Source organism: Luteibacter sp. (assembly GCF_035539195.1).
Classification (GTDB): domain Bacteria; phylum Pseudomonadota; class Gammaproteobacteria; order Xanthomonadales; family Rhodanobacteraceae; genus Luteibacter.
This window is the reverse complement of the sequence record NZ_DATLIW010000035.1, coordinates 1-51001: the sequence shown is the minus strand read 5'-3', so window position 1 is coordinate 51001 and position 51001 is coordinate 1. Positions and strand designations below refer to the sequence as shown.

The following is a 51001-nucleotide window of genomic DNA, read 5'->3' as shown; positions in this document are numbered from 1 at the left end:
TCGTCCGCAGTTCTACTTCCGTACCACGGACGTGACCGGTTCGATCAAGCTGCCGGAAGGCGTCGAGATGGTGATGCCGGGCGACAACGTGAAGATCAACGTCACGCTGGGCTTCCCGATCGCCATGGACGAAGGCCTGCGTTTCGCGATCCGTGAAGGCGGTCGTACCGTCGGCGCCGGCGTCGTGGCGAAGATCAACAAGTAAGTCGACCGCCAGGGCAGGGTGACCTGCCCGGGTATCGAAAAACGGAGGCCTTCGGGCCTCCGTTTTTTTTGGCCGCACTGATTCTGCTCGGTGTGGGAGCCTTTTTTGGCTGCACTGATTCTGCTCCGTGTAGGAGCCTTTTTTTGGCTGCACTGATTCAGCTCCGTGTGGGAGCCGGCTATGCCGGCGATCGGGGTCGCCGCGACCTGGCCATCGCCGGCGAATCGGCTCCTTCATGGCTGGGGGATCTCGGCTATATCGCTTTGTTGGCTCTTCGCCGATGAATCGGCTCCCGCATTCCTGTTCGAAAAGGCTTCCCTTTTCCCGCGCGATCCGATATATTCGTCGGGTTATATACGTCGAGTGCCCGTCAAGGGCGCCGATTTACCGCGAAATGAGGCGCACGGAATGTGCTTCGAGTTCGCAGGCAAGGATGCCGGGTAGAGTGCCAACGGGCCACGGAGCGCAAGCTCTGTTGACCCAATTCGTTGTGTATTCTATACTTTTCTGTCTGGGCAGACCGGTAACTCGGCCTGCCTGTACTTTTCGGGTCATTCCGGGCGGTTTCTCATCGTCCCAGGGTGGCCCGTTGCGGCACCCGTAGTTAGGTAATTGGGTTGTGCGGGGTGGCGAGAAGCCATTCCGAATCACAAGAACGTTCTTTCGATAACAGGACACGGTTTTTATGGCGAACCAAAAGATTCGCATTCGGCTCAAGGCGTTCGATCATCGCCTGATCGATCGTTCGGCCAGCGAGATCGTCGAGACGGCCAAGCGCACCGGCGCGACGGTCCTCGGCCCGATCCCCCTGCCGACCAAGATTGAGCGCTACACCATTCTGGTGTCGCCGCACGTCGATAAAGATGCCCGCGACCAGTACGAGACCCGTACCCACAAGCGCGTTCTTGACATCGTCGACCCCAACGACAAAACCGTGGACGCGCTCATGAAGCTCGATCTCGCGGCTGGCGTTGACGTGCAGATCAAGCTCGGCTGAGCGGAATAAAGGATACGAAGATGAGTATCGGACTGGTTGGCCGCAAGTGCGGCATGAGCCGGCTCTTCACCGAAGACGGCCGCTCGATTCCGGTGACGCTGATTGAAGCGACCCCGAATCGTGTGACGCAGGTGAAGACCGAAGAAAACGACGGCTACAGCGCGGTGCAGGTCACGACCGGCGCCAAGCGCGCGTCGCTGTTGACGGGCCCCGCAAAGGGTCATTACGCCAAGGCCAAGGTTGAGCCGGGTCGCGGTCTGTGGGAATTCCGCGTGTCCGCGGAAGACGCAGGCAAGTACGCGATCGGCACCGAGATCAAGGCTGACGACGTGTTCGCCGTCGGTCAGACGGTCGACGTCGCAGGCGTGTCGAAGGGTAAGGGTTTCCAGGGCACCATCAAGCGTCACCATTTCAAGATGGGCGATGCTACGCACGGTAACTCGCTGTCGCATCGCGCCCCGGGCTCGATCGGCCAGCGCCAGACGCCGGGTCGCGTGTTTCCTGGTAAGAAGATGTCGGGCCACATGGGCGCGGTCAACCGCACCCAGCAGGGTCTCGAAGTTGTCAAGGTCGATGCCGAGCGCCACCTGATCGCAGTCAAGGGCGCAGTCCCTGGCGCGCCGGGCGGTGACGTCGTGATTCGTCCGACGACCAAGGGCTGAGGAGAGACGCCATGGAACTCAACGTTATTGGCGCCAAGGCGCTCACCGTGTCGGACGACGTGTTCGGCGGCGAGTACAAGAAGGCCCTCGTGCACCAGGTTGTCACCGCCTATCAGGCGGCTGGCCGTGCCGGTACGAAGGCTCAGCTGTCTCGCGGTCAGATGTCCGGTACGACCAAGAAGTTCAAGAAGCAGAAGGGCGGCGGCGCTCGCCACGGCGATTACCGCGCTCCGATCTTCGTCGGTGGTGGTGTGACGTTTGCGGCCAAGCCGCGTAGCTTCGAGCAGAAGGTCAACCGCAAGGCTTATCGTGTGGCGATCCGTTCGATCGTTGCCGAGCTGACCCGCCAGGGCCGCCTGAAGGTCGTCTCCGAGCTGTCGATGGATGCCCCGAGCACCAAGGGCATGATCGCCAAGCTTGCCGAGCTCGAGGTCAAGGGTCGTGTGCTGCTGGTGTCGGAAGACGCCACCGAGGCGCTCTACCTGTCCGCCCGCAACATTCCGTACATCCACGTCGTCGACGTTCTGGCCCTGAATCCGGTCAGCCTCGTCGGTAGCGACTTCGTCGTCATGACGGTGGACGCGGTCAAGAAAGTCGAGGAGTGGCTCGCATGAGCACCGAACGCACGCTCAATACGCTTCGCGCGCCGCACATCTCCGAGAAGTCGGCTCGCCTTGCTGAGAACAACCAGTACGTTTTCGTCGTGGCGCCTGAGGCGACCAAGGCCGATGTCCGTGCAGCGGTGGAACATCTCTTCGACGTCAAAGTCGTGGACGTGAACCTCGTGAACACAAAGGGCAAGGTCAAGTCGTTCCGCTTCCGCACTGGCAACCGCCAGGGCAAGCGCAAGGCCTACGTGCGCCTCGCCGACGGTCACACGATCGACGTGTCGGCCAAGGCCTGAGCCAGGAGTTGAATTGAGATGGCACTGATCACTCACAAGCCGACCTCCCCGGGACGCCGCGACGCTGTCAGCGTGCGCACCGAAGGTCTGCACAAGGGCGCCCCTTACGCGCCTCTGACCGAATCGCAGTCGAAGACGGGTGGCCGCAACCACTACGGTCGCATCACCACGCGTCATCGCGGCGGCGGTCACAAGCAGGCATACCGCATCATCGACTTCAAGCGCGACAAGGAAGGCATTGCCGCCGTTGTCGAGCGTCTTGAGTACGACCCGAACCGCACGGCGCACATCGCGCTGCTGTGCTACGCCGACGGCGAGCGCCGCTACATCATCGCGCCGAAGGGCGTGGCGGTGGGTGACCGTCTCGTGTCGGGCTCCGACTCCCCGATCAAGCCGGGCAACTGCCTGCCGCTTCGTTCGATCCCGGTCGGTTCGACGATCCACTGCATCGAGATGAAGCCGGGCAAGGGTGCGCAGATCGCGCGTTCCGCCGGTGCATCGGTTCAGCTGGTCGCTCGTGAGCAGGGTTATGCAACGCTGCGTCTTCGCTCCGGCGAAATGCGTCGCGTCCCGGTTGAATGCCGCGCCACCATCGGCGAAGTCGGCAACTCGGAGCACAGCCTGCGCAAGCTCGGCAAGGCCGGTAAGAAGCGCTGGGCGGGTATCCGTCCGACGGTTCGCGGCGTGGTGATGAACCCGGTCGACCATCCGCATGGCGGTGGTGAAGGTAAGACCTCTGGCGGCCGTCATCCGGTCAGCCCGTGGGGTACCCCGACCAAGGGTTACAAGACGCGTAACAACAAGCGCACCCAGCAGTTCATCGTGCGTCGTCGCAAGTAATTAGGAAACGATCATGCCGCGCTCTCTAAAAAAAGGTCCGTTCGTCGACCTGCACCTCGTGAAAAAGGTGGAAGCCGCCGTTTCCGCCAATAACAAGCGTCCGATCAAGACCTGGTCGCGTCGTTCGATGATCCTGCCGGAGATGGTCGGTCTGACCATCGCCATCCACAACGGCCGCCAGCACGTGCCTGTGTTGATCAACGAGAACATGGTCGGGCACAAGCTCGGCGAGTTCGCGGTGACCCGCACGTACAAGGGCCACGCCGGCGACAAGAAGGGCAAGTGATGAGCACTGAAGCCAAAGCGATCCTGCGCAGCGCCCGCATCTCGGCGCAGAAGGCACGCCTGGTGGCTGACCTGGTCCGCGGTATGCCCGTGGGCCGAGCCAGCGACGTGCTCGCCTTTACCAATAAGAAGGCCGCTCACCTTGTTCGCAAGGTGCTGCTCTCCGCCGTCGCCAACGCCGAAAACAATCTCGGTGCCGACGTCGACGAGCTGAAGGTCGTTCGCATCTTCGTTGACGAAGGTCCGGCGATGAAGCGTATGTACGCCCGCGCCAAAGGCCGCGGTTCGCGCATCCTGAAGCGCACCAGCCACGTCACCGTGGTTGTTGGCAACTGACTGGGGTAAGACACGATGGGTCATAAAGTTCATCCCACCGGTATCCGCCTCGGCATTGCCAAGGACTGGAACTCGAAGTGGTACGCCAATAAGGGCGAATACGCGGTCTATCTCGCAGCCGACCTCAAGGTCCGCGAGATGCTCCGCAAGAAGCTCGCCGCCGCCGGTATCTCGAAGATCCAGATCGAGCGCCCGGCCAAGACCGCCCGCGTGACGATCCACACCGCCCGTCCGGGCGTGGTGATCGGCAAGAAGGGCGAGGACATCGAGAAGCTGCGTAAGGAAGTCACCGACATGATGGGCGTTCCGACGCACATCAACGTCAGCGAAGTCCGTAAGCCGGAGCTCGACGCCCAGCTCGTCGCTGAATCGATCGCTCAGCAGCTCGAGCGTCGCATCATGTTCCGCCGCGCCATGAAGCGCTCGGTCGGCAACGCGATGCGCCTCGGTGCCCTGGGCATCAAGATCAACGTTTCCGGCCGTCTGAATGGCGCCGAGATCGCTCGCTCCGAGTGGGCCCGTGAAGGTCGCGTTCCGCTGCATACCCTGCGTGCGGACATCGACTACGGCACCGCCGAAGCCAAGACCCAGTACGGCATCATCGGTGTCAAGGTATGGGTCTATAAGGGCGAGATCTTCGATCTGGCAGCAGCTACCGCCGAGTCGAAGGAAGAACAGCAGCCTCAGCAGTCGCGCCGCGATGGTGGTGAAAACCGCCGCGAGCGGACGGCCAAGTAAGGAGCGTTGCCATGTTGCAACCTAAGCGTACCAAGTACCGCAAGATGCATAAGGGTCGTAATGACGGCCTGGCATTCAATTCCAACCTCGTGAGCTTCGGCGAGTACGGCCTCAAGGCGACGACGCACGGTCAGCTGACCGCACGTCAGATCGAAGCGGCCCGTCGTTGCATCACGCGCTTCGTCAAGCGTGGCGGCAAGCTCTGGATCCGCGTGTTCCCGGACAAGCCGATCACCCGTAAGCCCATCGAAGTTCGAATGGGTGCGGGTAAGGGTAGCGTCGAGTTCTGGGTCGCTCCGATCCAGCCCGGTCGCATGCTTTATGAAATCGAAGGTGTCGACGAGACGACGGCACGCGAAGCGTTCCGCCTGGCGGCAGCCAAGCTGTCCGTGCAGACTCAGTTCGTCTCCAGGGCGGTGATGTAATGGCCAGCAAAGATATCAACCAGAAGTCGGCGGACGAGCTCAAGCAGGATCTGCTGGACCTTCGCAAGGAGCAGTTCAATCTGCGCATGCAGAAGGGCTCCGGTCAGCTCACCCAGCCGCACCAGCTGCGCCGCGTTCGGCGTGACATCGCCCGCACGAAGTTCGTGCTCGGCGCTAAGAAGTAAGGACGGCGGACATGAGCGATAACACGAAGACGGCGCGTACCCTCACGGGTCGCGTCATCAGCAACAAAATGAACCAGACCGTGACCGTGCTGATCGAGCGCCAGGTGCAGCATCCGCTGCTCGGCAAGATCATCCGTCGCTCCACGAAGCTTCACGCACATGACGAGACCGGTGCGAACGAAGGTGACCTGGTGCGCATCGCGGAATGCCGTCCGCTGTCGAAGACCAAGCATCACCGCGTGGTCGAAATCGTCACGCGCGCTGAAGTCTAAGGAGAGCTGCCATGATTCAGGTACAGAGCTCGCTTTCCGCAGCCGATAACAGCGGCGCGAAGGAAATGATGTGCATCAAGGTGCTGGGCGGCTCGAAGCGCCGTTACGCCAGCGTCGGGGATGTCATCAAGGTGACCATCAAGGACGCCATTCCTCGCGGTAAGGTCAAGAAGGGTGAGGTGTACAACGCCGTGGTGGTTCGTACCGCCAAGGGTGTGCGTCGCGCCGATGGCTCCGTGATCCGTTTCGACGGTAACGCGGCCGTCCTCCTCAACAATAAGCTCGAGCCGATCGGTACCCGTATTTTCGGGCCGGTCACCCGCGAGCTGCGCACCGAGAAGTTCATGAAGATCGTCTCGCTTGCGCCCGAAGTGCTCTGAGCGGAGGCCAGACCATGAACCGTATCCGCAAGGGTGATAACGTCGTCGTCATCACCGGCAAAAACAAGGGACAGCGCGGTGACGTGCTGCGTGTTGACGGCGAGCGCGTTGTCGTCTCGAACGTCAACCTCGTCAAGCGTCACACCAAGCCGAACCCCCAGGCCAACCAGCCTGGCGGTATCGTCGAGCGTGAAGCTTCGATCCATATCTCCAACGTACAGCTCTTCAACTCCGCCACCAATAAGGGCGAGCGCGCTGGCACCAAGACGCTCGAGGACGGGCGCAAGGTGCGCGTGTTCCGTTCTGGCGAAGTGGTCGACGCGTAAGGAACCGAAGTCATGACCCGCCTTGAAACGTTTTACAAAGAGTCGGTAATGTCGAAGCTCACTGAGCGCTTCGGTTACCAGAATGTCATGGAAGTCCCGCGCATCACGAAGATCACGCTCAACATGGGCGTCGGCGAAGCCGCCGGTAACAAGAAGATCCTCGAGAACGCGGTCGCCGATATGACCAAGATCGCCGGCCAGAAGCCGATCACGACGAAGGCCCGCGTGTCGGTCGCTTCGTTCAAGATCCGCGACGGTTGGCCGATCGGTTGCAAGGTCACGCTGCGTCGTGCCCAGATGTGGGAATTCCTCGATCGCCTGATCAACATCTCGCTGCCGCGTACGCGCGACTTCCGTGGTGTCTCGGGCCGTGCTTTCGATGGCCGTGGTAACTACAACTTCGGTATCAAGGAACAGATCATTTTCCCGGAAATCGACTTCGATCAGGTTGACGCGCTGCGCGGTATGGATATCTCCATCACCACGACCGCCAAGACCGACGAAGAAGCCAAGGCGCTGCTGGAAGCTTTCAGCTTCCCGTTCCGCAACTGATTACAGGTAGAACATGGCTAAGACCTCGATGATCCAGCGCGATATCAAGCGCACCAAGCTCGTCAAGAAGTTCGCCACCAAGCGTGCCGAACTGAAGGCGATCGTCCTGAGCGCCACCGCCTCGTATGACGAGAAGATGGAAGCCCAGACGAAGCTGCAGAAGCTCCCGCGTGATGCCAGCCCGGCGCGCCAGCGTAACCGCTGCGCCCTGACCGGCCGCCCGCGTGGCGTCTACAGCAAGTTTGGCCTCGGTCGCAACAAGCTGCGCGAAGCCACCATGCGCGGCGATGTGCCGGGCCTGCGTAAGGCTAGCTGGTAAAAAACTCGCCATCGGCGGGGCAAGCTGTTATAGTCGTCGGTCTGCGCAACGCAGACCGACTTCTGTCGGCTTTACAATTTAAAGATTTCCGGTAATTCGGATATCGGTGCACTCTCAAGGGTTTTCTTATGAGCATGACTGATCCCATCGCCGATCTGTTTACGCGCATCCGTAATGGCCAGGCATCTGGCAAAGCGGTTGTTCGTATGCCGTCGTCGAAAATGAAGCTGGCCCTCGCGCAGCTCCTGCAGAAAGAGGGTTATATCCTCGACGCCCGTTCCGCTGACGAAGCGGGCAAGCCGGTCCTCGAGATCAAGCTGAAGTACTTCGAAGGCCAGCCGGCCATCGAAACCATCTCCCGTGTCAGCCGTTCCGGTCTCCGCGTTTACCGCGGCAAGGACGAGCTGCCGAAGGTCCTCGGCGGCCTGGGCATCTCCATCATCTCGACTTCCGCCGGTCTTCTGACCGACGCTCAGGCCCGTGCTAAGGGTCTTGGCGGCGAAGTCATCGGCCAGGTGGCGTAAGGAGTCCCGTATGTCACGTGTAGCCAAGTTGCCTATCAATCTGCCGAAGGGCGTCGAGATCTCGATCGCCAACGGTACCGTCTCCGTCAAGGGCCCGAAGGGCACGCTGACGACCCATGAACTGCCGGGCGTTTCGTTCCAGCAGGAAAATGGCGTCGCCACCGTGGTGCTCGCCGAAGGCGCCGACGACAAGTTCGGTGGCACGGCTCGCGCCGTGGTCGCCAACATGGTCCAGGGCGTCACCGCCGGTTTCGAGAAGAAGCTCGAGCTGGTCGGCGTGGGTTACCGCGCACAGCTTGCCGGCAAGGCCGTCAACCTGTCGCTCGGCTTCTCGCACCCGGTCGTCTTCGAGGCGCCGGAAGGCATCACCATCGAAGTCCCGACCCAGACCGAAATCCTGATCAAGGGCGCTGACAAGCAGCTCGTCGGTCAGACGGCGGCGAAGATCCGTGCGTTCCGTTCGCCGGAGCCCTACAAGGGCAAGGGCGTCCGCTATGCGGGCGAGAAGATCATCCTGAAGGAAGCCAAGAAGGCCTAATCGGTCTATCCGCTTTCTGGAGTAATACGATGAACAAGAACGATTCCCGCCTGCGCCGCGCCAAGTCGACCCGCTCTCACATCCGTGAGCTCGCGGTTCACCGCCTGAGCGTGCACCGCACCGGTCAGCACATCTACGCCCAGGTCTTCGCACCGAACGGTACCGTCGTGGCAGCCGCCTCGACCGTGCAGTCCGCCGTTGCCGAAGGTCTCAAGAGCAAGAAGAACATGGAAGCCGCCACCACGGTGGGCCGCGTCGTTGCCGAGCGTGCCAAGGCCGCTGGTATCGAGGCTGTCGCGTTCGATCGCTCGGGTTTCCGTTACCACGGTCGCATCAAGGCTCTCGCCGATGCGGCTCGTGAAGCCGGCCTCAAGTTCTAAGAGGCGTCAGGCAGCGACATCGGCCCTTCGGGGCCGGTGTCGTCCGATGTAGCTCCTACAACTCCAAGCGGCGACCGAGCCGTAAACAGAAGTCCCGGCTAACTATCATTCCGGGCTATCAGGAAAAGAGATGTCCTCGACAGATCGCGAAAATTCGGACGGCATGCTTGAAAAGCTTATCGCCGTCAACCGCGTGGCCAAGACCGTCAAGGGTGGCCGCCAGATGAGCTTCACCGCGCTGACGGTTGTCGGCGATGGCGAAGGCCGCGTCGGTTTTGGTTATGGCAAGGCGCGTGAAGTGCCGGTCGCCATTTCCAAGGCCATGGAGCGCGCCCGCCGTAACATGGTCACCATCGAACTCAACCAAGGCACGCTGTGGTACGCCATCAAGGCCAACCACGGTGCGGCTCGCGTCTACATGCAGCCTGCTTCCCAGGGTACCGGCGTCATCGCCGGCGGCGCCATGCGCGCTGTCCTCGAAGTGGTCGGCGTGAAGGACGTGCTCGCCAAGGCCGTCGGCTCGCGCAACCCGATCAACCTCGTCCGCGCGACGATCAAGGGTCTGCAGGCCGTCGCCTCGCCGAAGCGCATCGCCGCCAAGCGTGGCAAGACGATCGAAGAGGTCCTCGGCAATGGCTAAGAACACCGAAACCGCCGCTGGCGGTACCGTCCGCGTCCGCCTGGTCAAGGGCCTGCGCGGTGTGCAGGGTCGTCATCGTCTGAGCGTCAAGGCCCTGGGCCTGAGCAAGATCAACGATGTGCGCGAACTGAAGGATAGCCCGCAGGTCCGTGGCCTTATCAATAAGGTCTACTACCTGGTTCGGGTCGAGGAGTAAGAATCATGCGTCTTAACGATCTACGTCCCGGCAAGGGCGCCCGCAAGTCCCGCACCCGCGTTGCCCGCGGTATCGGCTCCGGTCTCGGCAAGACTGCCGGCCGCGGCCATAAGGGTCAGCATGCACGTGCCGGTGGCACGCATCGCTACGGTTTCGAAGGCGGCCAGATGCCGCTGCAGCGTCGCCTGCCGAAGGTCGGCTTCCGTTCGCTGAAGAAGGCCGATACCGAAGAAGTGCGTCTGTACCAGCTGGCTGCCATCAAGGCCGACACGATCGATCTGATCGCCCTTCACGCCGCCGGTCTCGTGACCAGCCGCGCGAAGAAGGTCAAGATCGTCCTGAAGGGTGAAATCACCCGCGCGGTCAAGCTTTCGGGCGTGCTTGCGACGGCCGGCGCCAAGGCGGCTATCGAAGCCGCCGGCGGCAGCGTGGAGTAATCAGGTGGCAGCAGCGCAGGGCACAACGCTCGGCTCGCTGGGCAAACTGACGGAACTTCGTCAGCGCATCTTTTTCTTGATTGGTGCGCTGGTGGTCTTCCGCCTCGGTTCGTTCATTCCCGTTCCGGGCGTGAACCCCGAGGCGATGACCAGCCTGGTCGAGGGCGGCGGCGGCCTGCTGAACATGGTCAACATGTTCTCGGGTGGCTCGCTTTCCCGCTTCTCGGTGTTCGCTCTCGGTGTGGTGCCGTATATCTCGGCGTCGATCGTGGTGCAGATGATGGGCTCGGTCATTCCGTCGCTCATGGCTCTGCGCAAGGAAGGCGAGTCGGGTCGTCGCAAGATGACCATGTACACGCGTTTCGGCACGGTCGGGCTGGCGGCATTCCAGGCGTTCGGCATCGCGGTGGCCCTGCAGAAGCAGGTCGGCGCGAGCGGTCCGGTGGTCTATATGCCCGGTGCGGGCTTCGTCATGGCATCCGTCGTCGGTCTCACCGCCGGCACGATGTTCCTGATGTGGCTCGGCGAGCAGATCACGGAGCGTGGTATCGGCAACGGCATCTCGATGCTGATCTTCGCCGGTATCGTGGCCGGTCTCCCGGGTGCCATTGCGCACACGCTGACCATGGCGAACAACGGAGAGCTGTCGGTTCTGAAGCTGCTCATGGTGACCGCGCTGATCCTGGCGGTAACCGCTTTCGTGGTGTTCATGGAGCGCGCCCAACGGCGTATCACCGTGAACTACGCGAAGCAGGGCAGTCAGCGCCAGTTCCAGCGCCAGACTTCGCACCTGCCGCTGAAGATCAACATGGCGGGCGTCATTCCGCCGATCTTCGCGACCAGCCTCTTGCTCTTCCCCGCGACCGCGGCGACCTGGTTCGGCACTGCCCACCAGTCGCGTTGGCTGCAGTGGCTGACCACGGCGTTGAGCCCGGGTGAGCCGGTGCACGACATCGTGTTTGCGGTGCTGGTGATCGGGTTCGCCTTCTTCTATACGGCGATCGTGTTCAACTCGCAGGAAACTGCCGATAACCTCAAGCGTTCGGGCGCGTTGATTCCGGGCATCCGTCCGGGTCGCGCCACGGCGGACTATATCGATGGCGTCATGACCCGGCTTACCGGTGTTGGCGCGGTTTACATCGTCCTGGTCTGCCTGGTGCCCACGTTCATGCAGAACGCCTGGCACGTCCCGTTCTATTTCGGCGGCACTTCGCTGCTGATCGTGGTGGTGGTGGTGATGGACTTTACGGCTCAGGTCCAGGCCCATCTTGTCAGCCACCAGTACGAGAGTCTGCTTAAGAAGTCCAATCTCCGTCGCAGCTGAGACGCAGCGGAGATCCCCAAGTAGGGGAGGCCTTGGCGCCCAGCGCCGCAGGACTTCCCGTTTAGGTTAATTCAGGTTAGAATTGCGCGTTTACCGCGCACGAAACGCATCGGAGACAGTACATCATGGCGCGCATCGCGGGTGTCAATTTGCCGGTCCAGAAGCATGTCTGGGTCGGCCTGCAGAGCATTTATGGAATCGGCCGTTCGCGGGCGAAGAAGGTTTGCGTCGACTCGGGCGTGGTTCCGACCACCCCCATCAAGTCGCTTAGCGAAGGTGAGGTCGAGAAGATCCGCGCCGAGATCGCCAAGTACACGGTCGAGGGCGATCTTCGCCGCGAGATCGGTATGGCGGTCAAGCGTCTGATGGACCTCGGTTGCTATCGTGGCCTGCGCCACCGTCGCGGCCTGCCGGTGCGCGGCCAGCGCACGCGTACCAACGCCCGTACCCGTAAGGGTCCGCGTCGTCCGATCAAGAAGTAACGGATACCGATTATGGCTAAGCCGGTCAAAACCAAGAAGAAGATCAAGCGCGTTGTCACGGATGCCGTGGCCCACGTGCAGGCTTCTTTCAACAACACCATCGTCACGATCACCGATCGTCAGGGCAACGCCCTGTCGTGGGCGACTGCAGGCGGCGCGGGTTTCCGCGGCTCCCGTAAGTCGACCCCGTTCGCCGCTCAGGTGGCAGCCGAAAAGGCTGGCCGCGCTGCTGGCGACTACGGTGTGAAGACCGTGGAAGTTCGCATCAAGGGCCCCGGCCCGGGCCGTGAGTCGGCCGTGCGTTCTCTGAATGCGTTGGGCTACAAAGTGCTCAACATTATTGACGTCACGCCGATTCCGCATAACGGCTGCCGTCCCCCCAAGAAGCGTCGCGTCTAAGGAGCATACCCATGGCCCGTTATCGTGGAGCTACCTGCAAACTTGCGCGTCGTGAAGGTGCCGACCTCGGTCTGAAGAGCCCGGCCCGCGCGCTTGATTCCAAGTGCAAGCTCGAGAACAAACCCGGTCAGCATGGCGCCAACAAGCGCGCCCGTCTGTCCGACTACGCCGTCCAGCTGCGTGAAAAGCAGAAGGTCAAGCGCATCTATGGTGTGCTCGAGCGTCAGTTCAGCAACTACTACACCAAGGCTTCGACCCAGAAGGGCAACACGGGTGAAAACCTGCTGCGCCTCCTGGAAAGCCGTCTCGACAACGTCGTGTTCCGCATGGGTTTCGCGGTTACCCGCGCCCAGGCTCGTCAGCTCGTGGCCCACAAGGCCGTGACGGTCAATGGCAAGAAGGTCAACGTGCCTTCCTACCACGTCCGTCCGGGCGACGAAGTCTCGCTGACCGAAAAGGCTCGCAGCCAGCTGCGCGTCCAGGAAGCAGCGACGGTTTTCGACACGATGGACCTTCGTCCGTCCTGGGTCGAGGTCGACAGCAAGAAGTTCGCAGGCACGTTCAAGGCTGTGCCGGATCGCGGTGATCTGCCGGCCGACATCAACGAAGCCCTGATCGTCGAGCTTTACTCGAAGTAATTCACCGGAGCCTTGCATGGCAGTTTCGTCAACTAGTGTGCTGCGGCCTCGTGGCCTCAGCGTCGAGCAGCTTGGAGCGAACCGCGCTAAGGTGGTGGTCGAGCCGCTCGAGCGTGGCTTTGGTCACACCCTGGGCAACGCGCTGCGTCGCGTGCTGCTCTCTTCGATCCCGGGCAGCGCCATCGTCGAGGTCGAAATCGACGGCGTGCTGCACGAGTACACCACGCTTGAGGGTCTGCAGGAGGACGTGATCGAAGTCCTGCTGAACCTCAAGGATGTTGCCATCCGCCAGCACAGCGGTGACGAAGTCACCCTGACGCTGTCCAAGAAGGGCAAGGGCGTGGTCACCGCAGGCGATATCGCGGTCGACCATTCCGTAGAAATCGTCAACCCGGACCACGTGATCTGCCACCTCACCAAGGATGTGGCACTGAACATGCGTCTGAAGGTGCGTCGCGGCGTCGGCTACCAGCCGGCCAGCGCGCGCCAGCATCCGGATGACGAGACGCGGCCGATCGGCCGTCTGCAGCTCGACGCGTCGTTCGCGCCGGTCCTGCGCGTGGCTTACGAAGTGGACGCCGCTCGTGTCGAGCAGCGCACCAACCTCGATAAGCTCGTGCTGGATATCGAAACGAACGGCACCATCGGCGCTGAAGACGCTGTCCGCAAGGCGGCTGAAATCATCAACGATCAGCTGTCGGTTTTCGGCGATTTCTCGCGCCGCGAGAGCGATTCGACCAAGGCGGAGAAGGGCGGGTTCGATCCGCTGCTGCTGCGTCCGATCGACGATCTCGAACTGACGGTCCGCTCGGCCAACTGCCTCAAGGCCGAAAGCATCTACTACATCGGCGACCTGGTCCAGAAGACCGAAGTCGAGCTGTTGAAGACGCCGAACCTGGGCAAGAAGTCGCTGACGGAAATCAAGGATGTCCTGGGCGGGCGTGGTCTCGCACTCGGCATGAAGCTCGAAAACTGGCCGCCGCCGGGTCTTTCCCACGGTATGCAGCTGGGCTGATAGTCACGGGGCGATCGCTTTTCGATCGCCCCGATTTCTTGCGCCATCCGGCGGATGCCTCGCGCATTTCCTCCGGAATTCCAAAGCGGTCCAAAGAGGCCGTGCTCTTATAGCGAGGCGTTCTGACAGCCTTGCATCAGCGGGTAATCCGCGGGAAGCCAGCTCATTCCGAGCGGCTTTTCATAACAACAGACCTTAGAGAGTAAACGCCATGCGCCACCAGAAATCCGGTCGCAAGCTCAACCGCACGAGCAGCCACCGCGAAGCCATGTTCAAGAACATGGCTGCGTCGCTGATCAAGCACGAGCTTATCCGCACCACCCTTCCCAAGGCGAAGGAACTCCGTCGCGTCGCCGAGCCGCTCATCACGCTCGCCAAGACCGACGGCGTCGCCAACCGCCGCCTCGCTTTCTCGCGCCTGCGCGACAAGCAGGCTGTCGGCAAGCTCTTCGTCGAGCTTGGTCCCCGCTACCAGTCGCGTCCCGGCGGCTACCTGCGCATCCTCAAGTGCGGCTTCCGCCCCGGCGACAACGCGCCGATGGCGTATGTCGAGCTGGTGGACCGCCCGGCCAAGACCGAAGCTGTCGACGCAGAATAAGCCGTCACCGGCCGATTCGAAGAAACCCCGGCAGGGCGACCTGCCGGGGTTTTTTTTGTTTCGGGCCGCGACCGGTGCATTGGGATATTTCTTACGCAACCTATTGATCCATGGTTACAAAAGAAACTTAACGCGGTTGCTGACAAGCACGTGCACAAAGGGTTAACGTGGGCGTTCCCCATCCCGTATCGTCTCTATGAACCTCTCGTTCCGCGGTCGCTACCTTGCCGGTTTCGTTGTCTGTGTGGCCCTCATGGCGTTCGCGCTCTACGCGCAGTACGTCATGCAGCTGGATCCCTGCCCGTTGTGCATCTTCCAGCGCATCGCCGTGTGCACCATGGGACTGTTCTTCCTGATTGGCGGGCTTCACGCGCCCCGCAAGACAGGCGTTCGCGCCGTCTACGCCTTCCTGATCGCGCTGGGTGGTATCTGGGGTGTCGTCACGGCGGGCCGCCATCTCTGGCTGCAGTCGCTCCCGGCGGCCGATGTTCCGGCTTGTGGGCCGGGGCTGGGGTACCTGTTCGACGCGTTCCCCTTCATGAAGATGCTCAAACTGGCATTCACCGGCTCCGGTGAATGCGCGAAGATCGAGCCGATCCTCGGCATTCCCATGCCCGGCTGGACGCTGTTCTGGTTCATCGTGCTGACCATCTGGGCGCTCGTCGCCGTTCGTCGCACCGTCCGTTGATTCCCCGCGCCGTCCAAGGCGCACTTACGAAGGCACCACCGTCATGCAGCACTCCCTCAAAGCCGTAGCACCCTCGTCCCTCGACTGGGCGCCGGGTTCGTGGCGGTCGAGGACCGCCCTCCAGCAGCCGACGTATAACGACGCGGACGAGCTCAATCGGGCCCTCGAGCAGCTGGGTCAGCTTCCCCCGCTGGTCACCTCCTGGGAGATCCTCGCCCTCAAGCAGCGCATCGCGGAGGCCCAGGATGGCGAGCGCTTCCTGCTCCAGGGTGGCGACTGCGCCGAGAGCTTCGCGGACTGCAACAGCCCGATCATCTCCAATCGCCTCAAGGTGCTTCTGCAGATGAGCCTCGTGCTCGTCCACGGCCTCAAGAAGCCGGTCCTCCGTGTGGGTCGTTTCGCCGGCCAATACGCCAAACCGCGCTCGGCCGACACCGAAACCCGCGACGGGGTCACCTTGCCCGCGTTCCGTGGCGATCTGGTCAACAGTCCTGACTTCACCCCGGAAGCCCGTCGCGCGGATCCGAATCGCCTGATCAAGGCACACGCGCGTTCGGCGATGACGATGAACTTCGTGCGCGCCCTGATCGATGGCGGTTTCGCCGACCTGCATCACCCGGAATACTGGGATCTCGCCTGGGTAGAGCATTCGCCGCTGGCTGCCGAGTACCGCCGCATGGTGGCCAGTATCGGTGACTCGCTGCGTTTCATGGAGACGCTGGCTGGCCAGTCGATCTCGAGCTACTCGCGCGTGGACTTCTACACGTCGCACGAGGCCCTCCTGCTGCACTACGAGGAAGCGCTCACGCGCCAGGTGCCGCGTCAGGATGGCTGGTTCAACCTGTCGACGCATTTCCCCTGGATCGGCATGCGCACCGCCGCGCTTGACGGTGCGCACACGGAATACTTCCGCGGCATCCGCAATCCGATCGCGGTGAAGGTCGGCCCGACGGTCCAGGCGGACGATCTGCTTCGTCTGATCGACGTACTGAATCCGAACGAGGAACCGGGACGCCTGACCCTCATCCATCGCATGGGCAACGACAAGATCGGCACGCACCTGCAGCCGCTGCTCGAAGCGGTGAAGCGGGAAGGGCGCCGCGTGCTGTGGGTAGCCGATCCCATGCACGGCAATACGGAAAGCACGACGAACGGCTACAAGACGCGTCGCTTCGCGAACATCGCTGGCGAACTGGACCAGGCGTTCGACATCCACGCGGCGGCCGGCACCCGCCTCGGCGGTGTTCACCTGGAGCTTACCGGTGAAGATGTGACCGAGTGCCTCGGCGGCGCCCGCGACCTCGTCGAGGGCGACCTCGACCGCGCTTACCGTTCGATGGTCGATCCACGCTTGAACTACGAACAGTCGCTGGAAATGGCGATGCTGATCGTGCGCAAGTCGGGCGGCATGGTTTGATGACGTTACGTTCCGCGTAAAGAGCCCGGCCTCGTGCCGGGTTTTTTACGCGTTGTTCGGGCGGGGTCGGGCTCCGACCTGGGGCGCCTTTACTGTGGGAACCGCGTCATCTGTGGGAGCCGCTTCAGCGGCGATGGGTGCTTGCCGCACCCTGGCCCGCTGCCGCGGGATCGCCGATGAATCGGCTCCCACAACATCGCCGATGAATCGGCTCCCACACCATCGTCCTCGTAACGTCGAGGTGCAGCCCCTTCCGACGCTTTCACTGTGGGAGCCGCTTCAGCGGCGATGGGTGCTTGCCGCATCCCGGCCCGCTGCCGCGGGATCGCCGATGAATCGGCTCCCACACCATCGTCCTTGTAACGTCGAGGTGCAGCCCCTTCCGACGCTTTTACTGTGGGAGTCGCTTCAGCGGCGATGGGTGCTTGCCGCATCCTGGCCCGCTGCCGCGGGATCGCCGATGAATCGGCTCCCACAACATCGCCGATGAATCGGCTCCCACACCATCGTCCTTGTAACGTCTAGGGGTAGCCTCTATCGCGTCGAACGAAGGCGAGGCCAAAGGCGAGCCCAAGGCTGCCTCAAACAGCAGCACCCAACACTACAACCCAACACTACAACCCAACGCGTAGCGCATGCTGCGCAAGCGCCCACGCCACATGCTCGCGCACGACCTCCGACGGATCGTCCGTGCGTGCCTTCAGTGCGGCGAGGATCTCGGTGCTGGTCGGCGCATTGCCCAGACCAACAGCCAGATTGCGTAGCCAGCCTTCGTACCCTGTGCGACGGATAGCCATGCCTTCGGTGCGCGAGAGAAACTCCGCTTCGCTCCACGCAAACAGATCGACCAATTTTGGGCCGTCGAGACTGTGGCGAGGGGCGAAGTCGGGCTCGGTCGCTTCCTGGGCGAACTTGTTCCAGGGGCAGATCAACTGGCAGTCGTCGCAGCCGAAAATGCGGTTGCCGATGGGCGCGCGTAGCTCTTCGGGGATGCTGCCCTTGAGCTCGATGGTGAGGTAGGAAATGCATTTGCGTGCGTCCAGGCGATAGGGCGCAACGATGGCCTGGGTCGGGCAGATGTCGATGCAGCGTCGGCAGCTGCCGCAGTGGGCAGTGGCCGGCTCGTCGACGGGCAAGGGGAGATCCGTGTAGAGCTCACCGAGGAAGAAATACGATCCGGCGCGCTTGTTGATGACGACGGTGTGCTTGCCGATCCAGCCAAGGCCGGCGTTACGTGCAAGGGCTTTTTCCAGTACCGGGGCGGAGTCGACATAGGCGCGGTACCCGAAGTCGCCGATGCGCTCGCCGATGCGCGCCGCGAGTTTCTGCAGCCGGTTGCGCATGACCTTGTGATAATCACGGCCAAGGGCGTAGCGGGCAACGTACGCCTTGTCGCCGTCGTTGATCACATCCCACGCATTCGCGGTGCCCGGCGGGATGTAGTCCATGCGGACAGAAACGACGCGCAGCGTGCCGGGCTCGAGTTCGGCCGGGCGGCTGCGGCGCGTGCCGTGCCGGGACATGTATTCCATCTCGCCGTGATGGCCGTCCGCCAACCAGCGTTCGAGGTAGGCCTCGTCTTTGCCGAGGTCGGTGCCGGAGATCCCGACATCGGCGAAGCCGAGTTCGCGCGCCCATGCCTTGATGTCGATGGCGAGAGCGGCGTAATCGATGGAGGGTGGGGCGGACATACGTGCATTCTACTTGCCCCTTCTATAATCCCCCGATGACCGCACCCAAGCCCGGCACCGCTCTCTTCACTTCGGCGCAGGCGCGCGCGATCGACCAGCGCGCGACCGCCGAGCTCGGCATCCCCGGATTCGAGTTGATGACACGCGCGGCCGCGGCCGCCTTCGCCATGCTGCAGCGTCGCTGGCCGGGCGCCCGGCAGCTGCGCGTGGTTTGCGGTGCGGGCAACAATGGGGCGGATGGCTACCTGCTCGCCCGCGATGCGCTGCTGGACGGGCTGGCCGTCAACCTGATTGCCCTGGGCGAACCCAAGGGCGCCGATGCCCTCCAGGCGCGCGACGCCTTCCTGGCCGCCGGCGGCCATCCGGGCCCGTTCGCCGGTTGGCCGAACTTGCCTCCGGCCGATGTGCTGGTCGACGCGATCTACGGCACGGGGCTGAATCGCGCGCCTGAAGGCGAGGCGCGCGACGCGATCGAGGCCATGAACGCCGCCGGGCTGCCCATACTCGCGCTCGATATGCCTTCGGGCCTCTCGGCGGATACCGGGGCGACGCCTGGCGCGGCGGTTCGCGCCACGGCGACCGCGACCTTCATCGTGCACAAGCGCGGCCTATACACCTTTCACTGCGAAGCGGCGGGCGCGATCGAACGTCATGCGCTCGGGCTGCCCGAATCACTGCTTGGCTCGCCCGACGCGCGGCTCCTGGTCGCCAGGCATCTTCCGCCGCGGCCGCGGGAGTCGAACAAGGGCGGCAACGGTCATGTGCTTGCGATCGGCGGCGACCACGGCACCGGTGGGGCCGTGCGGATGGCCGCCGAAGCCGCGCTGCGTACGGGGGCCGGCCTGGTCAGCGTCGCCACCCGCGACGAGAACGTGCTGGCGATGAATGCCGCCCGGCCCGAGCTGATGGCACATGGCATCCATGGTCCGCAGGACCTGCAGCCCATGCTGGACAAGGCATCGGTGCTCGCGCTGGGCCCCGGGCTCGGGCAGGCCGGCTGGGGGCACGCGCTATGGACCACGGCGCTGGACGCCGGCCTGCCGACGGTGCTCGATGCCGACGGTCTCAACCTGTTGCACGCCGAGGAGCGTTCGCTCCCGGCGACGGTCGTGCTGACGCCGCATCCCGGCGAGGCAGGGCGACTGCTCGGCATCGACACGCGGTCGGTGCAGGCGGACCGCTTCGCCGCCGTACGCGAGATGGCGCGGCGCTTCCAGGCGGTCGTCGTGCTCAAGGGCAACGGCAGCCTGATCGCCTCGCCGGCGGGCGAGGTCGCCGTATGCCCCTGGGGTAACCCCGGCATGGCGAGCGGCGGCATGGGCGACACCCTGACCGGAATCATCGCGGCGCTGCTCGGCCAGGGCTGCGACGCCTATGACGCTGCTTGCCTCGGTGTCGGCCTGCATGCCCGCGCCGGCGATGTCGCCGCGCGGAACGGTGAGCGCGGGCTGCTTGCCGGCGATCTGCTCGAGCCTCTGCGCCGCCTCGTCAACGGAGTGGACGCATGAGCGTCGGTACGGTCGAGCTGATCCTTGCGAACGAGGAGGCGACCATGGACCTGGGGCGTCGCCTGGCGGCGATCCTGCCTGCCGAGGGCCTCGTCGCGTTTCTCCATGGCGACCTCGGCGCGGGCAAGACCACGTTCGCCCGCGCATTTCTCCAGGCGCTGGGCGTCGGGGAGAGGGTGAAGAGTCCGACTTACAGCCTTGTCGAAGGCTACGACATCGACGAGCGTCGGGCCTTTCACCTCGATCTCTATCGCATCGCCGATCCGGGCGAACTGGAGTGGCTGGGCCTGGATAGCCTCGCCGAGCCAGGGTCGATCGTTCTCGTCGAGTGGCCGGAGCGGGGTGCGGGCGCCTTGCCACCGGTCGACCTTGCCTTGAGTTTTCGCCACGACGGGATGGGCAGGGCGGTGAGGATGGAGCCCAGGTCGCCGGCCGGCGTGCGCCTTGTCGCCGCGCTCGCACCGCCCCCTTCGTCGCACGGATAGCGGCCCCCATTGAGTCGGATTCGTTGTTCAGCCCTGAAAACAAGGGCTTTTTGCCTCCGGCATGCCCGTGGCTTGCGGCACATTCCTGTACGCCCGTTGACGAAGGTTTCGCAGGTTATGGATTAACAAGGGAAAACGTCTTGCATTCGTCGGGCGCTTGCAGTTCAATCCGGGCCGTATGAGGGGAATGACTATCAAACTTGGCCTCCTTGCGTGCGTGACCGCCGTCGCGACGCTCACTGCCGCTTCCGCGTCGGCCGCCGATGTGAAAGCGGCTCGCGCCTGGGCGGGCCCCGAGTACACCCGCGTGGTCTTCGACCTTTCCGGGCCGGCCTCCTACAAGATGTCGCAGGGCGACGTGCCCGGCAGCGTCGTGCTGGACATCGCCGGTAGCTCGGTCACCGGCGACTTCTCGCCGCCGGGCGGCCAGGGCCTGTTCAAGTCGATGACCGTAAGCAGGCAGGGTGGCTCGGCGCGCATGGTCGCGACGGTGGACCCCAAGGCCAAGCCGAAGAGCTTCCTGCTCAAGCCGGCCGGCGACTACGGCTACCGTCTGGTCCTCGATCTGTATCCGGGCGGGCAGAGCGACCCGGGCGACAATCCGCCGCCGGCCGCCGACAACGATTCACCGTCCGTGGCGTCCGCCATGGCCGATGCCACTGCCAACGCGCCGGCCCAGGCCCCCGTGCAGACACGTGGCCCCCGCGGTTCGCGCGGCAAGACCGTGCCCGCTGGCCGGCCGCCGATGCTGCCGACGGGCGACCGCAAGGTGGTGGTCGCCATCGACGCCGGCCACGGCGGTGAGGATCCGGGTGCGAAGGGTGCGACCGGCCTGCGCGAGAAGGACGTCACGCTCCAGGTGGCCCGCGAGCTGGCCGACCAGATCAACCGCCAGCCCGGCATGCAGGCCGTGCTGACGCGTAATGGCGACTACTTCATTCCGCTGAAGCGCCGCTACGAAATCGCCCGCGAACACAACGCGGACATGTTCGTCTCCATTCACGCCGACGCCTTCAAGAATGGGGACGCCAAGGGGTCTTCCGTCTGGGTCTTGTCGCCGCGCGGCAAGACCAGCGAGGCATCGCGCTGGCTGGCGGACCGGGAAAACCGCGCCGACCTGGTCGGTGGCGTGTCCCTGGACGACAAAGACGACAGTCTCGCCGCCGTCCTGCTGGACCTTCAGCAGGGTTACGCGATGCAGGCCAGCGAATCCATCGCCGGCAACGTGCTCAAGGCCCTGGGTCGCCTGGGCCCGACCCATCGTGGCTACGTGGAGCGTGCCAACTTCGTCGTGCTGCGCTCACCGGACGTCCCCTCCATCCTGGTCGAGACGGCCTTCATCACGAATCCGGCGGAAGAAACCCGCCTGCGCGACGACGGACACCGTCGTGAACTGGCCACGGCCGTCCTCGGCGGTGTGCGCAACTATTTCGAGTCGATGCCGCCGCCGGGCACGTGGTTCGCCGCCCAGGCGGCGCGTCGTAACGGCACGTCGTTGGCCAGCACGGCCGCCTCCGCACCGGCGGCGCCCGTCGTGGCTGCCGACGCCGGCGCCGTCGCTTCGGATGCGGTGAAGGCCGCGTCCCGCGCCACGTCGCCGAGAAAGACGCTGGCCAAGGCCGATATGCCGCCGCCTCCGGCAAAGGCCTCCAGCGGCCGCGCCGACGACAACGTGCGAGACCTGCACCGGGTCAACCGCGGCGAGACGCTGACCGGCATCGCCAACCAGTACGGCGTATCCGTGGGCGCGCTGAAGATGGCCAACAAGATGAACGACGACAATGTCCGCATCGGTTCGGTCATGGTGATTCCGTCGGGTTGATCGCCGTTCGGCAGTCCGGGGGACCTTGGGCTATCCTTTCGACCTGAAAGCACGTCAGGTCGTACCCCCATGCCCAGCATCCGTCCCCTGCCGCCCGAGCTGATCAACCAGATCGCGGCCGGTGAAGTGATCGAGCGTCCCGCCTCCGTGGTGAAGGAGCTCGTCGAGAACAGCATCGACGCCGGTGCGCGCCGTATCGAGGTCGATATCGAGCAAGGCGGTACGCGGCTGATCCGCGTACGCGACGACGGTGGCGGTATTCCGCGCGACGAACTCGCGCTGGCCGTGGCCTCGCATGCGACGAGCAAGATCGGCAGCTTCGACGATCTCGAGCGCGTGGCCAGCATGGGTTTTCGTGGCGAAGCGCTTGCGTCGGTGTCGTCGGTGGCACGCTTTTCCCTGACCTCCAGGCACCAGGGCGAAGATGCCGCGTGGCGCATCGAGGTCGACGGTGGCCGCCTGCAGGACGCCCGCCCGGCACAGCATCCGCCGGGGACCACGATCGAAGTGCGCGACCTGTTCTACAACGTGCCGGCGCGGCGGAAATTCCTCCGTGCGGAGCGGACGGAGTTCGCGCACATCGACGATCTGCTGAAGTCGTTGGCGCTGGCCCGCGAAGGTGTCGACATCCGCCTTACCCATAACGGCAAACCCGTGCGCCTGCTCAAACCGGCGCGCGACGAAAACGCCGCGCTCGCGCGTGTTGCCGAAGTGCTCGGCCCCGAGTTTCCCGGACAGGCCCTGCGCGTGGAACACGAGGCAGCCGGTCTTCGTCTGTCGGGCTGGGTCGGCTTGCCGACCGCCTCGCGCTCGCAGGCCGACCAGCAATACTTTTACGTCAACGGTCGCCTGGTGCGCGATCGCATCGTCGCCCACGCGGTTCGCCAGGCGTACTCGGACGTGCTGTTCCACGGTCGGCATCCGGTGTTCGTGCTGTTCCTGCAGCTCGATCCGACCGGCGTCGACGTGAATGTGCATCCGGCAAAGAACGAGGTGCGTTTTCGCGAGCAGCGCCTGATTCACGACTTCCTGTTCCGTACGCTGCACGAGGCCTTGGCGCAGACACGTGCCGGTACGTCGGTGCCGCCGGTGGAGTCCGCCTTGCCTGTGGGGATGGTTAACGGTGCCTTCGCGGCCGCGTCTTCGCCCGTGTCCGCGAGCATGCCTGCATGGCCGCAGTCGGCCAGTCAGTCGCGCCTGAGTCTCGGCGTGCGTGACGAGCCGCTTGCCGACTACGCGACGCTGTTCGGATCGCCGGGCTCTCCGCGTCCGTCGCCGGGAGCGTGGTCGCCACCGGCCGGCAACGAGTCCGACGCCGGCAGCGACGTGCCGCCGCTGGGTTATGCCATCGCCCAGTTGAAGAATATCTACGTGCTGGCCGAGAACGAGCATGGTCTGGTCCTGGTCGACATGCACGCCGCCCACGAACGCATCACCTACGAGAAGCTGAAGAACGGCCGTGTCACCGCCAGCCTGCGCTCGCAGATGATGCTGGTGCCTCTTTCGATCGCCGTGAGCGCCCGCGAAGCCGCGGCGGCGGAAGAGCATGCCGAGGCACTCGCGGAGTGGGGCCTCGAGCTGTCCCGTAGTGGGCCCTCCGGCGTCGTCGTGCGGCGTATTCCATCGTTGTTGGAAGGCGCCGACGTGGCGCAACTGACCCGCGACGTGCTCGCCGAACTGGCCCAGCACGGTAGCTCGCGCCGTCTCGAGGAGCTCGAAAACGAGTTGCTTTCGACCATGGCCTGCCACGGCTCGGTGCGCGCCGGGCGCCGCCTGGGCATACCAGAAATGAACGCGCTGCTGCGCGAGATGGAAGCCACCGAGCGGTCGGGGCAATGCAACCACGGCCGGCCCACCTGGGTACAGTTATCGGTCGGCGAGCTGGACCGGCTGTTCCTTCGCGGTCGCTGATAGCGCTATGCTGGATGGATAGACGTCCAAACGAGGTATCGCCATGATCCGCTCGCTCGCCCTCGCTTCCGTGTTCGCCGTGACCGCAGGCAATGCCATCGCCAGTGACGATTACACCGCTTCCGTCGAGAAGGTTCGCGCCGAGCGCCTGCAGACACTGAAGGCGCCGGATGGCTGGCTCAGTCTCATCGGCCTGGAGTGGCTGCAGCCCGGCGTCAATCGCATCGGCAGTGCCGGCGACAACGACATCGTGCTCAAGGCCGGGCCGGCGCATCTGGGCACGATCACGCTCGACGCCGCCGGCTCGGCCACCATCGAACTGGTCGAGGGCAGCGGTGTCCTCGTCGACGGACGGGAAGTGCGGCGCGCGACGCTCGTCGACGACGGCGGCACGGGCCGCAAGGCGACCGAAGTGCGCTTCGGCTCGGCGAACTTTTTCGTCATTGCGCGCGAAGGCAAGAAGGCCTTGCGCGTGAAGGACGCGAACGCCGATACGCGCGCGCACTTCGCCGGCATCGACTATTTCCCCATCGATCCGTCATGGCGCGTCGTCGCCGACTGGGTACCGTTCGATCCGCCGCACGAGCTGGAGATCGGCAACGTGCTTGGCGGCATCGACAAGGAAAAGGTGCCCGGCAAGGCCGTCTTCGTCCGCGATGGTCACACCTTCGAGCTCTACCCGATCCAGGAAGAACCGGACTCGCTGTTTTTCGTCTTTGCCGACCGTACCAGTGGCAAGGAGACCTACGGCGCCGCGCGCTTCCTCGATACCGCGCTGGCCAAGGATGGCAAGCTGATCCTCGATTTCAACCAGGCGCGGAATCCGCCGTGTGCGTTCACGCCCTATGCCACCTGCCCGCTGGCGCCGCCGGAGAACCGGCTGGATATCCGCGTGACGGCGGGTGAGAAGAAGTACGCGGGCGGACACGGCTGACCGACAGGAAAGTCAGGCGCCCTTGAACGTCGGCTTGCGGCGTTCCAGGAAGGCCGTCGTACCCTCGTGCATATCCTCGGTCGAGAAGGCGATGGCGAAGCCCTGGGTTTCGAAGGCCAGGCCCTGGTCGATGGCGCATTCGCCGCCTTCGATCACGGCCTCCAGAATGCCCTTGAGGGCGAGGGGCGCGGCGGCGGCGAGCTGGTCCGCCATGGCGTCCACCGTCGTGTCGAGCTCCTCGGCGGGCACCACCCGCGCCACGATGCCGAGTCGTTCCGCGCGGGCGGCGTCGATCTGCTGACCGAGCAGGCAGAGTTCGAGTGCCGCACCGCGACCGGCAAGGCGGGTCAGGCGCTGCGTTCCACCGAAGCCCGGGATCAGACCGAGGCCGATCTCCGGCTGACCGAAGCGTGCCTTCTCGCTGGCCACGCGGATGTGGCAGGCCATGGCCAGTTCCATGCCACCGCCTAGCGCGTAACCCTGCACCTTGCCGATGACCGGCTTGCCGAGGCGCTCCACGGTCAGCATCAGATCCTGGCCGGCGCGCGAGGCGGCCTGAGCCTTCACCGGCGCCCACGCCGTCATTTCGGAAATGTCCGCGCCGGCGACAAAGGCCTTCTCACCGGCACCGGCGAGGATCACCACGCGGACGGCGTCGTCCTGGGCAGCCTGGCGGAAGGCGAGGGTGAGTTCGGCGATGGTTTCCTGATTGAGCGCGTTGAGCTTGTCGGGACGGTTGACGGTGATCGTGCGGACGGCGTTGCGGTCCGCGGTGGTCAGGTTGCGGAAAGCCATGGCGATTCCTGGCAAGAGAGGGGAAGCGGATGTTAGCAGGGGAACCTTTACCCCCTGGAGGCGTCTGATGGCGGACGGGCGGCCTCGTGGCCGATGGACTATCCTCCACGCACGCTCAAAGTTCCGGGTTCACGGAGAACGGGATGTCACCCTTGCGTTTCCTGGTCATCGCGCTGTCACTGCTCAGTGGCGTGGCGCTCGCACAGTCGGCCCCGACCGCGCCGGCTTCCGGCGCGCCGGCGATCGACAAGACCAAGTTGTCCTATGCGATCGGCTACCAGATCGGTACCCAGTTCGCTAACAGCGCGCAGCCCGATGTCGACATATCCGTCCTGGTGAAGGCCCTGCAGGACGGCTACGCCAAGCGCGCTCCCGGCGTTCCGATCGACGTCATGCAGCAGCAGCTGGTGAACTTCGACGCCAAGGTGCAGCGCGATTCCGTCGTCGAATTCCGTCGCGTGGCCACAGCGAACGCGCAGCGCTCCGCGGACTTCCTTGCGCGCAATCGCAGCCGGCCCGGCGTGGTCACCTTGCCCTCCGGCATCCAGTACGCGGTGCTCGCCAAGGGCCGTGGCGCACAGGCGCAGATGACCAGCACCGTGGTGGTCAATTACCGCGGTGCGCTGATCGACGGCACGGAATTCGACAGTTCCTACGCCCATGGCAAACCGGTCACCTTCACGGTCAACCGGGTCATCGCCGGTTGGCAGGACGTGATTCCGCGCATGCACGTCGGCGACAAGTGGAAGGTGGTGATTCCTCCGGCCCTGGCCTATGGCGAGCGCGGCGAACTGCCGCGCATCGGCCCGAACGAGGCCCTCGTCTTCGACATCGAACTGGTCGATATCCAGCAGTAACCGGGCTGCGGCGCTAGAATGGCCGACGGTATGGCCATCGTCCCCTCGTCAACGCTTCCCCTGACACCCTGCACCGGCGTGTGTCGACTCGACACGCGCGGCCTGTGCGAGGGGTGCCTGCGCACCGGCGACGAGATCGCCCGGTGGTCCACGATGGACGACGTGCAGAAGCTCAGGATCATGAACGAAGTCCTGCCGCATAGGCAGGCGGGCTGATGGACGCCCTGCTCGCCAGGCTGCGTGCCGCCGTGCTTCCCTTGGAGGCACCGCCGGGCCCGAGGGGCTGGAACCACGCGGACATGGCCGAACTGATCGGCGCGGCGCCGCGTCGTCCCGCCGCGGTGCTCATCGGCATTCGCGACGACCGCGAACAGCGCGTCGTGCTCACCGTACGAACGGATACGCTGCAACAGCACGCGGGGCAAGTCGCGTTTCCGGGTGGCCGGGTCGAGCCTCACGATGTCGACGTGGTGGCCACGGCGCTGCGCGAAAGCGAGGAAGAAATCGGCCTCGATGCCGGCATGGTCACGCCACTGGGTTTTCTCGAAGCGTTCGAGACGATCAGCGGGTATTCGGTGACGCCCGTCGTTGCGCGCATCGCCGCCGACGCGGTGTTGAGGCCGGACCCGGGCGAGGTGGCGGAAGTGTTCGAAGTGCCCTTCGCCTTTTTCCTCGAGCCGGCCAACCTGCGTCGGTATACGATGGATTTTCGTGGCCATCGGCGCGAGATGGTCGAGTTTCTTCATGCGGGTTACCGCATCTGGGGCGTCACCGCGGCGATCCTCTACAACCTCCTCAAGCGGATGGGTCATCCATGCTGATTTCACGCACGCTGATCGATGCGGCGACCGCCGCGCACCTTCCCGCGGACGATGTGCTCTTCGTCGACTGCCGCTTCGATCTCGCCGATGCGGGAAAGGGGGATCGCGACTACGCCGCCGCTCATGTTGTCGGTGCAGTACGCGCCGACCTTGACCGGGACCTCGCCGACATGGCGACGCCGTCGAATGGCCGCGGTCGTCACCCGCTGCCCGAGGCCGCTTCGTTCTCCGCGTGGCTGTCGCATGCCGGATGGCGGCCGGACCTGCAGGTCGTCGCGTACGACGCCGCGGGCGGCGCGTTGGCGGCGGCGCGGTTCTGGTGGCTTGCGCGTCTTGCCGGTATCGACAATGTGGCCGTGCTCGACGGTGGCTGGGCAGCGTGGCTGGAGGCGAAACAGCCGGTGGACGGCGCCACGGTGCAGCGTGAGACGACATCGGTCCACGTGGTTTTCGACGAAGCGGGCACCGTGGGCGCCGACGAGTTGACGGAAGGTGTCGCCAGCGGGCATTTCCTGTTGCTCGATGCACGCGCCACGCCGCGTTATCGCGGTGACGTGGAACCGCTGGATCCGGTGGCAGGCCATGTGCCTGGCGCGAGGAATCATCCGTTCGCCGATAACCTCGATGCGCAGGGGCGGTTCCGCCTGCCCGAGGCGTTGCATCGCGAGTTCAAGGCGCTGATTGGAAGCCGTGGCGCGGAGAACGTCGTGCATATGTGCGGCTCGGGGGTGACGGCATGCCACAACCTGCTGGCGATGGAGTATGCCGGGCTGTGTGGGTCGCGGCTGTATGCGCCTTCCTGGAGCGGGTGGGTGAGCGATCGCTCGCGGGGTGTGGCGTTGGGTGATGCATAGAAGCATCGCCGCTGAAGCGGCTCCCACACAGAGCCCATGGCCCTGATCTCACACAGAGCCCATAGCCCTGATCTCACACAGAGCCCATAGCCCTGTACCCACAAAGAGTCCCATGGGCCTGCTCCCACACAGATGCCCATAGCCCTGTACCCACACAGAGTCCATGGGCCTGCACCCACACAGAGTCCATGGGCCTGCACCCACACAGGGCCTATGGGGCTGGTCTCACAGAGGGTCCATGGGCCTGCTGTATGTGGGAGCCGATTTATCGGCGATGGGGTCATAGGGCGACGCGACGGTGTTCCCGCGCACTGATCTGCGCCGCTTCGATCACACGGATCACATCGCGCGCCGATTGGGCTTCCACTGGCATGGTCGTGTTCTCGCGGATCGCCGTCGCCACGCCGTCGTAGAACGACGTGTAGCGGCCCGGTAGTGTATCGATCACCGTCGCCGTGCCGTCGGCGTCGGTGAAGCGGCCGAACGACAGCGGGTCGTCGCTGCCCCAGCCCTCGCCACCCGGTCGCCGGCCCGCGCGCAGGGCGGCTTCCTGACCGTCGATGCCGTATTTCACGAAGCTGCCGCCGTCGCCATGCACGAGATAGCGTGGACCGGGATCGCGAACCAGTACGGAGGCATGCAGCACCGCGCGACGGTGACCGTAGTCGAGAACCAGGTGGAAGTAATCGTCGGTCTTCGCGGCGGCGCGCTGACGGGTCACATCGGCGGTGATCGCGTGCGGCATGCCGAACAGCACGAGGGCCTGGTCGATCAGGTGGGCTCCCAGGTCGTACAGAAGACCGCCGCCAGGCACCTCGGTTTCGCGCCAGCCCTGCTTGATCTCCGGGCGGAAGCGGTCGAAATGCGCCTCGAAGTAAACGACCTCGCCCAGACGGCCGTCTTCGACCAGGCGGCGTACGGTCAGGAAATCGTTGTCCCAGCGGCGGTTCTGGAAGACCGACAGCTTGCGCCCGACCTGGTCGGCCAGGCCGATGAGCGCCTCGGCTTCGGCGGCGTTGAGCGTGAATGGTTTGTCGACCACGACATGCTTGCCGGCTTCCAGCGCCGCCCGAGCCAAGGGAGCGTGCGTTTCGTTCGGTGTGGCGATGACGACCAGGTCGATCGAAGGGTCGGCGAGCAGGGCGCGAGGATCCGCATACGCCACGGCCTCGGGAAAGTCCCGGCGGATCTCGTCGCTGCGGCGACTGCCGATGGCGGATAGACGTAGGCCTTCGGCCGCCGCGATCAAGGGTGCGTGGAAGAACGCGCCTGCCGTGCCATAGCCGATAAGGCCGGTGGAGATCGGGTGCATGGTCGCTCCTGGGTCGGATATGTCGCCAAGATTAGCGCGGCACGCCTGAGTGTTTCGTTTAAAGTCGAATCCTTCGATGGAGGAGCCGACCATGCCCATGCCGAAACACGCCGCACCTGTGCCTTCCTCGTCCATCGGCGAATGGCCCGACAAAGTGGTCCTCGTGACCGGCGGGGCGCAGGGCATTGGTCGGGGCATCGCCGAGGGCGTGCTGGCGGCGGGTGGTCGCGTCGTCATCGGCGATCGGGATGCCGAAGCGGGCAAAGCCTGCATCGATGCCTGGGACGTTGGCGATCGTGCGGCGTTCCTCGTGCTTGACGTGGCGAAGGAGGCGAGCGTCAAACGTTTCGTCGCCTACGCCCTGCGTCGTTTCGGGCGCATCGACGGTCTGGTCAACAACGCGGGCATCGCGAACGCCCACACGGGCCCGATCGAGAAGCTCGACTGGGCGGAGTGGAAACACCGCATCGACACCAACCTTGGCGGCACCTTCCTGTGCAGCAAGCACGCGCTGGCTTCGTTGAAGCAGTCCAACGGCGCGATCGTCAACATTTCCTCATCGCGTGCGCACCAGTCCGAACCCGACAGCGAAGCCTACGCGGCCAGCAAAGGCGGCATTGTCGCGTTCACCCATGCGCTCGCGATCAGCGCGGGGCCGGTACGGGTCAACGCGATCAACCCGGGTTGGGTCGTCGTCGACGACTGGAGAAAGCCCTCCGCGAGGCGTAAACCGAAGCTCTCGGCAGCCGATCACGCGCAGCATCCCGTGGGCAGGGCGGGTGTTCCGCCCGACATCGCGGCGCTGGCGGTGTTTCTCCTATCGTCGCAGGCGGGCTTCATCACCGGCGAAAACTTCACCGTGGACGGCGGCGTCGCCCGCAAGATGCATTACGTGTAGCGCGTATACCGTTTCAGCGGCACGGTAGTCTTGCCGCCTGGATCGAAGCGGCCGTTGGCCTCGTTGTAGTCCCACTGTTCGACCAGGCAGGCGGAGCGATCGCCATGCGCATCGTGCCGGATGAGGTTGAATGAGTTGCTGATCCCTTCCCGGATGCGCGTGGATAGCGCCGTGCCCGCCTGGACGGACCAGAGTTCGCTGGCCAACGCGCGTGCGGGCGTATCGAGCGGGCGAACATAGGGCAGGTGGATATGACCGCCAAGCACGAGGTCCGCACCGGCGGCCGCCCACGCCGCGATGGCGCGCTCGTGGTTGATCAGCAGGTTGCCGACATCCTTTTCGCGAATGACATGCACGGGCTGGTGTGTGACGACGATGCGCAACTGCGCATCGGTCGCCTGGCGCAGACGCGCGCAGACACGCTCGATCTGTTCGTCGGACACCTCGCCGTTCTTGTGACGTCGCGGCCGCGCCGTATTCACCCCGATCGCGAGCACGTCGTCATTGACGAACTCCGGCGCGAGGTTCTCGCCGAACGCGCGCCGATACCCTGCGAATGGCGAGAAGATGCGCGCGAACACATTCGCCAGTGGGATGTCGTGGTTGCCAGGAATCACCAGCGTGGGCCGGTCGTAGCCGTCGACGAAACGCCGGGCGGCATCGAACTGGGAACGTCGCGCACGCTGGGTCACGTCGCCGGAAAGGATGACCAGCGCCGGCCGTATCGACACCAGCAACTCGGTGAGCGCCGCCACGACGGCGGGCCGCTCGGTGCCGAAATGCGTATCCGAGATATGCGCGATGGTGCTCATCCGGGATCCTCGCCGGGCTGGCGCACCCCGTCGGTGAGCAAGGCAAGCGGACGCGGCGCCGCGCGGAACACGATGGGCGGATCGAGCCAGACGATCTCGCCGTCGACGGCCACCTTGAGTTTCTCGCGATGGCGTTTCGGGGTTACGGTGATCTCGCGGAAGGCGAAGCTGACGGCATTCTGCGCGTCGCCAAGCCTGCCCAGCGCACCGCGAACGATCAATCCGAGCATGGTCAGGCGGCCGATCGGCTTGAGGACGAGGCCGGCGAGGGTGCCGTCATTACGCTGCACGTCGGCGGCTTCGGCCAGGCCGATCTTCTCCAGTTGCAGCGCGTTGTTGCCGACGAACAGGGTTGGTGTACGCAGGTTCCGCGAGCGCGTGCCATCGCTGACGTCGATGCGCAACGGCCGGTAACCGCGCATCATCGTCGCCAGGCCCGACCACAGCGCGACGATGCGATGGCGGCCGAAGCGTTGCTTCCAGGCCTCGCGGTCTTCGAGCACCTGCGGATAGAGGCCAAGGCTGGCATTCACGAGGAAGACGCGATCGTTGACCATGCCGATCTGGGCGTGGCCGAGTGTCGCGCGCAGCAGCGCCTCCGTCGCGCCACGCGTATCGGTGGGGATGCCGTGGGTGCGGCCGACGAAGTTGAACGTGCCCTGCGGCAGCACGCCCATCGGCAGTTGCTCTCGCCACGCGGCGGCGGCCACGCCGTTGATCGTCCCGTCGCCACCGGCCGCGACGATGGCACCGCCCGACGCCTTCGCATAAGCGATGGCATCGCGCACCACGTCGGCGATATCGCCGCCGCCGTCGAACAGGAAAAAGCGGTGCGGGCGACCGGCGGCGTCGAGGATCGAGGCGATCTCCTCGCGAGCGATGGCCGCGTCCTGGTGGCCGGAGCCCGCATTCATCACGATGGCGAAGGAGAGATCGTTGGTCATCGAACGGATCGAAGCATCTGGCTCGTCACGGCCGCATGAAAATCAGTCGGTCGCCTTGCGTCCCTGCCGGAGGCGGATGTACTCGGCACTGCCGACGCAAAGCGTGAGCCAGGCGAGGCCCGTGGCATAGCCGGCCATCACGTCGCTGAAATAATGCACCTGCAGGAGGATGCGACTGATCCCGATGAGGCTGATCATGGTCACCGCGACGATGACGATAGGCCGATGAAAGCGTGCCGGGGTGAGCACCAGCAGCACATAGGCAAGCATGCCGTAGAACACCATCGAGCCCGACGCATGGCCGCTGGGGAAGCTGTAGCTCTTCTCGATGATGAAGCCGTGATCGTGCAAGGGTCGTTCGCGCTGGAACCACAGCTTGAGCAGGGTGTTGATCAGCGCGGTACCGATGAGGGTGACGATCCAGGCGCCAGCCAGCCGCGCGTGCCGTCGCCACAGCAGCGCGATGAAGACGAGCGCCGCGACGGTGCCGAGCACGGGGGGATTGCCCGTACGGGAAAGCAGGGCCACGACGTACAGCACGGGCCGGGGCATGTTCGCTTGCAGGTCGGTGGCCAGGGCGGCATCGAAGACGGTGAGGCCCGCCTGCTCGCGGACTTCCACGGCGATCACGGTGGCGATCAACAGGGCCACGACGAACACGGCGACGGCGGTGGCCGGCCGCAACAAGCTTCGCGCGTCCGGGTCCAGGCTATCGCGTCGGCGCACGGCCCTGCGCCAGCCCACATCGGCGCCCAGCAAGGCCAGGGCGAGCAAGACGGCCCAGATCGATAGGGCATGCCGGCTGATCCAATCCGCGTCCATTTCCGCTCGGTACTCGTCTCATGGCAGGATCGCCCATGTTGCCATGCCGCGCTTCCGCGGCGAGAGGGGAAAGCACACGATGAAGATCCTGCCTGCCCGCGCCGTCCTGGCGCTCGCGTTCCTTGCCGTCGGCTCGCTCGGCGCGCAGGCCGATGAGGCGCCGCTCGCGCACCGGATTGTCCGGGTCGCCCTCGACGGGGCGACCGACAAAGGTACGTCGGGACGTCTGCTCCTGTTCGCGGCACCGGCCGCCGTCGCCCGCGAAGCGGCCAAGGACGGCAAGGTGGAGGAGGTCGATACCAACCCCTTCCAGCCCAAGGCGGTCTCGGTCGCGGCGCGCGAGGTCAACTGGATCGCACCCGGCCAGTCGGTCGACCTGGACACGGATGGCGAGGCCTTCCCGACGGGATTCTCCAGCCTGCCGCCCGGCGATTACCTGGTCCAGGCCGTGCTCGACGTGGGCCACGACTACAACTACAGCGGCCGCCATGGTGGCGATCTGGTCAGCGAGGTGACGCCGGTCAAGCTCACGGCCGGCGGTGCGCTGCCCGTGCTGAAGCTCACCCGGACCGTGCCGGCCAGGGATCCGTGGCAGTTGCCGCCGACCATGCCCCAGGCGGTTCGCGACGCGCTGCCCGAGGCACGCCAACATGCCCATGCCGAAGTGCTGGAGAGCGCCGCTCTGACCGCATTCGCCGGCCACCCGCTGTCGATCCGGGCCTGGGTCGTGACGCCACCGGGTTACGACCCGAACGGCAAGACGCGTTATCCGACCGTCTTCGTCACCCATGGCTTCGGCGGCGGCTTCGACCGGTTCGCCGGCACGATCGCCTATGTCTGGACGGCGATGTCCAACAAGACCATGCCGCCGATGATCTGGGTGCTGCTCGACGAATCCGGTCCCACGGGCACGCATGAATTCGCCGATTCGGTGAACAACGGGCCCTGGGGCCAGGCGCTGACCACGGAATACATTCCGTGGCTGGAAGGTCGTTACAAGATGGACGCCAAGGTCGGCGGCCGCTTCCTCAATGGCCATTCCTCCGGCGGCTGGGCCACCCTGTGGCTGCAGACGCGCTACCCGAAGGTCTTCGGCGGCACGTGGTCCACCTCGCCCGATCCCAGCGATTTCCACGACTTCACCGGCATCGACCTGTATGCCGCTAACGCCAATGCCTACAAGCGTGCCGATGGCACGGCCTTTCCGCTGATCCGCGACAAGGGCCAGGTGATCGCCAGCTTCGACACCTTCGCCCATCTCGAACGCGTGCTTGGCGCCTACGGTGGTCAGCTGGCCTCGTTTGAATGGGTGTTCTCGCCGCGTGGCAAGGACGGCCGCCCGCAGCCGATGTTCAACCGCGACACGGGCGTCATCGACCCGGCCGTCGTGGCCTACTGGCGCGACCATTACGACATCGCCCAGCGCCTGCGCACGCACTGGCCGGAACTGAAACCGGATCTCGACGGCAAGATCCACCTGATCGTGGGCACGGCGGATACGTTCTACCTCGACGGATCTGCGAAACTTCTCAAAGACACCCTCGACGGCCTGCATGCGAAGAGCGATATCCGCTTCCTGCCGGGCAAGACACATTTCGACCTCTACATGGAGGGCGACGACCGCAACGCGATGCTGAAGAAGATCGCCTGGGAAATGTACGGCGTGGCGCGACCCGGGCAGGGGAAGGGGCCGTGACCGGCCCGACTGCGACCAAGGTGCAAGGGCGCTCGAGGCGACAGTGACATACGCTCGGCTCATGACGGCTGAAGGCAAACCGATGAGCTACGAGGAACTCTGGCGCCGCTCGGTCGACGAGCCGGAGCTGTTCTGGGCCGAGCAGGCAAGGCTGATCCACTGGGAGACGCCGCCGCAGCGCATCCTCGACGAATCGCGTCCGCCCTTCCGCCGCTGGTTCGTCGGCGGTACGACCAACCTCTGCTACAACGCGATCGATCGTCACCTCGACGAGCGCGGCGATCAACTGGCTCTCGTGGCGGTCTCTACCGAAACCGACACGACCCGCGAGATCTCCTACCGCGACCTGCATCGCGAGGTGAATACGTTCGCCGCGGTGCTGGTCGAACTGGGCGTGGGCAGGGGCGATCGTGTGGTCATCTACATGCCAAACATCGCCGAGGCGGTGTTCGCGATGCTTGCCTGCGCCCGCATCGGGGCGATCCACTCGGTGGTTTTCGGCGGGTTCGCCGCGCACAACCTCGCCTTGCGCATCGACGATGCGGAGCCGGCGTTGCTGATCTGCGCCGACGCGGGCATGCGCGGTGGCAAAGTGATTCCGTACAAACCGCTGATCGATGCCGCGCTGCGTGAAACGAAGGCTCCGCCGAAGCATGTGCTGATCGTCGATCGCGGCCTCGATCCCACCATGGACCGCCTCGCCGGTCGCGATGTCGATTACGACGATCTGCGGCGCCGACACGACGACGCCAACGTCCCGGTGGTGTGGCTCGAATCCAACGAGCCCAGCTATCTCCTATACACCTCCGGCACCACCGGCAAGCCAAAAGGTGTGCAACGCGACGTCGGTGGTTATGCGGTGGCGCTGGCGCTCTCGATGACGACGATTTTCGACCTGCATCCCGGGCAGACGATCCTGTGCACCTCGGACGTCGGTTGGGCGGTAGGCCATTCGTACAATGTGTACGGGCCACTCATCGGTGGATGCACCGCGATCCTCTACGAAGGTCTGCCGACGGCGCCCGATCCGGGCATCTGGTGGCGACTGTGCGAGAAGTATCGGGTACGGACCATGTTCTCTTCGCCGACGGCCATCCGCGTGCTGAAGAAGCAGGACGTGGCATGGTTGTCGAGATCGGACCTTTCGGCGCTGAAGTACATTTTCTGCGCGGGCGAGCCGCTCGATCAGACGACCTACGCTTGGTTGTCGACAGGAACCGGCAAGATCGTCGTCGACAACTACTGGCAGACCGAAACCGGCTGGCCGGCGGTGTCGCTGATGCCCGGACTGGACCTCAAGGCGGTCAGGCCGGGTTCGCCGGGCTTTCCGACGTTCGGCTTCCGCATGCGGGTAATCGACGAGGCGACCGGGGACGAAAAGGAGCCTGGCGAAAAGGGCGTGCTGGTGATCGAACCACCGTTGCCGCCCGGCTGCCTGAGCACCATCTGGCGCGACGACGATCGCTACGTGCGGAGCTACTTCGGGCACTTCAAGGAGTTGCTCTATAGCTCGCTGGACTGGGCGGTGCAGGACGCCGATGGATACCTGTTCATCCTTGGGCGAACCGACGATGTCATCAACGTGGCCGGCCATCGGCTGGGAACGCGTGAGATCGAGGAGTCGGTGGCCACGCTGGGGGCGGTGGCGGAGGTCGCCGTGGTCGGCATCGGCGACGAGCTGAAAGGGCAGTTGCCCGCGGTCTTCGCCACGCTCAAGCAGGGCGTGACCGACGATCCGCGCGACGTGGCCCAGGCGATGGAACGAAGGGTGGTCGAGTTGCTGGGTGGCGTTGCCCGTCCGGGCTGCGTCTATGTGGTCGCCGCACTACCGAAGACCCGTTCCGGGAAACTGCTGCGCCGGGCGATCCAGGCCCTGATGGAGGGGCTGGACCCGGGCGACCTGTCGACGCTGGACGATCCGGCGTCGCTGGAGGAGATCCGCAAGGCGATCGCACGCGGCCCACAGTGCGGTCAGGCGCGGCGACCCGCCACGTAGGAGCCGATTCATCGGCGATCGGCGCGGCAGCGCGCCCGGCCGGGGCATGGCCTGTTCTCCCGCGACGCAGCAAGGCCCAAAGGACGGTTCGCGCTAAAATGGGATTCTTTACGCGGAGAGTTCCATGGCACAGCTTCCCTCGGCCGGCGGTCGCTTCCGCGCCGCTCTCGCGGCCGAACAGCCGCTGCAGGTGATCGGCGCGATCAATGCCAATCATGCCCTGCTGGCCAAGCGCGCGGGCTTCCGTGCCATCTACCTGTCTGGCGGCGGTGTCGCCGCCGGGTCGCTGGGCCTGCCGGATCTCGGCATCAACACGCTGGACGACGTGCTCACCGATGTCCGCCGCATCACCGATGTGTGCGACCTGCCGCTGATGGTCGACATCGATACCGGTTTCGGTCCCAGCGCGTTCAATATCGCGCGCACAGTGAAGAGCCTGATCAAGTTCGGCGCCGCGGCGTGCCATATCGAGGACCAGGTCGGCGCCAAGCGCTGCGGTCACCGCCCGGGCAAGGAAATCGTCACCACGGAAGAAATGGCCGATCGGGTCAAGGCCGCCGCCGACGCGAAGACCGACCCGGACTTCTTCCTCATCGCCCGTACCGACGCCATCGCCGTGCTCGGCGTGGACGCCGCGATCGAACGTGCCATCGCCTGCCAGCAGGCCGGTGCCGACGCCATCTTCGCCGAGGCCGCCTACGATCTGCCGACCTACAAGCGCTTCGTCGACGCGCTGGACGTACCGGTGCTCGCCAACATCACCGAGTTCGGCCAGACCCCGCTGTTCAGCACCGAAGAACTCGGCAGCGTCGGCGTGGGCATCGTGCTTTACCCGCTTTCCGCGTTCCGCGCCATGAACAAGGCCGCCGAGAACGTCTACACCGCCATCCGCCGCGATGGTCACCAGCGCAACGTCATCGAGTCGATGCAGACGCGCGAAGAGTTGTACGACCGCATCGGCTATCACGACTACGAGCGTCACCTCGACGCTCTGTTTTCCAAGAAGGGTTAAGGAGAGTCACGCATGAGCGACACCACCACCACTACCCAGCCGAAGGCAAAGAAGTCCGTCGCCCTTTCCGGCGTCGCGGCGGGCAACACCGCGCTATGCACGGTCGGCCGTAGCGGCAACGACCTGCATTACCGTGGCTACGACATTCACGACCTCGCCGCCAAGGGCTCCTTCGAGGAGGTCGCTTATCTGCTCGTCCACGGCGTCCTGCCGAACTGGATGGAGCTCAACGCCTATCGCGCCAAGCTGAAGCGCCTGCGTGGCTTGCCGGCACCGGTGAAGTCCGCGCTGGAGCTGCTGCCCGCCGCGACGCATCCGATGGACGTGATGCGTACGGGCGCCTCGGTGCTGGGCACCGTGCTGCCTGAGAAGGAAGACCACAACCTCACCGGTGCGCGCGATATCGCCGACCGCCTGATGGCCAGCTTCGGTTCGATGCTGCTGTACTGGTACCACTTCAGCCACAACGGCAAGCGCATCGAGACGGAGACGGAAGACGAATCGATCGCGGCGCACTTCCTGCACCTGCTGCACGGCCGCAAGCCGAGCGACCTGCACTCGCATGCGCTCGATCGCTCGCTGGTGCTCTATGCCGAGCACGAGTTCAACGCCAGTACGTTCACCGCTCGCGTCATCGCCGGTACCGGTTCGGACATGTACTCGGCGATCACCGGTGCGATCGGTGCGCTGCGTGGGCCCAAGCATGGTGGTGCGAACGAGGTCGCGATGGAAATCATCGCGCGCTACCGCGATGCCGCGGAGGCCGAGGCCGATATCCGCGCACGTGTCGAGCGCAAGGAGATCATCATCGGCTTCGGTCACCCGGTGTATACCGTGTCCGATCCGCGCAACGAGATCATCAAGGAGATCGCGCGCAAGCTCTGCATCGACGGCGGCAATCCGCGCCTGTTCGAAGTGTCGGAGAAGATCGAAAAGCTGATGTGGGAACTGAAGAAGATGTTCCCGAACCTCGACTGGTACTCGGCCTCCGCGTATCACATGATGGGCGTGCCGACGGCGATGTTCACGCCGCTGTTCGTCATCGCGCGCACATCGGGCTGGAGCGCACACGTGATCGAGCAGCGTCAGGACGGCAAGATCATCCGGCCGAGCGCGAACTATACGGGGCCGGAAGACCAGGCCTACGTTCCGATCGAAAAGCGCTAAGAAGGACGTGTAGGTGCCGATTCATCGGTGAAAAGCCAACGGAGCGGTGACGCTCGGAGGCCCATCGCCGATGAATCGGCTCCCACATGGAGCAACGGGTGGCGCTCGCCCATCGCCGATGAATCGGCTCCCACATGGAGCTAACGGCGGGTGATCGTGCGGCTTGCTGTGGGAGCCGCTTCAGCGGCGATGGGCACCCGCCAAAGCGTTACAAAGCAGCCGCCAGGCGCGTCGCCTTATCGATCGCCCGCTTGGCATCGAGTTCCGCCGCGACGTCCGCCCCACCCACCAGCCGGACATCCATGCCGCGCGCGACAAGCGCATCGTGCAGCGTCCGGTTCGGCTCCTGGCCGGCACAGACGACGACGTTGTCGACATCGAGCACTTGCGCCTGGCCGTCGATGGTGACATGCAGCCCGGCGTCGTCGATGCGGTCGTAACCCACGCCGCCGACCATCGTCACTTTCTTGTTCTTCAGCGTCGCGCGATGCACCCAGCCGGAGGTCTTGTTGAGCCGGGCGCCGGGGCGTCCCGACGTGCGCTGCAACAGCCAGATCTGTCGCTCGGATTTTTCCGGCTGAGCGGGCATGAGTCCGCCCGGCGTGGCCATGGTCATGTCGACACCCCATTCCCTGGTCCAGCGCACGATGTCCGTGCTGGGGGAGGGCGCCGCTTCGCTGAGGAATTCGGCCACGTCGAAGCCGATGCCACCGGCGCCGATGATCGCGACCTTGTGGCCGACGGCGGCGTGGCCTTGCAACACGTCGAGATACGAGAGCACCTTGGGATGGTCGGCGCCGGGAAGATCGAGCGCGCGGGGAAGCACGCCCGTGGCGAGGATCACCGTATCGAAGCCGCCGCTGGCCAGCGAGTCGACCGTGGCATCGGTGCCGAGGCGGCGCTCGACGCCCGTTTCGTCGAGACGATGGCTGAAATAGCGCAGCGTCTCGCTGAATTCTTCCTTGCCCGGGATGCGCTTGGCCATGTTGAACTGACCGCCGATCTCGCTGGCACGGTCGAACAGGACGACCGAGTGGCCGCGTTCGGCCAGGGTCGTCGCCGCAGCGAGGCCGGCAGGGCCCGCACCGACCACGGCGACGCGCTTGCTCGTCACCGCTGGTGTCATGGTGAGCTCGGTCTCGTGGCAGGCGCGCGGATTGACCAGGCACGATGCACGACGGTTCTCGAAGACGTGGTCGAGGCAAGCCTGATTGCAGGCGATACAGGTGTTGATCGCCGCGGGGCGGCTGGCTTTCGCCTTGTTCACCCATTCCGGATCGGCGAGTAGTGGACGCGCCATGGAAACCATGTCCGCATCGCCATGGGCGAGGATGCGTTCGGCCACGTCCGGCATGTTGATGCGGTTGGTGGTGACCAGGGGGATGCCGACTTCACCCTTCATGCGCCGGGTCACCCAGCTGAAGGCGCCGCGCGGCACGCTGGTGACGATGGTCGGGATACGCGCCTCGTGCCAGCCGATACCGGTGTTGATGATCGTGGCTCCCGCCGCCTCGATCGCCTTGCCGAGCGTGACGATATCGCCCCAGGGCTGTGCGTCGTCGACCAGATCCAGCATGGACAGCCGATAGATGATGATGAAGTCCTTGCCCACCGCCTCGCGCATGCGACGGACGATTTCGATCGGGAAGCGCATGCGGTTCTCGGCCGAGCCACCCCAGCGATCCGTGCGCTTGTTGGTGCGCGGGGTGAGGAACTGGTTGATCAGGTAGCCCTCCGAGCCCATTACCTCGACGCCGTCGTAGCCTGCCTCGCGCGCCAGCCTGGCACTGCGCACGAAGGCATCGATGCTGCGCTCGACGCCGCCGGCGGACAGCGCCCGTGGCGTGAAGGGAGTGATCGGTGACTTGATCTTCGATGGCGCTACCGAGAACGGCTGGTAGGCGTAGCGTCCGGCATGGAGGATCTGCATGCAGATCTTGCCGCCTTCCGCATGCACCGCACGCGTGACCTTGCGATGACGACCGACGTGCCAGGGCCGCGACATGGTGCCGGACATCGGCTTCAGCCAGCCCTGGAGGTTCGGCGCGATGCCCCCGGTGACGATGAGGCCGACACCCCCACGAGCCCGCTCCGCGAAGAAGGCGGCGAGCTTGTCGTAGTCGGCCGCCTTGTCCTCCAGGCCGGTATGCATGGATCCCATGAGCACGCGATTGCGCAGCGTGGTGAAACCGAGGTCGAGCGGGGCGAGGAGGTGCGGATAGGACACGGCGGGATCCGGGTTCAAACGATCGTTCGAATGATCCTCGTAACCGCGGTCCGGAGCAAGGGCGACAGCACCAACCGGGCTGCGGAGCAGTGGCGTTACGGCGTGTATCAGGCGCTTTACAAAACGAACCGGCCGTTCAGCGTGCGAACGCCGGCAAATCCGCATGGGACCGGGGTCTCGCAGCAGGCGCGACAGCGGGCACGCTATTTGCTCTCTTCTATGACCCGGAACGTTGGCAGGGCGTCCGGTCTTCCCGCAGAAACAGGGGTTTCGCGTCGCTCACAGGAGACTTTCCCATGCGTAAGACACTTATCGCCACGGCGATCTGCCTCGCTATCGGATTCGCTTTGCCGGCCATGGCCGACGACACCCAGACAGGTGGAGCAGGACCGTCCGCACAGCGTAAGTCGACAGCCATTCAATACACGGACAACTCGACCTACACAGATAGCTCGACGCATTCCAATCCAACCACCAACACCACATCCAGTTCGTTCAATACGACCAATGCGATCGCCAATGGCGTGTTGAACGGAACGGTCAGCGGTGTCACTACCTCCGGCAACGGCAACGTCGCCTCGAACTGGGGCAACGCCAGTGGCGGCAAAGGCGGAACGGGCGGCGACGGATACGGTGCCAAAGGGTCTGGCGGCAAAGGCGGATCCGGCGGTGATGGCGGCAACGCACGTGCTCGTGGCGCTGTCGGTGGCGACGGCTCCTCCGACAGCGGCAGCGCCGGCTCCCTGACCGCATCGTCCGGTGGCGGCGCCCACGGCAACGGCGGCGGTGCCTCGGGCGATGGTGGTAGCGCAAGGTCGCGTGGTGCCGGTGGCGGCGCTCCCACGGGTGGCGCTTCGGCCAGCACGGGCGGCGCAAGCGCCAGCACCGGCGGCGCCGGTACGTCGGGCGATGCGACCGCGACGGCGACCGGTGGCACCGGTACCGGTGGTGCGGGTGGCGAAGCCCTGGCATCGGGCGGCGCAGGCGGTGCGGGTGCGGCCGGCGGCGATGGCACGGGCGGCGCGGGCAATGGTGCCAGCGGCGGTGCCGGCGGCGCAGGCGGCACGAACAACGTCAACGCAGGTTCGTTCGACATGTCCAACAGCATGGGTAGCGCGGGCGCCGCGGCCGCAGGCATCAGCAACTTCGCGCAGAACAGCGGCGCGGCGTCGTTGATCCAGCAGGGCGTGAACGTCCAGGCCAACCTGAGCGTGGGTTCGGCTCCGTAACGCAAGCCAGACGAAAGCGACCGGAACCACGGAGCGCCTCGCGCGCTCCGTGGATATCCGGAAGGAACGAACGTCCTTGCGGGAGAACACCCATGCCGAATCACCGGATCCACCGTACGCGTGTCGCGCTGGCCGCGATCGTCGCCGCCTGCGTGAGCACGGCCGCGTACGCCACGCCCCCTGGGCAGGAACCGCCCCCGCCGTCGTTCGGCGCGGCGACCCCGTCCGAGCAGTTGCAGGACATGAGCGGCGGTACCAACACCACCAACAACATCAACAACCAGACCGTCAACGGCACGATGACCAACACCGACGCGAAGGATAATTTCAGCGGGAGCAATATCGTCTCCGGCAGCGCGTTCGGGAGCTCCGCCGGCCTGCCGACGGTGATCCAGAACTCCGGCAACAACGTGCTCATCCAGAACGCGACGATCGTCAACATCAGGATGAACCAGTGAGGACTGCCTGCGCCATCGCGCTGCTTCTCGCGCTTGCCGCCACCCCGGCGATCGCGATGACGGCGGAGGTGCAGACCAGTCCGGGTACCTCGTACCCGATGCACCTGACGAGCCTGAAAGAAGCGCGCTTCCGCAACACCATCCGGCAAAAATACGACTTCAGCTGCGGATCCGCGGCGGTGGCCACGCTGCTCACGTACCAGTATGGCTATCCGATCGACGAACAGGCGGCGTTCGACGTGATGTACACCAATGGCGATCGCGCCAAGATCGGCAAGGAAGGTTTTTCCCTTCTCGATATCAAGCGCTTCCTCGCCTCGCGCGGATTCGACGCCGATGGCTTCGACGTGCCGCTGGAGAAGCTCGATGACGAAGGTATTCCCGCCATCGTGTTGATCAACGAACGTGGCTACCACCATTTCGTGGTGATCAAGGGCTACAAGAATGGCCGTGTGCTGGTCGGCGACCCTGCACGCGGCACCCGTTCGATGTCGAAGCGCCGGTTCGATGCGATGTGGAACAACCACGTCGTCTTCGTCATCCACAATGAGCGAGACCGCGCCATCTTCAACAGTCCGCGCGACTGGGCGGTTGCTCCCGCGGCACCGATCACCGAAGGCATCGAGCGTAACGGGCTCGGGCCGATCGTCATGCCCAAGCGCGGACCGGGGGACATATGAAAACCCGCCCCATCCTCTTGGCCGCCGTGTTCGCCAGCGGTGCCTGTGCCGTCACGCAAGCGGCCGACTTCCCGGTCAATCACGCCCTACCCGACGCCCAGTTGGACACGATTCGCGGCGGATACGATCTGGGCGACAACCTGCGCGCGTCGTTCGCCCTGGAACGCACGGTGCTGATCAACGGCATGGAAGCGATGCGAACCACCATCTCGGTCCCCGACATTGCCAACATCACCGCCCAGCAAGCGGCGCAGCTTCAGAGTGCGTTGCAGACCACGGTGATCAATGTGGGCGACAACCGTGTCGACGCCGCCGCGCTGACGCCGGGCAATGCGGCCCAGGCCAGCGCAACGGCGCAGTCCGCGGCGTCGGTGCCCGCCGTGAGCGCGGCGGTGCAGGCGCCCACCGCGGCAACGGCGTCGGTCAACTTGCCCGCCTCGATCACACCGGGTCTCGTCATCCAGAACTCGCTAGACAACCAGGCCATTACGGCCACCACCACGATCGACGCATCGGTGAATACGGCACGCATGCTGCAGAACATGCGGGTGGCGGAGTCCGTCAACGATGCGGTGATCCAATTCCGGGGGAATTGAGCATGTATCGCAACGGCAGGGTGATGCAGGCAAGAACCTGTGCGGGTGCGCTCGCGCTGGCGACGCTTCCGATGTGGATTGGCGCGTGCCTGGCCCAGGAGGCCAGTGCGAGCAGCAGCGCGGCGGTCGATCCCGCGCTGCGCGAGAAGATCGAAGCGCAGGGCCGACGTATCGATGCCATGCGCAGCAAGATGGCCGAACAACTCGCCGAACTCGAGCAGATGAAGCGCGAGCTCGCGTCGCAGGAGGTGCAGTACAACGACCTGCGCAAGGCCATTGGCATGAATGCGCTGGAAGACGCCCGTGGCGGCTCCGCCGCGGTGGCCGGCACGCAATCCGCACCGACACTGCAGGATGACCAGCAGGGCGCGCCTGCGCAGCCCTCGCAGCCTGTGGTGGCGACGCGGCCGGTCGGCAGGCGCCCCGCGGAGGACGATCGGCCGCCGGAGGTGGCGCCGATCTTCGACCAGCCCGGCGTGCTCACGCCCAAGGGCAAGCTGATCATCGAGCCGTCCTACCAGTACGGCTATTCGTCGAGCGATCGGGTAGCCCTTGTCGGGTATACGGTCATCCCGGCCATCCTGATCGGTCTGATCGACGTGCGCCAGGTGAAGACGACGACCCAGACGGGTGCGCTGGCCTTCCGCTATGGCCTGACCAATCGCATGGAACTGGAAATCCGCGTTCCGTACGTCGACAACCATACCGACACCATCAGCCGCGAGATATTCACCGGCACCGCACAGGACAACCTCTTCACCACCAGCGGCAAGGGCATCGGCGATGTCGAGGCGACATTGCGCTACCAGCTCAACGACGGCGGTGCGGATAAGCCGTATTACGTCGGCTGGTTCCGCGCGAAGTCACGCACCGGGCGCGATCCGTTCGAAGTCACCAGTGATTGCGTCACCCGTTGTGTCGAGAACTTCACCGGCACGGGCCTGCCACTGCAGAGCCCCACGGGCACCGGTTTCTATTCGGCGCAGGCAGGCGTCACCTGGTTGTACCCGTCCGATCCCGTCGTGTTCTTCGGCAACTTCAGCTACCTGCACAATTTCGAACGAAAGAATGTAAGTCGTAACGTATTGCTCGCCGGCAAGCAGTTCCTCGGCAATATCAAGGCGGGCGACATCGCCGATATCAGCATCGGCATGGGTCTTTCGCTCAACGAGAAAGCGTCTATCAGTATCGGATACGACCAGGCATTCGTCGGTCGCACGCAGCAGAACGGCAAGGCGCTGCCGGGCTCCGCCCGTGCGACGCTGGGTTCGTTGTTGATCGGCGGTTCGTATCGCTACAGCGAGAAAGAAACCCTGAACGTAACGCTAGGCGTTGGTGTCACCCGCGATACGCCGGATACGACGATTACCGTGCGCGTCCCGATCACGCTCTGACGCAGACAACTTGTTCACTCTCCTGAACGCGTTTCAAACACGCGAGAGTTCCCGTGCACGCGTTGCACACATCCCTGTTCGTTAATCTTTCGCTGGGGGTTCGATCAAAAACAAAGACATTGGCAGGGAGTTTCAGACACATGCGCAACCGTCATCATCGTTTCGGCAAGGCCACCGCGGGCCTCGCCATCGCCACACTCGCTGTCTTCGGTGCCGCTGCGCATGCGCAGGACAGCAATAAGAAGTCCCAGTCGCCCGCACTCGACAACATCAGCCTGTGGGTCGGTGGTTACTACACCAACAACGACACCAACATCGGCGGGAAGACCAACTTCCTGAACACCAAGGGCAATGTGAACCTCGAGAAGGATCTCGACTTCAAGAAGCACAAGGCCGTGCCGCGCGTGCGTCTCGACTTCCTGATCGGCGAACACCAGGGTTTCAGCTTCGACTACTACGAAGTGAATCGTTCGCACTCGAGGACGCTCCAGGAAAACATCGACTTTCTCGGTCAGCCCATCGACGCCACCGCGGAAGCGCGTGGCAACCTGAAGTTCACCTTCGGTAGCGCGGCCTACAAGTGGTGGTTCGGTACGGGCGACGACGTGTTCGGCCTCGGCCTGGGTGCGGCCTATTACAAGGTTCACGCCAGCGTTTACGGCAGCGCGTCCATCGACGGCGAAAGCGTCGCCTCGGGCGCGAGCGCGAACGAGAGCGCATGGGCACCGAACCTGCAGATCGGCTGGCGCCATTCGTTCAACGAGCAGTGGCGCATGTACTTCAACGCCTCGGGCGTGAAGAAGAACGGTGGCCAGCTCAACGGCCACATCTACGACGCCGCATTGGGCCTGGAGTATTTCCCCTGGCAGAACGTGGGTATCGGTGCGGAGTACGCGTACACCAAGATCAAGCTCAACCAGGACAAGCGTCAGTACAACCTCGACCTCGACATGAAGCTCAACGGTCCGGCTGCCTACATTCGCTTCCGTTTCTGATCGTCTGGTTGGCGAACGGTCTCGTGCCGTTCGCCTCGCCAGGGGGAATCCGCAGGCCGCCTTCGGGCGGCCTGTTTTTTATTCGGTTGGCTGCTGGGCCGGCGGCGTTGTCGCCTCATGCTCGCGCTGCCGGGGCCTCGCGGTTCTCGACCTGCGGTGTTCCGCTCCGTACCTTTTCGCCGATGAATCGGCTCCCACAGACGAACTGGTCTCCCAGACGAACTGCTCTCACATACGAGCTGCTCTCACAGACGAGCTGCTCTCACAGACGAGTTGCTCCCAGAGAGGGGCTGCTCCCAGAGACGGGCTGCTTTCACAGATGGGCTGCTCTCACAGATGGGCTGCTCTCACAGACGAGTTGCTCCCACATGGGCTGCGGGCTTGCGGATTGGGCTGTCGGACTCACTGGCCGCTGAGGTGCGAAAGAGCCTTCCCCCGCTGCGCCAGGCGCGCACGCCACCAGCCGCCGGCGCAGATGCCGATGACGAGGATGGCGTCGAGGGTCCACGGGGCCCAGGGATTGGCTTCGAACCATGAGGCGACCAGCGGGTCGTGGGCGATCATGCGGGCGGCGGTCCAGGCGACGGCTGCGGCGCCGATGTAGATCACGACGGGGAAGCGCTCGATCAGTTTCAGGATGAGGGTCGAGCCCCAGACGACCAGCGGCACGCTGATCGCGAGGCCGAGGACGACCAGCCCCATGTGGCCCTTGGCGGCGCCGGCGATCGCCAGGACGTTGTCCAGGCCCATCAGCGCATCGGCGATGACGATCGTGCGGATCGCCGCCCAGAAGCCTGCGGCGGGCGTAATGGCGGGGTCGTGCTCGTCGTGCTTGAGCAGCTTCCAGGCGATGGGAACGAGCAGCGCGCCGCCGATCAACATCAGCCCGGGAAGCTTGAGCAGCCAGATCACCGCAAAGGTCAGCACGATGCGTAGCGCGACGGCGCCGAAGGTGCCCCAGAACACCGCTTTCTTTTGCAGCTCGCGAGGCAGGTTGCGCGCGGCCAGGGCGATCACGATGGCGTTGTCGCCGGCGAGCACCAGGTCGAGCAGGATGATGGCTGCCAGTCCGGAGAAGAATTCGGGAGTGAGGAAATCCATGAAGCGGGTCCTTCGCGCGTTGTGAGATCGAATGCGGCGGCGACGGGCACGCGCACCCGTCGTCACCACAAAAGTCTCGTTCCCGGCGCGATGCCGCCGCGACGCCCGGGACGCGTGTGGCGTCCGTACTGACGATCGTCGCGCACGAGGCCGGCAGGCCCCGCGGAACTACTCCCTCTTGGGCGGTAGTGGTCGGCATTGTGGGGGTTGGGATGCACCGCGGCAAGACATACCCGGGGGGCGACCGGCTAAAATCGCCGGTTTCCCACCCTCCACGAGTGAAGTCCATGAGCGCACACGACATCCGTTCCGCCACGCGTCCCGACCCGGACCAGCCGCTGGTGGACATCGCCAACTACGTGGCCGATTACCAGATCGACTCGAAGGAGGCGTACGACACCGCGCGCTACATGCTCCTTGACTCGCTGGCCTGCTCGGCCCTGGCGATGAAGTTCCCGGATTGCGTCAAGCACCTCGGCCCCCTGGTCCCGGGCGCGGTCATGACCGGGGGCGCCCGCGTGCCGTTCACCTCGCACGAACTGGACCCGGTGCAGGCCGCCTTCGCCATCGGCACCCAGATCCGTTACCTCGACTTCAACGACACCTGGCTGGCCGCCGAGTGGGGCCATCCGTCGGATAACCTGGGCGCGATCCTCGCCGTCGCCGACTACCTGTCGCGCAAGGCGGACAAGGAAGGTGGCAAGCCGCTCACCGTCCGCGACGTCCTCGGCTACGCCATCAAGGCCCACGAGATCCAGGGCTGCTATGCGCTGAAGAACAGCTTCAACCGCGTCGGCCAGGACCACGTGATCCTCGTCCGCCTGGCCTCCACGGCGGTGACCACCGCCATGCTCGGCGGCGGCAAGGAGCAGATCACCACGGCCGTTTCGCACAGCTGGATCGACAACGGTGCGCTGCGTACCTACCGCCACGCTCCGAACACCGGTCCGCGCAAGAGCTGGGCCGCGGGCGACGCCTGCCGCCGTGCCGTCACCCACGCGATCAACGCGGTCTACCGCAACGTGGTCGGCTACCCGTCCGCCCTGACGGCCAAGACCTGGGGCTTTTATGACGTGGCCTTCAAGGGCAACGCCTTCGAATTCGAGCGTCCGTTCGGCAGCTACGTGATGGAGAACGTGCTGTTCAAGATCAGCTTCCCGGCCGAGTTCCATGCCCAGACGGCGGTGGAATGCGCCATGGCGCTGCATGCCCAGGTCGCCGATCGCATCGACCAGATCGAGAAGATCGTCATCGAGACCCAGGAAGCCGGCGTCCGCATCATCGACAAGACCGGGCCCCTGGCCAACTACGCCGACCGCGACCACTGCATCCAGTACATGGTCGCCGTTCCGCTGATTTTCGGTCGCCTGACGGCAGACGACTACAACGACGCCGTCGCCGCGGATCCGCGTATCGACGCCCTCCGCGACAAAATGACCGTCGTGGAGAATCCGCAATTCACCAAGGATTACTTCGACCCGGAAAAGCGCTACATCGGCAATTCGGTCCAGGTTTTCTTCAAGGATGGGTCGAAAACCGAAAAGGTCTCGATCGATTTCCCCATCGGCCACCGCAATCGCCGTGCCGAAGGCATCCCCGTCCTGCTCAGGAAGTTCGAGGCCGCCCTCCGCGCAGAGTGGCCTGCGGAGCGGGTCGAGAAGGTTCTTGCGGTCACTTCCTTGCCGGAAAAGCTCGACGCCATGCCCATTCACGAGTTCATGACACTCTTCACGGCTTGATAATGGCCGTGACTCAAGTATGAACGGCGGTTTTTAGCACGTGTTCAATTGTTTGATTTTTGCTAAACTGCCGCCGCCCGTTGAAGGGGTTTAAAGCGAGGGACGGCCGAAGTCCCCGGATTCGATAAGAGTTTCTACGCGCGATTTCCGTCTGGGGTGGAGCGCGGACGCGAATACCAATAATGAGGAGACACCGATGAAACGTAAGGGCTTGTTTTTGCTGATTGGCTTGGCCCTGGGCGGCGTGGGTGCCGTTCACGCGCAGGAATCCGCAGACACCGCGGGTAACGGCTATGACGGCCGCTGGTACATCGCCCCGACGGTTGGCGGTTACTACAACGACACCGACCGCAACACGAATGCGCGTCAGGTCTACTACGGTCTGGGCGTTGGTAAGTTCATTTCCAGCAACGCGTCGATCGACATCTTCGCTGATCGCACCAAGCGCGATAACGATGGCAATGGCCATTGGTCGAACAACAGCTACGGCGTTGCCGCCCGCTTCTACGCTGGTGCGTGGGACAGCTGGCGTCCGTACCTGCTCGCCGGTGTGATGGGTTCGTACCACCACAACCCGTCGGATAAGGGCTGGTCCCCGGCTGCCGAGCTCGGCGTCGGCGTGTCCAAGACCATCACCGACAGCTCCGACTTCCGCGTCGAAGCCGGCTACCGCTACGACTGGGACGACAAGACCATCCCGTCCAACAACGGTTACGGCGACTGGTTCCTCGGCTTCTCGATCGTCTCGCGCTTTGGCGAGCCGCCGGCAGCTCCGGCTCCGGTTGCCGCTGCAGCCCCGGCCGCTCCGGATTGCTCCACCCTCGACAGCGATGGCGATGGCGTGAACGATTGCGACGACAAGTGCCCGGGTACGCCGGCTGGCACGATCGTCGGTCCGGATGGTTGCCCGCAGAAGGTCGTCATCGACCTGCGCGGCGTCAACTTCAAGTTCGACCGTCCGAAGAAGGGCGAGACGAACATCGGTCCGTCCCTGCAGGAGCCGACCAGCGAATCGCTGGGCGTCCTCGACCAGGCTGTCGACACGCTGCAGCGTTACCCGACCGTCAAGGTCACGGTTGCCGGTTACACGGATAGCGTCGGTAAGGACGCTTACAACCAGGGTCTGTCCGAGCGTCGCGCCAAGATCGTGTTCGAGTACCTGACGGCTCACGGCATCGGTGCCGACCGTCTGGAAGGCCCGATCGGTCATGGTAAGAACAACCCGATCGACACGAACGACACGGCCGAAGGCCGCGCTCGTAACCGTCGTACGGAACTGCAGGTTCAGCAGTAATCCGTTAAAGATCGGTAGTTACAGAAAGGAGCCCGGCGAAAGCCGGGCTTTTTTTTTTGGGTTCATCGCGGCATTCCGGGGACGCCGAGGGCATATCGCGGCGAGCGCGGACGTGGCGGCGCAGAGCCTTCGGTGCCCACCCTCGCTGCTCAGACAGGTCCTCCGCGTTTCGTACCGGAAAGGCCGCTGCGCGGCCCATGTTCTTATTGGCCTACGGCCGCTCCACTTGTGCGGAACTCGCCTCGAGGG

Annotated in this window: 59 protein-coding genes and 1 pseudogene; 52 read left to right on the top strand and 8 right to left on the bottom strand. The window is 64.6% G+C overall.

Annotation, left to right across the window (positions count from 1 at the left end):
* The 30 genes and pseudogenes from tuf to VM621_RS13840 all read left to right on the top strand — a co-directional run.
* Positions 1-205 (top strand): annotated as a pseudogene (tuf, locus tag VM621_RS13985) (elongation factor Tu); the annotation flags it as partial.
* A 685-nt stretch (positions 206-890) separates the two neighbouring features.
* On the top strand, positions 891-1202 hold the full coding sequence (gene rpsJ / locus VM621_RS13980; protein WP_014402136.1) for a 30S ribosomal protein S10: 312 nt from the start codon (positions 891-893) through the stop codon (positions 1200-1202).
* Between the two features lie 20 nt (positions 1203-1222).
* On the top strand, positions 1223-1864 hold the full coding sequence (gene rplC / locus VM621_RS13975) for a 50S ribosomal protein L3 (protein ID WP_325469568.1): 642 nt from the start codon (positions 1223-1225) through the stop codon (positions 1862-1864).
* An 11-nt stretch (positions 1865-1875) separates the two neighbouring features.
* Positions 1876-2478, top strand: a complete 603-nt coding sequence (rplD, locus tag VM621_RS13970) for a 50S ribosomal protein L4 (RefSeq protein ID WP_325469567.1) — start codon at positions 1876-1878, stop codon at positions 2476-2478.
* On the top strand, positions 2475-2768 hold the full coding sequence (gene rplW / locus VM621_RS13965) for a 50S ribosomal protein L23 (protein ID WP_046967254.1): 294 nt from the start codon (positions 2475-2477) through the stop codon (positions 2766-2768). The genes rplD and rplW overlap by 4 nt, the downstream gene beginning before the upstream one ends.
* 18 nt (positions 2769-2786) lie before the next feature.
* Positions 2787-3608, top strand: a complete 822-nt coding sequence (gene rplB, locus VM621_RS13960; protein ID WP_046967253.1) for a 50S ribosomal protein L2 — start codon at positions 2787-2789, stop codon at positions 3606-3608.
* A 13-nt stretch (positions 3609-3621) separates the two neighbouring features.
* Entirely contained in the window at positions 3622-3894 is a 273-nt protein-coding gene (gene rpsS, locus VM621_RS13955; RefSeq protein WP_029213892.1) for a 30S ribosomal protein S19, read from the top strand.
* Positions 3894-4229, top strand: coding sequence for a 50S ribosomal protein L22 (gene rplV / locus VM621_RS13950; RefSeq protein WP_046967252.1), 336 nt, complete (start codon positions 3894-3896; stop codon positions 4227-4229). The genes rpsS and rplV overlap by 1 nt, the downstream gene beginning before the upstream one ends.
* 15 nt (positions 4230-4244) lie before the next feature.
* Complete coding sequence (rpsC, locus tag VM621_RS13945) at positions 4245-4967, top strand: 30S ribosomal protein S3 (RefSeq protein ID WP_036115478.1); 723 nt, start codon at positions 4245-4247, stop codon at positions 4965-4967.
* An 11-nt stretch (positions 4968-4978) separates the two neighbouring features.
* Positions 4979-5392, top strand: a complete 414-nt coding sequence (gene rplP, locus VM621_RS13940) for a 50S ribosomal protein L16 (RefSeq protein ID WP_046967250.1) — start codon at positions 4979-4981, stop codon at positions 5390-5392.
* Positions 5392-5577, top strand: a complete 186-nt coding sequence (gene rpmC / locus VM621_RS13935; protein WP_046967249.1) for a 50S ribosomal protein L29 — start codon at positions 5392-5394, stop codon at positions 5575-5577. Before rplP ends, rpmC begins: the two co-directional genes overlap by 1 nt.
* Before the next feature lie 11 nt (positions 5578-5588).
* Complete coding sequence (gene rpsQ, locus VM621_RS13930; RefSeq protein WP_046967248.1) at positions 5589-5849, top strand: 30S ribosomal protein S17; 261 nt, start codon at positions 5589-5591, stop codon at positions 5847-5849.
* 11 nt (positions 5850-5860) lie between these two features.
* A complete protein-coding gene (rplN, locus tag VM621_RS13925) occupies positions 5861-6229 on the top strand; it encodes a 50S ribosomal protein L14 (RefSeq protein WP_325469566.1) in 369 nt (122 codons plus the stop codon).
* 14 nt (positions 6230-6243) lie between these two features.
* Positions 6244-6555: a 50S ribosomal protein L24 gene (rplX, locus tag VM621_RS13920; protein WP_046967246.1), complete on the top strand. Its 312-nt coding sequence runs from the start codon at positions 6244-6246 to the stop codon at positions 6553-6555.
* A 12-nt stretch (positions 6556-6567) separates the two neighbouring features.
* Positions 6568-7107: a 50S ribosomal protein L5 gene (gene rplE, locus VM621_RS13915; RefSeq protein WP_325469565.1), complete on the top strand. Its 540-nt coding sequence runs from the start codon at positions 6568-6570 to the stop codon at positions 7105-7107.
* 13 nt (positions 7108-7120) lie between these two features.
* The gene (rpsN, locus tag VM621_RS13910) at positions 7121-7426 is read left to right on the top strand and encodes a 30S ribosomal protein S14 (protein ID WP_325469564.1); all 306 of its coding nucleotides are present in this window, start codon (positions 7121-7123) and stop codon (positions 7424-7426) included.
* 128 nt (positions 7427-7554) lie between these two features.
* The gene (rpsH, locus tag VM621_RS13905) at positions 7555-7950 is read left to right on the top strand and encodes a 30S ribosomal protein S8 (RefSeq protein WP_325469563.1); all 396 of its coding nucleotides are present in this window, start codon (positions 7555-7557) and stop codon (positions 7948-7950) included.
* Between the two features lie 10 nt (positions 7951-7960).
* Entirely contained in the window at positions 7961-8488 is a 528-nt protein-coding gene (rplF, locus tag VM621_RS13900) for a 50S ribosomal protein L6 (protein WP_325469562.1), read from the top strand.
* A gap of 29 nt (positions 8489-8517) precedes the next feature.
* On the top strand, positions 8518-8868 hold the full coding sequence (gene rplR, locus VM621_RS13895) for a 50S ribosomal protein L18 (protein WP_325469561.1): 351 nt from the start codon (positions 8518-8520) through the stop codon (positions 8866-8868).
* 130 nt (positions 8869-8998) lie between these two features.
* Complete coding sequence (gene rpsE / locus VM621_RS13890; protein ID WP_046967240.1) at positions 8999-9508, top strand: 30S ribosomal protein S5; 510 nt, start codon at positions 8999-9001, stop codon at positions 9506-9508.
* A complete protein-coding gene (rpmD, locus tag VM621_RS13885; protein WP_325469560.1) occupies positions 9501-9704 on the top strand; it encodes a 50S ribosomal protein L30 in 204 nt (67 codons plus the stop codon). The genes rpsE and rpmD overlap by 8 nt, the downstream gene beginning before the upstream one ends.
* Before the next feature lie 5 nt (positions 9705-9709).
* Entirely contained in the window at positions 9710-10141 is a 432-nt protein-coding gene (gene rplO / locus VM621_RS13880; RefSeq protein ID WP_325469559.1) for a 50S ribosomal protein L15, read from the top strand.
* A 4-nt stretch (positions 10142-10145) separates the two neighbouring features.
* Positions 10146-11465: a preprotein translocase subunit SecY gene (secY, locus tag VM621_RS13875; protein ID WP_046967237.1), complete on the top strand. Its 1320-nt coding sequence runs from the start codon at positions 10146-10148 to the stop codon at positions 11463-11465.
* Positions 11466-11590: 125 nt separating this feature from the next.
* Positions 11591-11947, top strand: a complete 357-nt coding sequence (gene rpsM, locus VM621_RS13870; RefSeq protein WP_046967236.1) for a 30S ribosomal protein S13 — start codon at positions 11591-11593, stop codon at positions 11945-11947.
* A gap of 12 nt (positions 11948-11959) precedes the next feature.
* Positions 11960-12346: a 30S ribosomal protein S11 gene (gene rpsK / locus VM621_RS13865; protein ID WP_007513384.1), complete on the top strand. Its 387-nt coding sequence runs from the start codon at positions 11960-11962 to the stop codon at positions 12344-12346.
* Positions 12347-12357: 11 nt separating this feature from the next.
* A complete protein-coding gene (gene rpsD, locus VM621_RS13860) occupies positions 12358-12984 on the top strand; it encodes a 30S ribosomal protein S4 (protein WP_159894000.1) in 627 nt (208 codons plus the stop codon).
* A 16-nt stretch (positions 12985-13000) separates the two neighbouring features.
* The gene (locus tag VM621_RS13855) at positions 13001-13999 is read left to right on the top strand and encodes a DNA-directed RNA polymerase subunit alpha (protein ID WP_036115434.1); all 999 of its coding nucleotides are present in this window, start codon (positions 13001-13003) and stop codon (positions 13997-13999) included.
* A gap of 211 nt (positions 14000-14210) precedes the next feature.
* Positions 14211-14597 (top strand): 50S ribosomal protein L17, encoded by a 387-nt coding sequence (rplQ, locus tag VM621_RS13850; protein WP_325469558.1) that lies wholly within the window; start codon positions 14211-14213, stop codon positions 14595-14597.
* 196 nt (positions 14598-14793) lie between these two features.
* Positions 14794-15285, top strand: a complete 492-nt coding sequence (locus tag VM621_RS13845) for a disulfide bond formation protein B (RefSeq protein ID WP_325469557.1) — start codon at positions 14794-14796, stop codon at positions 15283-15285.
* Positions 15286-15328: 43 nt separating this feature from the next.
* Positions 15329-16702 carry a class II 3-deoxy-7-phosphoheptulonate synthase gene (locus VM621_RS13840; protein WP_325469556.1) on the top strand — a complete coding sequence of 458 codons (1374 nt, stop codon included), beginning with the start codon at positions 15329-15331 and terminating at the stop codon, positions 16700-16702.
* Between the two features lie 614 nt (positions 16703-17316).
* Here VM621_RS13840 and queG read toward each other — a convergent pair.
* Complete coding sequence (queG, locus tag VM621_RS13835; protein ID WP_325469555.1) at positions 17317-18393, bottom strand: tRNA epoxyqueuosine(34) reductase QueG; 1077 nt, start codon at positions 18391-18393, stop codon at positions 17317-17319.
* A gap of 35 nt (positions 18394-18428) precedes the next feature.
* On the opposite strand from queG, the gene VM621_RS13830 reads away from it, so the two are divergent.
* From VM621_RS13830 to VM621_RS13810, 5 genes are all read left to right on the top strand, one after another.
* The gene (locus tag VM621_RS13830) at positions 18429-19901 is read left to right on the top strand and encodes an NAD(P)H-hydrate dehydratase (RefSeq protein ID WP_325469554.1); all 1473 of its coding nucleotides are present in this window, start codon (positions 18429-18431) and stop codon (positions 19899-19901) included.
* Positions 19898-20386 (top strand): tRNA (adenosine(37)-N6)-threonylcarbamoyltransferase complex ATPase subunit type 1 TsaE, encoded by a 489-nt coding sequence (tsaE, locus tag VM621_RS13825; protein WP_325469553.1) that lies wholly within the window; start codon positions 19898-19900, stop codon positions 20384-20386. The genes VM621_RS13830 and tsaE overlap by 4 nt, the downstream gene beginning before the upstream one ends.
* A 178-nt stretch (positions 20387-20564) precedes the next feature.
* Positions 20565-22208: an N-acetylmuramoyl-L-alanine amidase gene (locus tag VM621_RS13820; protein WP_414674538.1), complete on the top strand. Its 1644-nt coding sequence runs from the start codon at positions 20565-20567 to the stop codon at positions 22206-22208.
* A gap of 69 nt (positions 22209-22277) precedes the next feature.
* Positions 22278-24119, top strand: a complete 1842-nt coding sequence (mutL, locus tag VM621_RS13815) for a DNA mismatch repair endonuclease MutL (protein ID WP_325469551.1) — start codon at positions 22278-22280, stop codon at positions 24117-24119.
* 43 nt (positions 24120-24162) lie between these two features.
* On the top strand, positions 24163-25053 hold the full coding sequence (locus tag VM621_RS13810) for a DUF1684 domain-containing protein (protein WP_325469550.1): 891 nt from the start codon (positions 24163-24165) through the stop codon (positions 25051-25053).
* Between the two features lie 12 nt (positions 25054-25065).
* Here VM621_RS13810 and VM621_RS13805 read toward each other — a convergent pair whose 3' ends face one another.
* A complete protein-coding gene (locus tag VM621_RS13805) occupies positions 25066-25848 on the bottom strand; it encodes an enoyl-CoA hydratase/isomerase family protein (protein WP_325469549.1) in 783 nt (260 codons plus the stop codon).
* 143 nt (positions 25849-25991) lie between these two features.
* Between VM621_RS13805 and VM621_RS13800 the strand changes: the two genes are divergently transcribed.
* Genes VM621_RS13800 through VM621_RS13790 form a run of 4 tightly spaced genes read left to right on the top strand, consistent with a single transcriptional unit; the run spans position 25992 to position 28380 of the window.
* Complete coding sequence (locus tag VM621_RS13800; RefSeq protein WP_325469548.1) at positions 25992-26705, top strand: FKBP-type peptidyl-prolyl cis-trans isomerase; 714 nt, start codon at positions 25992-25994, stop codon at positions 26703-26705.
* Positions 26706-26723: 18 nt separating this feature from the next.
* Positions 26724-26921, top strand: coding sequence for a DUF1289 domain-containing protein (locus VM621_RS19635; protein ID WP_414674537.1), 198 nt, complete (start codon positions 26724-26726; stop codon positions 26919-26921).
* On the top strand, positions 26921-27526 hold the full coding sequence (locus tag VM621_RS13795; RefSeq protein WP_414674536.1) for a CoA pyrophosphatase: 606 nt from the start codon (positions 26921-26923) through the stop codon (positions 27524-27526). Before VM621_RS19635 ends, VM621_RS13795 begins: the two co-directional genes overlap by 1 nt.
* Complete coding sequence (locus tag VM621_RS13790) at positions 27520-28380, top strand: sulfurtransferase (protein WP_325469547.1); 861 nt, start codon at positions 27520-27522, stop codon at positions 28378-28380. Before VM621_RS13795 ends, VM621_RS13790 begins: the two co-directional genes overlap by 7 nt.
* A gap of 280 nt (positions 28381-28660) precedes the next feature.
* On the opposite strand, the gene VM621_RS13785 is transcribed toward VM621_RS13790, so the two are convergent.
* Positions 28661-29692, bottom strand: a complete 1032-nt coding sequence (locus VM621_RS13785) for an oxidoreductase (RefSeq protein ID WP_325469546.1) — start codon at positions 29690-29692, stop codon at positions 28661-28663.
* A 97-nt stretch (positions 29693-29789) separates the two neighbouring features.
* Here VM621_RS13785 and VM621_RS13780 point away from each other — a divergent pair, with 97 nt between their 5' ends.
* The gene (locus VM621_RS13780) at positions 29790-30590 is read left to right on the top strand and encodes an SDR family oxidoreductase (RefSeq protein ID WP_414674539.1); all 801 of its coding nucleotides are present in this window, start codon (positions 29790-29792) and stop codon (positions 30588-30590) included.
* Here the strand turns inward: VM621_RS13780 and VM621_RS13775 are convergent.
* The 3 genes from VM621_RS13775 to VM621_RS13765 are packed head-to-tail and all read right to left on the bottom strand — an operon-like array spanning position 30581 to position 33168.
* On the bottom strand, positions 30581-31402 hold the full coding sequence (locus VM621_RS13775; RefSeq protein ID WP_325469544.1) for a metallophosphoesterase family protein: 822 nt from the start codon (positions 31400-31402) through the stop codon (positions 30581-30583). The two genes, VM621_RS13780 and VM621_RS13775, sit on opposite strands and share 10 nt — an antisense overlap.
* The gene (locus VM621_RS13770; protein WP_325469543.1) at positions 31399-32346 is read right to left on the bottom strand and encodes a diacylglycerol/lipid kinase family protein; all 948 of its coding nucleotides are present in this window, start codon (positions 32344-32346) and stop codon (positions 31399-31401) included. Before VM621_RS13770 ends, VM621_RS13775 begins: the two co-directional genes overlap by 4 nt.
* Positions 32347-32388: 42 nt before the next feature.
* The gene (locus tag VM621_RS13765) at positions 32389-33168 is read right to left on the bottom strand and encodes a phosphatase PAP2 family protein (RefSeq protein WP_325469542.1); all 780 of its coding nucleotides are present in this window, start codon (positions 33166-33168) and stop codon (positions 32389-32391) included.
* Between the two features lie 79 nt (positions 33169-33247).
* Here VM621_RS13765 and VM621_RS13760 point away from each other — a divergent pair, with 79 nt between their 5' ends.
* The 4 genes from VM621_RS13760 to prpC all read left to right on the top strand — a co-directional run bounded on the left by VM621_RS13760 (position 33248) and on the right by prpC (position 39039).
* Entirely contained in the window at positions 33248-34864 is a 1617-nt protein-coding gene (locus VM621_RS13760) for an alpha/beta hydrolase (RefSeq protein ID WP_325469541.1), read from the top strand.
* A gap of 82 nt (positions 34865-34946) precedes the next feature.
* A complete protein-coding gene (gene prpE / locus VM621_RS13755; RefSeq protein WP_325469540.1) occupies positions 34947-36860 on the top strand; it encodes a propionate--CoA ligase in 1914 nt (637 codons plus the stop codon).
* A gap of 124 nt (positions 36861-36984) precedes the next feature.
* Positions 36985-37872: a methylisocitrate lyase gene (prpB, locus tag VM621_RS13750; RefSeq protein WP_325469539.1), complete on the top strand. Its 888-nt coding sequence runs from the start codon at positions 36985-36987 to the stop codon at positions 37870-37872.
* 12 nt (positions 37873-37884) lie between these two features.
* The gene (prpC, locus tag VM621_RS13745; RefSeq protein WP_325469538.1) at positions 37885-39039 is read left to right on the top strand and encodes a bifunctional 2-methylcitrate synthase/citrate synthase; all 1155 of its coding nucleotides are present in this window, start codon (positions 37885-37887) and stop codon (positions 39037-39039) included.
* 208 nt (positions 39040-39247) lie between these two features.
* Here the strand turns inward: prpC and VM621_RS13740 are convergent, their stop codons facing one another.
* Positions 39248-41284 (bottom strand): FAD-dependent oxidoreductase, encoded by a 2037-nt coding sequence (locus tag VM621_RS13740; protein WP_414674535.1) that lies wholly within the window; start codon positions 41282-41284, stop codon positions 39248-39250.
* 278 nt (positions 41285-41562) lie between these two features.
* On the opposite strand from VM621_RS13740, the gene VM621_RS13735 reads away from it, so the two are divergent.
* The 6 genes from VM621_RS13735 (at position 41563) to VM621_RS13710 (ending at position 46618) form a co-directional block, all read left to right on the top strand.
* A complete protein-coding gene (locus VM621_RS13735) occupies positions 41563-42495 on the top strand; it encodes a hypothetical protein (RefSeq protein WP_325469536.1) in 933 nt (310 codons plus the stop codon).
* 92 nt (positions 42496-42587) lie between these two features.
* Complete coding sequence (locus VM621_RS13730; RefSeq protein WP_325469535.1) at positions 42588-42953, top strand: hypothetical protein; 366 nt, start codon at positions 42588-42590, stop codon at positions 42951-42953.
* Positions 42950-43633 carry a C39 family peptidase gene (locus VM621_RS13725; RefSeq protein WP_325469534.1) on the top strand — a complete coding sequence of 228 codons (684 nt, stop codon included), beginning with the start codon at positions 42950-42952 and terminating at the stop codon, positions 43631-43633. The genes VM621_RS13730 and VM621_RS13725 overlap by 4 nt, the downstream gene beginning before the upstream one ends.
* Positions 43630-44229 (top strand): hypothetical protein, encoded by a 600-nt coding sequence (locus VM621_RS13720; protein ID WP_325469533.1) that lies wholly within the window; start codon positions 43630-43632, stop codon positions 44227-44229. Before VM621_RS13725 ends, VM621_RS13720 begins: the two co-directional genes overlap by 4 nt.
* 2 nt (positions 44230-44231) lie before the next feature.
* A complete protein-coding gene (locus VM621_RS13715; RefSeq protein ID WP_325469532.1) occupies positions 44232-45623 on the top strand; it encodes an acetate kinase in 1392 nt (463 codons plus the stop codon).
* 140 nt (positions 45624-45763) lie between these two features.
* Complete coding sequence (locus VM621_RS13710; protein WP_325469531.1) at positions 45764-46618, top strand: hypothetical protein; 855 nt, start codon at positions 45764-45766, stop codon at positions 46616-46618.
* A 402-nt stretch (positions 46619-47020) separates the two neighbouring features.
* Here the strand turns inward: VM621_RS13710 and VM621_RS13705 are convergent, their stop codons facing one another.
* Positions 47021-47719, bottom strand: coding sequence for a TerC family protein (locus tag VM621_RS13705; protein ID WP_325469530.1), 699 nt, complete (start codon positions 47717-47719; stop codon positions 47021-47023).
* 287 nt (positions 47720-48006) lie between these two features.
* Here VM621_RS13705 and VM621_RS13700 point away from each other — a divergent pair, with 287 nt between their 5' ends.
* Positions 48007-49458 carry a bifunctional 2-methylcitrate dehydratase/aconitate hydratase gene (locus VM621_RS13700; protein ID WP_325469529.1) on the top strand — a complete coding sequence of 484 codons (1452 nt, stop codon included), beginning with the start codon at positions 48007-48009 and terminating at the stop codon, positions 49456-49458.
* A gap of 196 nt (positions 49459-49654) precedes the next feature.
* Positions 49655-50752, top strand: coding sequence for an OmpA family protein (locus tag VM621_RS13695; RefSeq protein WP_325469528.1), 1098 nt, complete (start codon positions 49655-49657; stop codon positions 50750-50752).
* Positions 50753-51001: the final 249 nt, after the last annotated feature.

Coding starts and splice junctions, on each gene's coding strand:
- rpsJ (WP_014402136.1), top strand. CDS start 891: ATGGCGAACCAAAAGATTCGCATTCGGCTCAAGGCGTTCGATCATCGC.
- rplC (WP_325469568.1), top strand. CDS start 1,223: ATGAGTATCGGACTGGTTGGCCGCAAGTGCGGCATGAGCCGGCTCTTC.
- rplD (WP_325469567.1), top strand. CDS start 1,876: ATGGAACTCAACGTTATTGGCGCCAAGGCGCTCACCGTGTCGGACGAC.
- rplW (WP_046967254.1), top strand. CDS start 2,475: ATGAGCACCGAACGCACGCTCAATACGCTTCGCGCGCCGCACATCTCC.
- rplB (WP_046967253.1), top strand. CDS start 2,787: ATGGCACTGATCACTCACAAGCCGACCTCCCCGGGACGCCGCGACGCT.
- rpsS (WP_029213892.1), top strand. CDS start 3,622: ATGCCGCGCTCTCTAAAAAAAGGTCCGTTCGTCGACCTGCACCTCGTG.
- rplV (WP_046967252.1), top strand. CDS start 3,894: ATGAGCACTGAAGCCAAAGCGATCCTGCGCAGCGCCCGCATCTCGGCG.
- rpsC (WP_036115478.1), top strand. CDS start 4,245: ATGGGTCATAAAGTTCATCCCACCGGTATCCGCCTCGGCATTGCCAAG.
- rplP (WP_046967250.1), top strand. CDS start 4,979: ATGTTGCAACCTAAGCGTACCAAGTACCGCAAGATGCATAAGGGTCGT.
- rpmC (WP_046967249.1), top strand. CDS start 5,392: ATGGCCAGCAAAGATATCAACCAGAAGTCGGCGGACGAGCTCAAGCAG.
- rpsQ (WP_046967248.1), top strand. CDS start 5,589: ATGAGCGATAACACGAAGACGGCGCGTACCCTCACGGGTCGCGTCATC.
- rplN (WP_325469566.1), top strand. CDS start 5,861: ATGATTCAGGTACAGAGCTCGCTTTCCGCAGCCGATAACAGCGGCGCG.
- rplX (WP_046967246.1), top strand. CDS start 6,244: ATGAACCGTATCCGCAAGGGTGATAACGTCGTCGTCATCACCGGCAAA.
- rplE (WP_325469565.1), top strand. CDS start 6,568: ATGACCCGCCTTGAAACGTTTTACAAAGAGTCGGTAATGTCGAAGCTC.
- rpsN (WP_325469564.1), top strand. CDS start 7,121: ATGGCTAAGACCTCGATGATCCAGCGCGATATCAAGCGCACCAAGCTC.
- rpsH (WP_325469563.1), top strand. CDS start 7,555: ATGAGCATGACTGATCCCATCGCCGATCTGTTTACGCGCATCCGTAAT.
- rplF (WP_325469562.1), top strand. CDS start 7,961: ATGTCACGTGTAGCCAAGTTGCCTATCAATCTGCCGAAGGGCGTCGAG.
- rplR (WP_325469561.1), top strand. CDS start 8,518: ATGAACAAGAACGATTCCCGCCTGCGCCGCGCCAAGTCGACCCGCTCT.
- rpsE (WP_046967240.1), top strand. CDS start 8,999: ATGTCCTCGACAGATCGCGAAAATTCGGACGGCATGCTTGAAAAGCTT.
- rpmD (WP_325469560.1), top strand. CDS start 9,501: ATGGCTAAGAACACCGAAACCGCCGCTGGCGGTACCGTCCGCGTCCGC.
- rplO (WP_325469559.1), top strand. CDS start 9,710: ATGCGTCTTAACGATCTACGTCCCGGCAAGGGCGCCCGCAAGTCCCGC.
- rpsM (WP_046967236.1), top strand. CDS start 11,591: ATGGCGCGCATCGCGGGTGTCAATTTGCCGGTCCAGAAGCATGTCTGG.
- rpsK (WP_007513384.1), top strand. CDS start 11,960: ATGGCTAAGCCGGTCAAAACCAAGAAGAAGATCAAGCGCGTTGTCACG.
- rpsD (WP_159894000.1), top strand. CDS start 12,358: ATGGCCCGTTATCGTGGAGCTACCTGCAAACTTGCGCGTCGTGAAGGT.
- VM621_RS13855 (WP_036115434.1), top strand. CDS start 13,001: ATGGCAGTTTCGTCAACTAGTGTGCTGCGGCCTCGTGGCCTCAGCGTC.
- rplQ (WP_325469558.1), top strand. CDS start 14,211: ATGCGCCACCAGAAATCCGGTCGCAAGCTCAACCGCACGAGCAGCCAC.
- VM621_RS13845 (WP_325469557.1), top strand. CDS start 14,794: ATGAACCTCTCGTTCCGCGGTCGCTACCTTGCCGGTTTCGTTGTCTGT.
- VM621_RS13840 (WP_325469556.1), top strand. CDS start 15,329: ATGCAGCACTCCCTCAAAGCCGTAGCACCCTCGTCCCTCGACTGGGCG.
- queG (WP_325469555.1), bottom strand. CDS start 18,393: ATGTCCGCCCCACCCTCCATCGATTACGCCGCTCTCGCCATCGACATC.
- VM621_RS13830 (WP_325469554.1), top strand. CDS start 18,429: ATGACCGCACCCAAGCCCGGCACCGCTCTCTTCACTTCGGCGCAGGCG.
- tsaE (WP_325469553.1), top strand. CDS start 19,898: ATGAGCGTCGGTACGGTCGAGCTGATCCTTGCGAACGAGGAGGCGACC.
- VM621_RS13820 (WP_414674538.1), top strand. CDS start 20,565: ATGAGGGGAATGACTATCAAACTTGGCCTCCTTGCGTGCGTGACCGCC.
- mutL (WP_325469551.1), top strand. CDS start 22,278: ATGCCCAGCATCCGTCCCCTGCCGCCCGAGCTGATCAACCAGATCGCG.
- VM621_RS13810 (WP_325469550.1), top strand. CDS start 24,163: ATGATCCGCTCGCTCGCCCTCGCTTCCGTGTTCGCCGTGACCGCAGGC.
- VM621_RS13805 (WP_325469549.1), bottom strand. CDS start 25,848: ATGGCTTTCCGCAACCTGACCACCGCGGACCGCAACGCCGTCCGCACG.
- VM621_RS13800 (WP_325469548.1), top strand. CDS start 25,992: ATGTCACCCTTGCGTTTCCTGGTCATCGCGCTGTCACTGCTCAGTGGC.
- VM621_RS19635 (WP_414674537.1), top strand. CDS start 26,724: ATGGCCGACGGTATGGCCATCGTCCCCTCGTCAACGCTTCCCCTGACA.
- VM621_RS13795 (WP_414674536.1), top strand. CDS start 26,921: ATGGACGCCCTGCTCGCCAGGCTGCGTGCCGCCGTGCTTCCCTTGGAG.
- VM621_RS13790 (WP_325469547.1), top strand. CDS start 27,520: ATGCTGATTTCACGCACGCTGATCGATGCGGCGACCGCCGCGCACCTT.
- VM621_RS13785 (WP_325469546.1), bottom strand. CDS start 29,692: ATGCACCCGATCTCCACCGGCCTTATCGGCTATGGCACGGCAGGCGCG.
- VM621_RS13780 (WP_414674539.1), top strand. CDS start 29,790: ATGCCGAAACACGCCGCACCTGTGCCTTCCTCGTCCATCGGCGAATGG.
- VM621_RS13775 (WP_325469544.1), bottom strand. CDS start 31,402: ATGAGCACCATCGCGCATATCTCGGATACGCATTTCGGCACCGAGCGG.
- VM621_RS13770 (WP_325469543.1), bottom strand. CDS start 32,346: ATGACCAACGATCTCTCCTTCGCCATCGTGATGAATGCGGGCTCCGGC.
- VM621_RS13765 (WP_325469542.1), bottom strand. CDS start 33,168: ATGGACGCGGATTGGATCAGCCGGCATGCCCTATCGATCTGGGCCGTC.
- VM621_RS13760 (WP_325469541.1), top strand. CDS start 33,248: ATGAAGATCCTGCCTGCCCGCGCCGTCCTGGCGCTCGCGTTCCTTGCC.
- prpE (WP_325469540.1), top strand. CDS start 34,947: ATGAGCTACGAGGAACTCTGGCGCCGCTCGGTCGACGAGCCGGAGCTG.
- prpB (WP_325469539.1), top strand. CDS start 36,985: ATGGCACAGCTTCCCTCGGCCGGCGGTCGCTTCCGCGCCGCTCTCGCG.
- prpC (WP_325469538.1), top strand. CDS start 37,885: ATGAGCGACACCACCACCACTACCCAGCCGAAGGCAAAGAAGTCCGTC.
- VM621_RS13735 (WP_325469536.1), top strand. CDS start 41,563: ATGCGTAAGACACTTATCGCCACGGCGATCTGCCTCGCTATCGGATTC.
- VM621_RS13730 (WP_325469535.1), top strand. CDS start 42,588: ATGCCGAATCACCGGATCCACCGTACGCGTGTCGCGCTGGCCGCGATC.
- VM621_RS13720 (WP_325469533.1), top strand. CDS start 43,630: ATGAAAACCCGCCCCATCCTCTTGGCCGCCGTGTTCGCCAGCGGTGCC.
- VM621_RS13715 (WP_325469532.1), top strand. CDS start 44,232: ATGTATCGCAACGGCAGGGTGATGCAGGCAAGAACCTGTGCGGGTGCG.
- VM621_RS13710 (WP_325469531.1), top strand. CDS start 45,764: ATGCGCAACCGTCATCATCGTTTCGGCAAGGCCACCGCGGGCCTCGCC.
- VM621_RS13705 (WP_325469530.1), bottom strand. CDS start 47,719: ATGGATTTCCTCACTCCCGAATTCTTCTCCGGACTGGCAGCCATCATC.
- VM621_RS13700 (WP_325469529.1), top strand. CDS start 48,007: ATGAGCGCACACGACATCCGTTCCGCCACGCGTCCCGACCCGGACCAG.
- VM621_RS13695 (WP_325469528.1), top strand. CDS start 49,655: ATGAAACGTAAGGGCTTGTTTTTGCTGATTGGCTTGGCCCTGGGCGGC.